Origin of the sequence: Halococcus thailandensis JCM 13552, from assembly GCF_000336715.1 — an archaeon.
In the GTDB taxonomy this organism is placed as follows: domain Archaea; phylum Halobacteriota; class Halobacteria; order Halobacteriales; family Halococcaceae; genus Halococcus; species Halococcus thailandensis.
On record NZ_AOMF01000033.1, the window covers coordinates 1 to 51,775 of the forward strand.

Sequence of the window (51,775 nt, forward strand, 5' to 3'; positions counted from 1 at the left end):
CGCTCATCCCGATACATCGTAACACAGCAGTTTCTCGAACCAGTCGTTCGGTGAGTTGAGTTTCAGTCCGAGGAAGCCGAGGTATTTCTGGAGATGGTGCTTCGAGACCCCTCTAAACTTCGCCAGCCACTGGCGAAGGAAGCTATGGCGGTTCTCGCAAGTGTTCGTGTGAGCATCACCGATGACGTAGGTGTCGGAGTGAGTGACGGCCAGATGGCCGTCCACTCCCTCCTTGTCCTCGATGTCGTCGTAGATCGTGTAGCCGTCGGTGCAAAGGATCACGCTTCCGTCGCCGTACTCGGCGATATCTTCATCGGCGTTTTGCAGATCCTTACAGACGAGAAACCGAACTCGTCCGTCGNCGACGGACGAGTGTCAAGACTGGCGGTTTGTCTGCTGCGAAGGTCCCGCGTCCTTTTTTGAGAGTCCGCGCGAGCGCGGACTCCCGTCCTCGTCTTCGAGCCCTTTCTCACCAGCTGTGACGTAGACCTCGTCGGCTTCGCATACGCCGTAGAGGTCGAACTCGTCGATCTCACCGCTCACGTCCTGGACTTTGTGGACGAAGTTGAGGACAGCTTCGTAGTCTCGATCGAGGTCCCGAGCGATCTGAGCAGTCGGCTCAGATCGCATCTCCTTGACGGTGTAGAACATCTCTTCGAGGCCGAAGCGATGCTGGCCGAAGATCGTGTTCGTGAGGTCGTTGAAGTAGGTCTCGCACGCCTTACACCAGTATTGCTGGGCGTCTTTGCCGGTCGTACCCCGCTTGACGACAGCATCTTTCTCGCAGTGGACACACGTCACCGTCTCGCCGAATCGGGCGAGACGGAGACGCTCGAAGCATCGCTCACGCGGTGGAAGGAAGACCTGAGCTGACTCCTCGTCCATCGTTGACCGCCATGTGATCGCCAGCAGAATTGATGTTACGGTCTACCGGGATGAGCGNGGAAGGAAGACCTGAGCTGACTCCTCGTCCATCGTTGACCGCCATGTGATCGCCAGCAGAATTGATGTTACGGTCTACCGGGATGAGCGAGGATCTGAAATACGCCGAAAACGAGCAGCACATGAGGGAGTGAGATATCGGTAAGAGCGGCAAGCGCGACGACGAGCGGGAGCGTTGTCACTAGATCACCGACCGAACCGGTGATCTCAGAACGTGAGAAGTCAAATCGCTGGTAAGCACGGCGAATGCCGTCTCTAACTGCACTTTCGAGATCCAGGATGCGGATCACACTGGAGTACTCGCCACCTCACAATCAGTCAGCGACTCACAAAATGGCGGCGTGAGTCGGACTGCCTTGCTGACAATAACGGAGGTTCGACTCACAAATACTCTCCCCCGCCAACCGCGGGATGAGTCACTGCAACATGGCGTTTCATTGGTCGATAATCCCGCGGACCAATCTCGAACGTCTGGTCACAGTACAAACATTTCTGGCAGACCGTCATGGCGATCTGTATGTTATTTATATTTGAATTGTGTCTGTTCGATCATTCCACTGCCTCCGCCTCCCCGGCAATAGTGGATGACTCAGGTGGTTCTTCCTGTAGCTGTGCGACATCCGATTCGAGCCGATCTGCGTATTCGAGACGTAGCTTTCGTGCCTCTTGGATGCTGATCATCTCATCAGCCTGGATCTGTTCGGAGAGTGGCTGATACTGGGACAAATCGAAGCCCATCGTCGTGAGGTAGGTCCGTACCTCTTGAGAGTTCAACCCGTCGACAATAGCGCTTGCGCTCAGCTTCTGGAGTCTGGCGAACGCTGGAATCCCGATTCGATCGGTCCAGATACCAGGATCGCCGATGGCCAGATCTTTGTCTTCGACTTGCGAGAGCAATGCAGCAACGTCACCGACCAACTGAACGAGTTGGCTGGGAAGTGCCGTATCTGGAGCACGCCATTCGACGGTTGGAGACTGCTCGCGCAGACGAACTGGCGTCAGCACCGCGTTTTCCGGGTGGAAATACTCAGCAAACGCCTCTTCGTCGATGCCGGTCTCATGGGCGATTGCGCGGAGGACCTTGTATTCGGTCTTGATACGTGCATTCCATTCTGCGACGTCGTCGACGTACACCCAAAGGTCTCGATACCGCGAAAACCGTGAGTGCGCGCCGAGGCGATACACTGACGCGCGCGCTGAACTCGCCACTCGCTCCCCGTCGTAGTACGGCGAGGAGTTCACGAGTGCGAGCGCGGGATCAAGCGCCGTCAGCAGGTTCAACTGCTCGGTGACCCGTCCCTTGTCGAAGTGGACATGGGTTCCGGCGCAGTGTTTCGCGTACCGAAGTTCGTCGCCGTAGAGTCGTTCGAGCAGGTGGCCGCGCTCGGTAATGATCGGAAGCCCGTGGGCGGTAAGCGGCGTTCCGAGCGGCACGAGATGTTTGCCCTGTTGGTTCGCTGCTCCGAGCACCGACGTGAGAATGCAGTGTATCTCTCGACGAAGGTCTTCCGTGGTTTCGACCGGCGGCACCTGAATTTCGAGCAGCGAATCCACGAATTCGGGCGCGACGCATTCGTGTGCATCGAGTAATTCATCGGCCGGTGTCAGCTGGCCTGTCTCATCAACGACCCAGTATTCGAGTTCGACTCCTACTTTCATGTGAATCACCTCCCCACGTGATACGGCCGAGCCCTCCACAACTCGGCAGACGGACAGGCTGGTAAGCGTGATCCCATCCGCTTCTACGGTGACGGAGATTCAAGAGGAACCTCCGGAGCCGACGCATCACGTGGTACACCACCCTCAACGAACTCCAGCAACTAATAACTTATTCAAATACTCTGAATAGCCACCAATAATATAGCGCTACTCCCCCCCCCTTCCATCTTATAAGTTATGAGAAAGCAGCACGTAGCCAAAGTAATTAAATATAATTAGCCCACAGAGGGTATTGACGACATGACCGAATCCAACCTCCGTATCGGCGTCCGGAGCCAGACGCCGACCGAGAACGGGTCCAAGACTATCGATACTGTCGAACCGTCACGACAACTGAACGACGGAGAACTCCGACAGCTACGGCGTGCTCTCCAGCGTCCGCCGCGAGAATTCGGCTACCCAGTAGCGACGTGGACGAATAACCTCGCTCGACACTACATCCGCGATAGTTTTGGCGTCGCGTATTCCCTCCAGTTCATCGACCGACTGGTGAAAGCGGTCGGCGTCGCCCATCGACTCGAACGGTGGGATGTATGAGACGCGAGTGGCTGTCGCGCGACCCGGAGAACGCGCAGGTTGCCCAGCGCGCGGAGTTCACGCGGGATCCGACACCAGCAGCGACGCATTTCACTCGGAATCACTACCCAACACCATCAATCGACGCCGAAGAGTGGACGCTTTCGGTAACCGGCCTCGTCGATAGATCAGCTGATGTCCCACTTGCTGACCTCCAACGGACGTTCAGAACTGAAACTGTGACAACGACGATAGGATGTGCCGGGAACGGCCGGTCAGGATTTCGCCCGCGTGCCGCTGGCCACCAGTGGGGTGTCGGCGCTCTCAGCACTGCTCGATGGACGGGTGTGCCAGTCGGGGAGGTACTCCACAGTGCTGGTGCCTGCCTTGATGACGATTGCTGGGTAGCTGCCATCGGCGATGACGCGCCGGAGGGCGAGTCAGTGTTCGCCCGCTCGCTCCCCATGAGAAAGCTCCTCGAAGACTGTCTGCTCGCCTACGGGATGAACGGTCACCCCCTTCCAGCGGAACACGGTGCGCCCGTCCGACTCATCGTCCCAGGCTGGTACGGAACGAACTCGGTCAAATGGCTCTCCCGATTGCACGTCATGGAAACGATGCTTTGCGGACCCGAGTGGGAGGAATACACTCACTGGCAGCAGGAGAAATACCGACTGGTGCCGCAAGGCGAACAGCCGACTGAGCGCGAAACGATCGATGCGTTCGACCTCGGCGACCAGTTTGCCGATCCGTCGATTCGTCACCCGTTCATGTATGGAATGCTCGTGAACTCGCTGATCGTCTCACCCGGACCGGATGAATCTCTTGCTCCTGAACGCGGTGATTCGGTCACGATTCAGGGCGTCGCATGGGCGGGTGATAACGACATCAGCGCGGTCGAGGTGTCGACCGATGGAGGCGAAACGTGGCACTCAGCGACGCTGTTGGGAGACGACGAACAGCCGTGTTGGCGTCAGTTCGGCTTTGAGTGGACCCCACGCTCAGGGACACATACGCTGGTATCACGCGCGACGGACGACCGTGGACGTACCCAACCAGCCGCTATCTCCGACCCCGACGAGAGACTGCTGACAATTGCTAATAGAAAGTTTCCGTGGAATAAAAGAGGGTACGCAAGCAATGCATATGGGCCTGTCGCAACAACTGTAACTGCCGAGTAGTCCGGTTTCAACAAATTACAAGGAGGAGATGGCCACGTCAGACGGTCAGGTCGAATGCCTCCACAGGTGTTTTATGTAGAACTTGCTCGCGCTCTTCTGGTGAGAAGTATGCCTGAAGATGATCGTCGAGTTCGGTAGGATGGTCAAAATCCCAGTGCGGGTAATCAGTCGCAAACATCAATGACTCCGGGCCGACGATGTCTAGCACCTGCTGGAGCTGTGCGGGGGTATTCGGCTCACCAAGCGGCTGACTGGCAAAGTAAAACTGGTCACGGATGTACTCCTCCGGACTTTTTTCAAGCAGCGGCGCTTCTGAACGTCGCATCGAATACTCTTTGTTCAGCCGCCACATCATGTATGGTACCCACGAAATACCGGCTTCCAGAAAGACGAAATTCAACTCGGGGAATTTTGCGGGTACTCCTTGAACGAGTAAGCTCGTCAGCGCTAACGTCTGCTGCCAGAGGTGAGCTAACGTGTGGATGGTAAGAAACCGTTCAGCCCCTTGATTTTGCATCGGAAAGTCGACTTTGAAACCGGTCGCTGCTGCACCATGAAAGGCGATATGAAGTCCATTATCTGCCGCTGCTTGGTAGATGGCGTCGTGTGACGGATCTCCACGCGGGGGTTGCTGACCGTACGTTTCGAGGAAGATTCCCTTGATCTGTGATTCGTCGCCAAGTCGATCGATCTCTTCAGCGGCCTTATCTGGGGCCTGTGGGGCGACGACACCCAAGCCGAAAAATTCCGTTTGATCGAGATATTTATCGAGCAGCACATCGTTGGTCGCCCGCATCAACTCAACAGCGAGATCAGTATCGGGGAGACGTGAAACGCCAGAGATGTTATTCAACAGGGGGTGGTCGATATGGAGTTTCTTCACGAGGTCCTCTTCGACCGCCTCCGGACCATCGAGCTGACGCTGATCGATTTTCCCGCTCAGTGTCGTATCCCAGTCGCTTCCTGGCGATCCGGGATACGTCGACGTACTCAGTATTCGGCTTCGGTGTGGCTCGTCCAAGTATGGTGCGAGGTCATCGGCCGATATCGTGACGTGCACGTCTGCATCGACGATCGTTTCTCGTTGCATGACGGCCGGCTTCTGGTCTTGCTTCGACATCGTGCAATATCGCATTTCTCCCATGACCTCATAAGTTTTCTGTAAGTCATCCTTATACTGCTGCTAGCATACTCAGAGGCTACTGGGATAGTAAGGGTTAAGTATGACTGGTCAACAAGCAGATTTGATGGATCGAAGAACTGCACTGAAGCAGATCGGGTTAGGCGTCATCGGATCTGCTGCACTAGCGGGGTGTACACAATCCAGCGGCCAAGTACCGGCACAGAGTCTGATCGGTGACGGTTCACAGGTGAGTAACAACTCACTCGAATTCACCTATGCGGGATCGACGGTCAAATCTGGCACCTGCTGGAATTGCGTCAATCCGTCGATAGTCTGGCGATTAGCCGAGCGACTGAACACGAATTCAAATGGCCGAATTCAGGCAACGTACGTCGGTGAATCACAACTCTGTGATCAAGGCAGCTGTCACTCGAAGATTCGAAACGATGTTATTCCGGTTGCAGGTACCTCTATTGGCAATTCGACGAAGGCATATCCAGAGAATAACGTCTGGGTTCGTCCATACACGTTCCCAAGCCGTGCCTCGATGACATACACGCTGTTCAATGAGGCGATATGGAATGAGTACTGGGTCCCGTTCGCCAAGAAGTACAACATCATCCCATTCGCAGCGAGTGTTCCTTACTTCCGACAAATCTTCATTGGGGTGGATGCACCGGTGCCGAAGAATGCTCGAATACCAAGCGACATTCAGGGGCTGGAAATCAGACGGACGTTCAGTCGTGTGCCCTCGATAAGCATTGATGAGTGGGGTGCAGTCCCAGTCAATCTTTCGTGGGGCGATACGCTTCAGGGCCTGAGAACGGGCGTCGTTTCCGGGCTCGAAACAGGATCCGCCGCTCTGATTGCATATGGAATGGCCGAAGCAACCAGCCAAGCGATCATCAACAATTGGGGGTTCGGACACTCAGTTCTCTGGGCACGAGTAGACTTCCTGAAAGAACTCTCCGAGAAGAACCAACGAGTCGTTGCCGACACGACGAGGACACTAACTGAGGAGGCAACCCATCTTGCGGATGAGGTGGCAAACAAGCGGGCAGGAATCGCGTCTTCTCCGCCCGAAGGAAGTGGGTTTGCGAAGAACGATGTCCAAGTGAACACGCTGAGTGAGAACGAACGACAGCAGTGGCGTGAGCCGGTCGACCCAATGAAGAATCCGACGCTCTATCAAAAGAACCAGCGCGAAGTTGCGGCACTAGGGGCCGAGGGCATCTATGACCGCATCTGGGCGACAGCTCGACAGTCTCCCGAATCGAGTAGTGATATCACGATTGACTCGTGGTGGGATGATCATCTCGATAAAATATGACATCCGAAAAATCTGAATCGGCATACGAGGTGGACCAATCGACCGGTGTCTACGAGACGCTGCTCACCACTCTCGACGAGAAGCTAGAGATGTATCTCGGTATTGTCTTGCTCTTGGGCTATACCGCGATCATCCTTGCCGACATCTTCAGGCGGACGTTTCTCGGCACTCAGTCGGTATGGGGTCTAGCGATCGTGCAGGGAATGTTCGTCTGGTTGGCATGGCTCTCAGCTGCGTACGCCGTTCGCCATAACGCTCACATTAGGTTCACGCTATTGCTCCAGCGTGCTTCGAACCGGATCACGTACGCTGTGTATCTCATTGAGTGGGCTCTCTGGCTTATCGTCGGAGGAGTGATTTTCAGGTATTCGCTCACCGTCTTGAACGACTACCTGGTATCCGGAGCAGAGGTGGTTGGAACGCCTGTCCCACGGTATGTTCTCTATCTCGCTGTTCCTGTCGGGTTCGGATTGATCCTCATTCGTATCGTCCAACAGGCGTACCTCGTTACTCGACGGTACCGAGATAATCAGGACATTACCATCGAGCCGGGTTTCGGGGGCGAGTAACGTGGCAGCAACAACCCTACTCATCGTCTTGACACTCATCTGTATCGGTCTGTTCGCAACTGGGATTCCAGTGTTCCTCGCCTTCGGAGCGTGGGGAGTTGGATTTTCGGTAATCGTTGGAGGGTTCCCACTGGTCAATACGTCCGTTGTGGCTTACGAACAGCTCAATACCTTCTCCTTTGTAGCGATTCCACTATTCATTCTCCTTGGTTCATTCATCAACGAATTTCGAATTTCCAATGAGATCATCAAATGGGCTCGCTCGTGGGGCGGGTGGCTTCCGGGCAGTACGGCGAACACCGCAATTTACACCTCAGGAGTGTTCGCCGCTATCACTGGGTCAAACGCAGCCACAACAGCAGCAGTTGGAGAAGCTCTCACAGATGATCTCGAAGAAGAAGGCTACGACCCCGAATTCGCAGCAGCGAGTATCGCGTCCGGTGGCACGCTTGGAATCATCATTCCACCAAGCGTACTCTTCATCATCTACGGAATCACATTCAGCGTGTCAGTTTCCGATCTCTTTCTCGCCGGTGTGATTCCGGGAATCATGATGATGGTCGGGCTGTCGTTGACGAGTAGCTATATCTCGCACAAGAGGGGCTACGGAACGGTAGAATACTCGTTTCAGCTATCCAATATTGCACGGGCGACCTGGGAAGCCAAGCTAGCGATTGGAGCTATCGTTGTCTTATTGGGAGGAATCTACGCAGGATTATACACCCCTTCTGAGTCGGCAGCGGTGGCATTCCTCTACATCATTCTCGTCGGACTCATCACAAGACGATTGACGAATCCCAAGCAGTTGTTGGCCTCCTTCGAGAACGCGATCATACTAATTGGAATGATCATCCCCGTCTTCGTCACAGCGGTGATGGTTCAACAAGGACTGTCGTTCATTGGGCTTCAGGACGTGTTGGCGAGTGCGGTTATCTCTCTCCAGCATCCCTGGCTGATCGGTGCTGTCATGATCGTTATCATGCTAATCTCAGGTTCGGTCCTTTCGTCAGTCCCGAACATGATTTTGGTCGCACCCCTCTTAGCACCCGCCGCCACACAGCTTGGTATCTCACCGATAATGTGGGGAGTGATCTTCATGATCGGTGATGCCATCGGTTTCATCACTCCACCATATGGGCTGAATCTCTTCATCATCAGCGGTCTCACCGGAATTGAGTATACTGATGTCGCCCGCGCTGCTCTTCCCTATCTGGGTGTTCTCCTTCTGATCTGGGTCGCGTTCTTTGCCTTCCCAGAACTCAACTTCTTAGCTCCGGTATAACTGACTGCGATTTTACCCAACTTCGCCCAAAGGATCCATCTTCGGATACGCGCATGAGGGCGGGCCAGTTGACTGGTTGGGTATTTGTGGATTTCCTCACTGTAGGCCCAGTTACCTCCGCGCCCAAACAAACTCATAACTTATGAATAGCCTCGGAAGATGTTGCTTGTAAGGTCGGCGTTAAGTAGGTCCCACTCTCAAGACGGAACGAAGTTATGACAGAACAAATCGAGCGGCCACGGATAATCGAGGATGAGACGATGGTGGATGCCGACGTACACCTCTCGATCTCAGACGCGGATCTCATCCCATATTTAGACGAGCCATACAAAAGCCGGATGAAGCATTCCCGTCTCGGGGCGTCGCCACGGGACGGATGGGACCGGAGCGTCAGCGGGAAGATCGAAGAAGACACTGCTGGCGTTCAGTCTCCACAAGCCATCAAAAGCGCACTTTGCGATGAATTTCACGTCGACTACCCGATCATCAATACGTTCGGACTGATGAGTCGAAATCCTGAGGTCGAGTGGTCAGTCGCGCTGATGCGTGCCCATAACGACCTGCTCTTGGACCAGTTTCTCGATGTCTATGACGAATTCAAGGGGCTGATCACGCTTACTACGCAGGACCCAGCAGCTGCGGCGGAGGAACTAGATCGAGTAGGAAGTGAGAAACAGATTGTCGGTGCATACGTCCACAACACCGGTCCCAATCCGCCGCTTGGTGATCCAATCTATGATCCGATATGGGCAGCAGCCGAAGACAATGGCCTGAATGTAGCTTTTCATGGGAGTGCTAACGGGTTCATGTATGAGTTTCCCCGACAAAACCAATCACTAAATCAGTTCCTTGGAGTGCATGTCCTAGCGCATCCTTGGAGTCACATGTTGACACTTACGAGTCTCATTGTCGAAGGAGTCGTCGAGAAATTCCCGGGTCTCGAATTCGCGTTTTTGGAAGCAGGACTCTCATGGGTTCCATACCTCATGTTTCGGTTGAACAAGGAATATTCGATTCGCCGTAGTGAGGCCCCACTCCTTGAGAAATCTCCGGAAGAGTACATTAGAGACCAGATGTATTTCGCCAGTCAACCAATCGAAGAGCCAAACGAAGCCAGCGATCTGAATTCGATCATCGATGTGGTGGGTGCTGATTCTGTGCTGTTTGCGACTGACTACCCTCACTGGGATTTCGACAGCCCTGATGCCTTGGATCGGCATCTCCGAGATGCATTCACGCCAGAGGAGCGTACACAGGTACTGAGCGGAAACGCGACGGAGTTTTTCGACCTGGATCTGTGACATCGATGGCTGATGAAGAACACGTAGTCGCTCGGGAAAGCGACATAGATGACGGCGAACGGCTGATTGTTGACATCAAGGGCCGAGATGTTGCAATCTTCAACATCGACGGCGAATATCATGCGTACATCAACTGGTGTGCTCACCAATCCGGGCCCTGTTGCGAAGGTCGGCGCACCGGAACCACGGACGCATCATTCGACCGTGAGACGCTTGAACAGACCCTTACCTACAGTCGTGAAGGAGAAATACTCAACTGTCCGTGGCATGGCTGGGAGTACGACATCAAGACTGGGGAGTGTTTGTCGCGCTCGGGAGTCCGCCTCCCATCATTTCCCGTTCAGGTAGATGAGGGAAAGATCATCGTTTCGTTCTAACCACACTCGGAGATACGACAAATGTCAGAACTGCATCTTTCCCAGGAAGATAACGCCAAGCCGGATTGGTGGCGAAAAAACGAACAGTTGAGAGAGGAGATGGACCTTCCTCGGTACGATCCTCCACGATTCGTTGATGGTCTCTATAAGCATCAAGTGGTCAACCAGTTGGAAGCAGAATACGAGTGTTCGATCCAAATCATCGGTAACGACACGACCTATCTTGACGACTGGGAGGTTTGGTTGGATCTCGAACCGGCATTCTCGATTGGCCGATACAGGAACGACAGCGGAAATACGCTATACACGATGACAGCGTCTGCATTCGAAGAACAGGTAGAATTGGTGCTTGAAGAGTAATCGGTGATAACGATCGCGTATGACCGCTTTCACAAATCGAGAAATGTAAAAATGTCCACCACAGTTCCACCGTCTCCTCCCAAGTGGGAGCGTCGGTAACCAATGTCACAAGAACAGCGCTCGCCCGACGTGCTCGGCGCGTTTCGGCAGCTTCTCGCACTCGAACGCGACGTACTCGTCCTGTCGGTCGCCATGCTCGCATTTAGTTTGTCTTTTCAGATGACTAGCCGCTACGTGCCCCAGTATCTAAGCGTACTCGGGGCAGGAGCCGGAGTTATCGGATTGTACGGCAGTGTTGGGAATTTCATTAGTGCTGCCTATCCGTATCCCGGCGGTGCGTTTTCGGATCGCATCGGCTCACGGATTGCGCTCACGATCTTCGGCGTACTCTCGACGCTCGGCTTCGGTATCTGGCTCGTCGCGCCCGCAATCGGAGCGCTCTCGGTCGGAGACCTGCTCGTTCCCGTCTGGATATGGATTTTCGTCGGCCTGTTTTTCTCGCAAGCGTGGAAATCGTTCGGTCTCGGAGCCACCTTCGCCATCGTCAAACAGGACGTCACGCCCGACCGACTCGCTACCGGCTTTGCGAGTACGGAGACGTTCCGCCGGATCGGGTTCCTGGTCGGGCCAACGCTGGCCGCTGGTTTGCTTGCAGTTTCGACTGGATTCATCACTGGTTTTCAACTCATTCTCGGTGTTGCCGTCGTTCTCGCGGCAGTCGCTACGGTCGTTCAGCATGTCCTCTACGATGCGAGTAGCGATACGTTGGGGAAGCAGTTCGAAGGCGTCTCCCAGATCATCGCCGACCTTCGTGACCTCCCCGAGGAACTCAAGCCGTTGCTCATCGGGGACATTTTCATTCGGTTCGGGAATGGAATGGTATATGCGTTTTTTGTGATTGTCGTCGTTCAGTTCCTCGAAGTGAGCGTGACACTCCCGGTCGTCGGAACGCTCGCATCGGAGGCGCTATTCGGAGTGTTGCTCGGGATCGAGATGGCGGTCGCCCTCGTGAGCATGATTCCCGTTTCGAAACTCGCCCAACGAGTGGGGTTGAAACCCGTCGTCGGACTCGGATACTTCGTTTATGCGGTCTTTCCGATCTTGTTGATCAACGCACCGGCGGACCCGCTCGTGGTCGGAGTGCTGTTTGCATTTTCGGGGTTGCGGTTTGCTGGTCTTCCGGCACATAAAGCGATGATTGTCGGCCCTGCTGAGCAGAAAGCCGGTGGCCGCGTCACCGGCTCGTACTACTTGATTCGAAACACGATTGTGATTCCGAGTGCGGCACTCGGTGGCTGGCTCTACAGTATGAGTCCTGAACTGGCTTTTGGGCTTGCGACGGTCGTTGGCTTGATCGGTACCGGCTACTTCTTCGCCTTCGGCAAGGAATTCGACGCATACACCCAATGAGGTTCGCCGATTGTGATTGAGAAGTACAGCTGATTAGGATCGAACGTCTGATCGCGCGAGTATTACTCGGCTGGTTCGCTTTCAATATCGTTCGTTTGTTCGCCAGCGTATCGGGTTCGGTTCGCTACGATTTCTTGAATCGTCGAGCGTGAGACGCCCGTCGAGCGGGCGAGCGCGCGTTGGCTTGCCCCCTTATCCAACTCGTCGAGGAGAATGACCGCCGTCTCGAAATCGTCGTTTGGACTGAGATACCCCTCAGAGCCGACATCGAAGCCGAATGGCGGACGACCGTGCCATTTGCCCATGCTTCGTTGAGCGGCAATCCCCTCGCGGGTGTTCTGGCGTTTGATTTCGGCTTCGAGTTCGGCAAATGTCGCGGCGACGGTGAGAAATGCTCGCGTGTACGGGTCGCTCTTCTCCGGATCGAGGTCGATACCCATGTCGAGAATGTGGAGTCCGACATCACACTCGTCGACAATCCGCTCGACGGTGGCGGAGAAATCTCGTACCGAGCGGGAGATTCGCGAGACTTCCGAGGCGATCACGCGCTTGACGTCACCGTCCTCGACCGCCGTCATGAGTTCACGATAGCCATCACGGTCGGTGTTGGTCCCTGATTGTTTGTCAACGAACACTTTAATGTCCGCTGGCTCGATCCCGAGGCGGTCGGTGGCGTACTCGCTGGTGAGCTGGCGTTGTCGTGAGAGACTTTGGTCGGCGGTCGAAACGCGACAGTAGAGTGCGGTCGTGCCGGTCATACTGACCCGTTTTCGGCCACCCCTCCGAAGTATATAAAACGCACCAACTTTTCGGCAGATGGCCGAGAAACCTCCGTTTTTCGGCCACCCCGATTCGCTGATTCAGCACTCCAGATGGCGTTCAAACGGCCGTAGTCCGACGAAACCCTGTTTCGCTGCTGGCTTAGCGCACTCCACAGACTCAACTTGTTAGCAAACAGGTGGTTTGTAGAAATCCATCCTCCGAGCCTCTGATTCGCTCATTTTAGCTACGTCGGGGAGCTACAACCGAGAACTCGGAACTATAGTAAGATTACGGAATACTTTTATATGAAACTAACACAGCGACCAAATCACCGTCGAGATTTCTATGGAAACTGACTATTTTCGGTGGGTTGAACGGAAAATACGGGGTATGAAACCAGTGCTACCGCTCTTCGGATACGCGAACTCGAACGCCCTCAAACGGTGTTAGTCTACTCTACGGAGGAACTCACCCAGCGCCCGCACGAACGTCTTGCCCGTGATCTCCGGCGGCGAGCGAATCTCAACGCCCTTTCCTCGCTTGATCAGGTAGTCGGTCAGCCGCCACAGTACGTAGAACAGTGTCGCCAGCACGAAGTTGCACAACCGCACGCGGTAGTCCGTCGAGGACGTCCGCGGCAGGAACTTCTTGATCGACTTGTACTGGTTTTCGATGTCCCAACGTCGACTGTAGCGGTTGCAGACCGCCTCGATCTCGTCGGGTTCGACGTGATCACGATTCGTCACGAACACCGCATACTTCCCATCGTCGTCATCACTGGAGCTGGGAACGTAGAGGAACTCGGCGGTGTGGTGGACCTCGCCGTCGTGCCCGAAGGGAACGTCGTGTTTGACCGCGGCATCCGCCTCGGGATGAGATTCGATGTCCTTGATCACCTCGTAATCGTCTTCGTATTTGGGCACTGGTGAAAGGTACGTCAGGCCGCGGTCGGCGACCGCCGCGTACACGTCGTTGCTATAGAAGCCCCGGTCGAACATCACCTCGTCGATATCCACGAACTGGAGCGCTTTGTCCAGCAGGCGTTCGACCAGCGCAGCTTTCGAATACGAGGGTGCATCGTCCTCTTCCCAGTTCGAGTTCTCCTTGACTGGTTCGATCGCCAGCGGAATCGGAACGAGATCGCCGACCAGCGTGATCGTCGCGTATTTGTACCCGCGCTTGTACGCATTGTCCTTCTTGTAACCGCTGACCATCCGCGGGTAGTTCGGCTTCGGGATACCAGCGGCCTTGTCCTGCCACGGATAGACGGTGAACTGCTGGTGAGTGATGTCGATGGCCGCCGTGACTTTCCGGTCGTCGAAGGGATCGTCACCCCGAATCGTGTTGATGACGTTCTCGATGGAGCTATCGAACGCCGTCATGATTTCATCACGGATCCGGTCGATGTCGGGCATCCGGTCATCGTCGAGGATTTCGTCGATCGTGAGCTGGGTGTCCTCGCCGTCGGGTGTGCCGAACAGCTTGAGCACGCGGAGGATGGTCGAGCCGTGGGCGATCTGGTCGTCATCGGTGATCCACGCGTGCTCGCCCTCCTCGTGGGCACTCCCTTCGTACGCGCAAATGTCCGCAATCATATCGAGGATCTGCTTGTCATCGAACTGCCAGTTCAGCGTTCGCCCGCTCTCGAACTCGGGAAAGGCGTGTTTGCGGGCGAGTTTGAACGTCTTCTTCGACTTCCGACGGGTGTACTTCTTTTCGTCCTCGTCCTCCTCATCGGCTTCGTCTTCGGATGGAGCGGTTGGGACGAGTGCCTCAGCGATAACGTCGTTCTCGACGGCAGTGTTGCGCAGTCCGATGCCCGCAGCCTCGATGATTTCGCGGGTGTCCGCTCCGAGTTTTCCCCACACGTCCGATAGCGCTTGCTGTGTCGGGGCTGATTCGAGGCCGAAACAATGCACCAAGATCGGGCGCTTCTCCATACGGTCGGCGAGTTGATTCTGTGAGAACCCGCGAGCGTGTTGGTAGAGAAACGCCCGCGTGATCGGCTCGGTCTCGTGCGCGACCTTGTGCTGTTCTCGGGTGTCAACGAGATGGTCGGTCGGGATCGGAAGAAACCTGATGAGATCCCAGAGGTGCTCAACGTGCTCGCAGATCTTCTCACCGCCGACGACGAGCGCTTGTGCCGCAGCCGGGTTCTCGGTCATTTGTGGATCTCGGATTTTGTTCGCAAGACAAACTCACTCGTTGTAGCACTACGTTCGATTCGAACAACCGTGCGTACCATTCCGCCACACATAAGTCTTTGCGAACGGTTGTTTGATTCGAACAATGAGTGAGAACGAGTCCGAGCAGGGGATCAGTGCCGAAGTAGCTGATTTCCTCCAACAGAAGGGGACTCTCGAAATGGTGGTGAGGATCGGCGAGAGGGGATCTCAGCGTCACACTGATCTCCGTAACGAACTCCTGATGAGTTCCAGCACGATCCAAAAGCGACTCAAAACCGGCAAACAGTACGGTCTCTGGGAACAGCGACTCGAAGAGCGCGACGACATTGCTGCGAAGGTCTACATGCTCACGTCGTTGGGGGACGAACTGTTCGAACACGCACAGGACGAAGAACTCGGTGACTGGTATCAGTCCCGGCGGGATACCGTCCGGCAGATTCAAAACCGGGAACGCAGAGTTATTCTGGAGTCCTCACCGCCCGATGCGAACTGGATATCGGAGATCACGATGGAAGAACACGATCTCAGCCACGAACAACAATTCCTTCCACAATTTGCTGATAATTGACTTTCTAGAGCGTGATTTCCAAGAACTACAGCAACGTGGATGATCGGGTGGATTCAGAGACTGACTTAGCTTTCTGGCATTCGCCATGTGGCTGTCGTTCCTATCGCCCTCACCTATCTCTGGTTCGAGAGAACGGTCCATAAACGGTCAGAATCCCCGTCCCAGTGATGTACTCAGAGCCGAGTGACGTGATTACTCCGGGTCGATATTGAAGGGACCAGCGACCTCGCCATAGAGATACGCCCGGAAGATCGCATTGAACGCTCGATAGACCACGACGCCGCTCACTATCGCAATCACCGCACTGAGTACCCCGCGCGGTCCACCGATCAAAAAGAGGAGTGCAATGCCGAGGACGATGAACCCAATAACGACTGGCCACGCCGTTGCCATCCCCATATACGTCCATTTCGAATCCTGTAGTATCGATGCACTCTTCGAAATCGCTCCTCGCAGCGAGAGCCGTTCTTCCAACAGCAATACCGGCACTGCATAGACCGTTGCGGCGTACCACGCACCGAGTGCCGTCATCTCAAACACCGTGGCGACCATGTCGCCGACGATCGCTTTTCCACGGAGCCATCCAACGACGATCCGGATGACGCTCAATACCGACGCCGCGAGAAGCCCATAGCTCAGCAGCGTCCAGAACTGCCGTCGGACCTGCCCGAGTGCCGTCGTGATCGGGGTCGGGCTTCCCATCTCGATGGCGAAGACGTAGCCGGTGATCAGCGCGTTCATCAGCGTCGTATAGATCGAGATGACGAAATAGACGCCGACAAGACACACGAGAAATACCGGATCGAGTAACCCGGACGCCTGTTGTTCGTAAAATCCGAGTACAATCAGCCCAAGGAGGCCCGCGATAGCGAGGATGACTTGAACGAGGGCAAGCCCAACGAGGGCCGGATGCTGTCGCTGAAACCTGAGGCTCCGGCGAGTGTAGGCAGCCCCTGTTTTGAACCGCCCGAGTCGGTTTCCGTTGCCGAGCCGGTTGAGGAGGTTCATCCGTGTTTCTTGGTCTTGGGTGGAGTCGCTCAAAAGTGCTCACATCCGATAGTTGTCGATGGTGTTCCCGGCCGACCGAGTAGCGATCCAGCCTCCGACGACCGCGAGTACCACTGTCAGCACCAATCCGCCGAGGGGAATCGTCTGTTGGGGAACGCCAAGCGTGGTTCCCACCCAATCGGCAACGAGTGGAATCCCGGCGAGCAGACCAGGTAACGACACGACCAGCAGCGCGAGCGAGTACACCACGAACGCCGAGAGACTCGGCACGATGACTTTCCGACTCCGGCTGATCCGCGTGCGCTCGAACTTCGGGAATGCGGTTCCGATGCCAACGCCGATCGTACACGCTCCAACGCACAGGACGACGCCGAGGACGCCGAACGCGACCGCACTGAGCACACTCAGCGGACTCAGCATACCGAGAATCGCGGCGAGAACTCCGGTTAGCGGCGCACCGACGGCCACACCCGCCAGCACCAGCCCGGAGAGCACTTGCAGGCCTGAAACCGACGCTGTGAGGGTGATCGGTAACACGGCCCCTTCGTCGCCAAGCGGATTGAGCGTGAATGCCGCACCCGCCGCCCACGCACCGTAGATGGCGATCGAGACTGGTAACACCGCTGCGACCGTCCCCGATTGGATGCTTCGCTGAATCGGATTGATGAGGAAGAAGACCGGAATGATCGCGTACTGGAGTTTCCGTGGTGCGCGATACGTTCGTCGCCAGCTTTTCTGAGCTACTCGAAGCACGGATTGGGGCACCCGCTCGGCGAACAATCGATCCGAAAGGCCCGTTGCAAGTGTCTCGCTCGTGGCTGCCGATGGTGGTGTCCGCTCCGGATTCGCAGGGGAGCTCTCGAATCCGCTCGATTCCGCGTGCTCGACATCCGCTGCGGTCGCCCCGTTGTTCGTTGGCCGACTACTGCTGGTCTGACTCGGCTGGACCGGATCGGTGTACCAGAGTCCGCTGTCGAGTCGCACGATGACCCATGTCAATAGGGGAATGCCGACCACCAGAGTTGCCGCAGCAGCGACTGGGCGCGCGAGGCCGATAGCCGGATCAGCGGTTCCAACGAGCGCGAGGTCGGCGAACCAGCCAAGCGGCGTGGCCTCCACTACCCCAAACAGTGGCCCGACAACCGAATCCGCTGCCCCGCTCCAGATGATCGCTAGGTACGCCAGAAAGACGGCCACTCCTAGAATCGTCTTGAACCGCGCGATCACCGCAAAGCGCGTGACGACGTTCTTGATAGCCAGCCCAATGGCGTCTCCGACGACGACACCGAACGCGAGCACTGTAAGCAGGACAACAGGACCGATAACGACGCTCGCCAGCGACCCCGCGCTCGCGGCGAAGGCCACCGCCGCCGCAAGGATCGGGAGTACGGCGATCCCGGCGACGACCGCGTACTCCGAGAGCAACAGCCCGAGCGCCGCCGCGGCGGGTGAGGTTGCCGTCAATATCGCTGCTGGCGCGTCGAGTGTCGTCTGATTTTGAATCGTTCTGATGCCGACCATAAATCCGGCATATCCACACACGGCAAGGATGGCTCCACGTGCGAACGGCAACGCATCGGCGAAGGTATCCGTTCCCACGAACGTCCCGAGCGAGTACGCTCCACCTACCAACAGCACGATGAACAAGAGTCCGAACAGAGCCATGATTCCTCGCGCGAGGAGCATGCGGGTGTTGTCTCCAAACGCCCGGCGACGACGACGCAGTTCCGTCCGCGCGATCAACCGGGCGTGAGCGAGCGTGCGCTGCGGGCCAGTGCGATGGCGTTGTCCCCCCATCCCAGCACTGCTGGCCCCGTGTGCATCACCCGTGGCGTTGCTGTCAGTCGTCGGGGTATCGGTGGGGGCACTCATTCTGCCGGACGGGCCTCCCGTTCGTTGGTTCGGTCTTCGGTGAGTTCGAGGAACACGTCTTCGAGAGAGCTTTCCGTTCCGGTCTCGACGCGGGTTTTGAGCCGGTCAGGTGCGCCCTCGGCGACTAACGTCCCATCTGAAAGCACGCCGACCGTATCAGCAATATCCTCGACGACGGGGAGGATGTGCGTCGAGAGAAGCACCGTTGAGTCACCGGCCGCGAGGTCGGCGATAGTCTCGCGTACGGTACGCGCCGCACGCGGGTCGAGCCCTGATGTGGGTTCGTCGAGGAACACCACCGCCGGGTCGTGGAGGAGTGCCTGAATGATCCCGGTCTTCTGCTTCATCCCTTTGGAGTACGTCGAAATACGATCATCGGCGTCGTCGGTGAGATCGAACCGAGCGAGGAGGTCGCCGATGCGTTCGGCAGCCGTCTCGGAGGGAAGATCGCGGAGTCCGGCGATGTAGGTCAATTGCTCGCGGGCGGTGAGTTCGTCGTACAGTGGTGGTTCTTCAGGCAGATACCCGATATGGGGTGTCACTGCTGCCCGGTCTTCGACGGAATGACCCATGATCCGTGCCGATCCCCCCGAGGGACGGGTAAGCGTCGTCAACATTCGGATCGTCGATGTCTTGCCCGCGCCGTTCGGCCCGAGGAAGCCGTAGATCGTCCCCTGATCGATCGAGAACCGGAGGTCGTGGACGGCCTGTTCGTCGCCGTAGTGCTTTTCGAGCCCGTTTGCTTCGATGGCGAGTGCCTTCGTCATGAGTTGCTCCGTTGAGTACACCGCTGTCGAGCACCGGCATCGGCGTTCACTGGTACGTCGAGGCTGTGTCGAGAACGCGAGCCGCTGGTACGATCGATGAATCGACGGGTGAATATCCATCCGCTCATACCAGTCGATCAGTGGTTAGTTCGCTGGGTTATTCTCGCCCTGCTCGGAATGGGTGAGATTCCAGATCCCGAGACCGATTACGAGGACCGAGAGGATCATCAGTCCGTAGATGTAGGTGTCACTCAGGATGTCGATCTGCACGACATCGAATGCGAGAAGAACGGTGGCTACGAAGAACACCACTCCACCGACGATGTTGCCGGTGGTATCCATGTTCACCATTAGGCCATCACCTCCCGTGAGTTCAGGTCAGCAAACTCCTCGACTGCCATCCCCGTTCGTGCATCGATATAGAGGGCGGTACGCGCGATCGCACCGACCGTCTGCATCACGAGCACTGCGATGGCGATCACCGCAGCGACCAGCATGACCCAGACCAGCACGCTCGGGAACACACCGAGGAATGCCAACCCGAGGATGGCGAGCACCGGGACGACCGCCGCGAGGAGAATGATTAATCCAATCCCCATGCTTCCGGCGCTCTCGCCCCATTTCTCTTTGAGCGTCTCGGCGCTTTGCTCGAACATTCCCCGCACCGTCACGCCCTCGTCGAGAACGAGGACCGGAACGATGAAGAACGTCATCGCGTTCCACGCCACGCCGAACAGCGCTGCTGCGATGTCGCCAGCCCCTTCGAAGCGTTCTTCGATGAGTCGGAGACCGATACCGACGGTCGCCGAGGCGAGCGCCCAGACGAGGATCTTCCGACGTGCGCGCCATGCAGCGGCCATTCCGGCGCGGAACGAGACCGACTGCTTGGTGAAATACGACGCCGCACAGAACGTGAGTGCGGACGTGAAGAACGTCGTGATCGCGGCGAGGATGAAGTACGCGATAAAGAGGGCGATCACCCCGAGATACAGCGTTCCCTTTTCCGAGGAGACGCCGAGCAGGTCCGCCAGATGGGTCGAGAGATAGGACAGGTACGACTCACCACCGACGAAGACGCCAGCGGCGAGTCCGAGCACGCCGAGGCTGAGAATCGCGCTCACGACTGGGAAGACGAGGAGCGTTGGATTCGCACCGAGAACTCCAAGGCTCCGTTTCCCGATCTTATACCCCCGGTTCATCCGTCCGAATCCACTAACCATTGGTGTACCTTTCTGAATTGTTCGCGCCGGCATTGTCGGCGGCTCCTTGTATGCCATTCCGCCCGAACGTCGGTCTACTCCGTCGTGGGGTCGCCGAGTACCGTTGTGTTTTGACGTCCTGATCCGCATTCGCGGCGCACGCCATCGTGGCCGTCGATTGAACACTATCCATCCAGACCACCGTCCGAGGAACCCGAGAGCAACGAAGACGGGTCGCTATCGCCCGTGGCGAGTCCTTCGAGTTTCTCGGTGCCGATCGAACCGTCGAGATACCATCGCCCGATCGTGGTGATGGCGTAGTAGTTGCTCTGCTCGGCGTCCTGATCCAATAGTCCGTTTTCTTCGAGCACCCGGACGCGGCGTTTGACCTGCGAATACGACACGGGTACGTCGAGGTTCGTATGGATGACTTTCGGCGGCGCGGCGATCTCGTGGCTCTCGAACCACTCCAAGATCGCGTCGTCGACCTTCGTCATCCACGATACGAGTGGGCGCATCTCTATCGTATCAATTATCGCTTGCGTTATTAAGCTTGATGGTGCTTTAGTGCGCCTACTTAGATTCATTTTCTGTCCGGCATTAGTGGGAGAGACAAGTCGGTCAGCATCGCTCATGTGTGGTCTCCTAGTCGGTAGATCGCTCGATTGGGCAGCTGCTCAGGGTAGAATTTTCCGTTGTCGATGCTGGTACCGTCCCATTCCATCTCGAACAGGCGAGCATCGCAGTCCTGACAGACCGAGGCGATCACATCATCCGGGCGGCAGCAAGACTCGACGATGTTGTACTCGACGTGGACAGGACCATCGCACTCAGGACACTGTTTGAGGAGGACGCGGAGACTCATCAGTACGCGCGCGATTTCGGCGGGCGCGAGTTGCGACCACGCAGAGGTTCGATCTCCGAGTTCAACCGCAGCAGCGACGTCGGCGATGACCCCTGCCTGCGAACTCCATTGTCCGATCACTGCCTCGTCGCTGTAGGCGATGAATGCGTCCCCGCGCTGGTCGATCGTGATTTCGCTCCCTCGTATCGGAAGCACGAGAGCGCCCGCGAGGTAGTTCTCGTCAAGATCGTGTTTCCGAGTAGTCGAGATCCGCTCGTGCCATGCGCTCCGAAATTCATCGGTGAGTTGGAGGTCGATTCCCTCTCGATACGATTCGACTGCGCCGGCATCGAGGAGGACCTGTTCAGGATCGACCCTGATGGAGTTATCGGTCAGCGGCGGCCTCGAAAGCGTGTCTTTGTCGAACCACTGAAACACGCGACTGGGGAAATAGCGTTTCGTGAGCGTGGGGGTGCCGGGCATGAGGCACCCTCGAAAGTAGATCGTCCCGATCGAGAGGACGAACGTCCCGACGCCACTGAGCGTCGAGACACCTCCGACGAGCACGCCGACGATGGCGGCAATGACGAGGTTACCCGTAGTACAGGGCATACAGCGATTTTCACCCGTGTATTCTGGCTGTCGAACCCAGTCTCTGATCGACATGGAAGGTAGTACGGAGACTCATGCTTTCACCTCATGCACGATGGATGTACTCAGCCATGAGCGATTGTTCACGAACGTGAAAATCATCACCGATGAACGAGATCACGTTGCCGATGAAATGACCACGTTCGCCCAGCTTCGGCTGCGATGACATAATACAATCGGGGGTCAAAGCTGAGATCGTGATGTCCGACAATCACACTACCGACGGAGGGCCCAACTAAACATATGACACTTCAGATTAGACGCGCACTCGGCAACGGTATCACGAAAACACTCACGAAAGCCGGGCTCACATTTATTGTCTTGTTCGGTATCGTTGAAGTCGTCTTTCTTGCCGCAACTCTCACGGTTACTGATGCAGTTATTGCGAGTCTCGATCCCCCTGCTGAAGCCACGCAACCCACGACATCGATGCCGCTGTCGCTCCCAGTGTCAGCGACGGTCGCCGGGATAATCGGGATTGTCGGAGCTCTTATTATGGTTTTGCTATCGGTCATGTTGATTCGGGTGATGACTGCGGAGCAGCAGACGATCACACGAGGGATATACACGCGACGGATAGGCTGGGTCTTCTTGAATTCGATTGTTGCTGGCGTCGTGGTTGGTCTCCTGACGATGATCGGATTGGTCTTGTTCGTGATTCCAGGGCTATTCCTCTCGATGAGTTTGCTGTTTACGGTGATCTACATCGCTGACGAGGACGAAAATTTCATCAGCGCGATACGGGACAGCTGGAATCTCACGTCAGGGAATCGTTGGCGGTTGTTCGGACTGTACCTCGTTGCGAGCATTCTGTCGATGGTCGTCTCGTCGGTCCCTGGATTTGTCCTGTCGTCCGGATCGACACTCTCGCTTGTCGTCTCAACAGTCTTCATCACAGCCGTCACTGTGTATTTGATAGCCATCTTCACGGACGCTTATTGCCAACTCCGTAACGAAACTCGATCTGGACAGGGGGCGAATCCAAATCCTGATGTCGCTGGGATGTAAGCGAGGGGGCTGACAGCGAAGCCACTGCCGTGAAGCAGGCATTGGTGCGAGTATCGGAGTCATAGTATCCATACCCACCGTACACACTCAGAGATCTGCTTGATGAGGAGCCAGATCATGAGTTATACGTATGCAGGGAAAACATGGGTGAGTATGAGTGGTCGAACTCGCCCACTGGACGAAACAGTCTATAAGCGAGGGGAGATCCTGTGGGCGATCAACGACCAACCACGTACCAAGCCCGCCCTCACCGAAGCCCTCGACACGTCTCGTTCAACTATCAATCGTGGCGTTGACGAGTTAGAAGAGGCTGGTTGTATCGAGCGTCGGGATAGCAAATACTACACGACGCTCCTCGGCGAGTTGTCCTGTACGCGCTACCGGAACTACCGATCGAACATGAGTGCGCTGGACAGTGCGAAAGAAGTCGTTTCTCGCCTCCCAGCCGCCGCTACACTCAGTGCGACCTTTCTCAAGGAGGCCGATGTCTATCCTGCTGATCCGGCAGCCCCTGAAGCCGCTCTCCAACCATCGATCGATCTCTTACAGAACGCCGAGCAGTTGCACGGGTTCGCGCCCGTTGAACTCTCCTTATACGTCGATTTGATCCACGAATACGCCACGATGAATGGGCTCTCCGTCGAGATCATCGCCGAAGAGGACACCCTGCATCCGATTTTGGAGTCGGATAAAAAGCGTCTTCGGGAACTCGCCTCACAGGGGGATTTAGAGATCTTCACCGGCGATGAATCGCTGCATTATGCGCTCTGGCTCATGCGGTCATCAGACCGCGAAGATGCTGGGGCAACCATCTACGAAAACGGCGGGATCAGAGGCGTTATCATCAATTCTTCGACGAAAGCCGTCGAGTGGGCACGGAATGAATACGAACGACACCGCGAATCGGCTGAACGCAGGCCGATTGCTGAGCTTCTTGATAAGTGATATCGGCTCCGAACGCCTCTTGTTCGCTATGGCATTCGCTATAGCACACAAGAGGGAGTTACCATTGTACCTGAAGTCAAGCAGGGAGATCACTCATACACGACTGGCGTCGAAATCTATACCGATAGTCTAAATTTCGTAGGTAGCTGTGCATGACGAATCCAGCTAGCCGACCTCTGGTTCTATGACACCCTATTTGGAGCGAAGTCTATACCAGTAGTCCAAATTTCGCAGATGGCTGTGCATGACGAATCGATCTAGCCGACCTCTGACATCATTGTAACGGTCGCTCTCGTCACGCGACATTATTCATAAGCAAATAGGTGGTTTGTAGAAATCCATCCTCCGAATCTCTGGATTCGACTGACCGCCGCGCAAATTCTATACCGTTATGCAGTTTATAGATACGGATATACGTCTCTATAGCCCTGAGGTGGCTGTAATCGGTGGAATTAGCGATTTTGGCGTTTACTCGTGCTTAGTCCAATAAGGACACGTAGATTTATCCACCTCCCCGCCCTCACCCACAGCACACCAGATGCTACAGCCTAGAACCCGGTTACTCGGCCCGAAAGCGGCGATCGATCGAAAGAACGTCACGGAGGCGTGTAGCATGGTGCGCATCGAAGCAGTCGTCGAGGACTTTCTGACAGACAAGGGAAAGGCCAGCACGGCGAGATCGGGAACTACCGCCAGGACGCAGGTCAAGAGCTTGATCGATTCGTCGACTTCCTCGTGGATCATGAGGACGCTGTGAAGACGTTCGAGGAGTTTGACTCGGGTCACCTCCGTGAGTACGCGCGTCATCTCGCTCGCCAGGGCTGGACCGCGGGCACGGTGCGCACCTACTTACGCGTACATCTCGGTGTTCGTGGCTGGGCGGTTCGCGAGGAACACCTCGCCGAGAACGTCGCCCAGCGCCACAACGCGACCGAACCGATCCTTGACGACGGCGGTCACAAGAGCGGGGACCAACAAGCGGGGTCCGCTGAGGATTGCCAACAGCTCACCGCGTTTGTCGACCAGCAGGCCAGCACCGCAATCGACGAAATCGGCGAGGACCGTGAAGCAGCGATCAAGGCCTGTCGCGACCGCGCCCTGATGTATTTCTTGTCGTATTCCGGAGTGCGGGGCGCGGAAGTTCTCCGCGACCGGCGTGATGAACGATGTCAGGGGCTTCGGGGGAGGATATCCACCTCGATGAGCGCTATGCAACCGTGTTCACGAAAAGGCAGCGCCTCGACGACCGAGGTCTCCCGAGCTAGTAATCCATCCGCTACAGATGCTCCGAAAAGTCCTCGACACACCAATCGAGAACTGGCCGGTGTTACCGTAATCTACAATCGAGACGGGGAGCACGCTGTTAAACCCCAGAAGTGCTAGAACGAATGAACAGGTTACCAGGGTTGTATATGTGGTGAGAGATTGTTCTTGAGCATGAACACGTCCAGTTGCAATTTCAGATTTCTTTCCTCCGAATGGAATCGTAGACATCAGAAGAAAATCCCAAAGGATGTGGATTGGAAGTGTCCCCATCCACGACACGAAACCCGTGATTACTGTATTTTCCACATCACCCCAACAAACCGTCAGAAATTGGGGATAACAACGGATGATGTTCGGGAAGGTATCCGAGAATTGTTGCTCTCGGAAAGAAAAAACCAGATTTACGGTGCAGCTTTTGAGAAGCTTGATTTGGAGTACTTTGCCTCACCAGAAAGTGACACCGAACCAATCGACCTTCTGGGAACAACTATAACTGATGAACTTAGACTCAACCATTCCCGTCTACAGAATCCTCTGTTATTGCATGCAAGCATACTCAACGATATATACGCGGAATTCGCAAGAATTCCAATATTAGGGCTGCAGAACACCGTTGTCAGAAATAGAATAAACCTTTTTTCAAGCGATATCGATTTTATACTCGCTACTAATTCATCACTCTCCAACCTTCAACTAAGAGAAGCAGAATCTAGCAAACTCATTTTTTCTGGGGCAGATATTGATGGTGCATCCTTTAATCATGCTAAAATAGGCGGGTGTCGGTTTGAAGGCGCTAATTTCTTGTCTGGCACTGAATTTAACGACTGCATTTTTGAAAATGTGGCCAATTTTCGGGACGCTAATTTTTTCGGAAGCACTGAATTTAATGGAGCGACATTTTCTCGCGATGCATACTTTAGTGGTAGCAGTTACACTAGACCAGTAGACTTTGGAAATGCAGTATTTGAAGGGGAATTAGGGATTCAAAAAGCAGAATTTGAAGAAAAGGCGATTTTTAATGATGTTTCGTGCGATGGCACCGTATATGCTGGGGAGAGCATTTTCAACGAAGGGGTCGATTGGAGTGGCACATCTATTAACGGAAGTTTGAACATATTGAAATCGACTATAAATGGCAGAGCAAATTTCAGAAGCATGTCTGTGTCTAATAAACTGCAAGTCAGTGAAGCAAACCCTTATTGGATTGATATACGGAATAGTGAGATCGACGAGTTCAGTTTGTATTTTTCAGACACTAATAAAATACAGGCTCATAGTGCTATCGTGAACGAATTTCAGTGTTCCAAAGCAAACATAGAAAAGATGACATTTTTTCAGTCAAATATTGAAACTGCTGGATTTCTAGAAGTTGAATTTAAAAAATTTGAGGCGAGAAGTTGCGAATTTGGCAAGCTATTCTTCTCTCAGATGTCAATCTCTCCAGACACACCTGCTTTTGGCCACCGGTCTTATTTTGATCTGTCAGGAACAACAATTCAAAGTGGCCATCTGACTCAGCCAGAAATCGGTCATGTCCTTTATGATATTAGCAAGGGAACAGTAGGTGATATCAGAATAAGTCAGGCGTGGCCCAATCCATTTTATTACATAGGTCTCCGAAGAACTCAATTCGACAATTTTGATTTCAAACAATATTCTGATAGCTTGTCCAATATAAACAATCTTCATCATACACTATCAATTGGGCGCTGGAGATCAGTAGTACGCATTAACGAGTTGGAAATCACATACAGACAAACTAGAATAGGGGCTAAACAAGTCAACGCTGTGGATTTTCGAGAACGTCTTTACAAGGCAGAAAAGCGTTACCGGCGTGAGCGCTTGAAAGCAATGGCAGCGACCAAAACGGGCTTTGAAAAGTTGGAAATGAATATTAAGGCCGCTGAGAATTGGATTTTAGACAAAATCACCGGATATGGAGAAGATCCGATTAGACCAGTAATTATATCAATCGGTACAATTGCTGCTTTTTGCCCTGTGTATGTATTATTTTCAGATGGAGTCGATGGTTTGGGGGCAAAAGTAGAATTTAGTGTAGCCACAAGTATTCAATCATTCACTACACTATTTTTTGGTGACGGAAATCAACTCCAATCTCCTATAGTTCGTATTCTCGCAGCGGTTGAAGGCTTTACAGGAGCACTTCTAATTGCATTATTGGTTTTCACTCTCACAAAAACCATGGAATAGCTAAAATAATATACTATATCAATATGAGGAATAACAGTGGATATATGCAAACCGATGATTGGAAGTATCTAGTTGAGGGCCACTCCTTCTCGCCGTCTACTTCGATCTCGCTCGTTACTCGTGCTTAGCTCTCTAACCCCGAGTAGACTTTCCCGAAAGCCTTCTTTCACCGTCAGCATTCCGTTATCCGTGTGCCTTCACGCGCCTCAGTAACACCCTTTAGATCAATAACTTCCTTGTCCTGAGTCCGATTCACAAGTACCTCAGTCTCTTCACTGGCACCGGATCGACGTAAATTCACCAATGCCTCAGTGCGCTCTCTTTCAATTCACCCAACCGGTCCTCCATTCCCATCGTCGACAGTACCGCCCGATCTAACCCATGTACCTGTTTAGCGAAGTTCCGGCATAGATGCCTCTACCCGCGAATCTGGCCGTTCTCCTCCCAACACTGACGTTAGCTGATCGGGTGGGTCGAGTCCCNGTACCTGTTTAGCGAAGTTCCGGCATAGATGCCTCTACCCGCGAATCTGGCCGTTCTCCTCCCAACACTGACGTTAGCTGATCGGGTGGGTCGAGTCCCTGACGTTCCCAAGTTGCTACCATCGTCGAGAGTGTCTCGTGGATACGGACTCCGGTTTCCGACCGGAGTCCGCCAAACATCTTCCGCATCACTACCTGCTCGCGCAGAGCGCGCTCTGCGCGATTATTCGTCGAATCAACGTCCGGCTCCGTGACGAACGTCAACCAACTTCCCAACCCGTTCCTGATCTTCTCGGCTAACTGCGTCACTTCCTCGATCTCGTAGTCCGCTCTGATCAACTCCTCCAGACACAGCGAAGCCTGCGCCCGCCTCCACTCGCGGGCGGAGGCGGGCGGGTCCTCTTCGTCGAATGCGGTCAAATCCTCGTGGAGGTCGTGCAGTACCTCCGAGATCGGCTCAGCCTCCTCGTGCCGTTCAGCTACGTACTTCGCCTCTCGTAGAAGGTGCGCCCAGCACCGCTGGAGTTTGCTGTNCTCCGAGATCGGCTCAGCCTCCTCGTGCCGTTCAGCTACGTACTTCGCCTCTCGTAGAAGGTGCGCCCAGCACCGCTGGAGTTTGCTGTGATAGCTCGGGTACGCCGACCAGCCGTCACAACTCAGGGTGGCGTCCTCGGCGAGTTCGTCGCCGAGGACGTCCTCCAGTACCTGACTCCCGCGACTTTCGTCGATCGTGTAGAAGACGTCCTCGTCGGTCACGAACGTCCAGACCCAGTGCTGATCGCCGTNTCGTACGCGGGTCGCAGCCGGTCTGCGACCCGCTCGGTCATGTTGTAGATCGTCCCTGGTGAGACCGGATGATCGAGCTGCCAGTCGAACAGTTCAGCCTGTTTCCGGTGTGGAAGCCGGCCGTGATAGCGGAGGAGAGCGGTTTGGGCCAGCAAGCGTGGCCCAAACCGCCCGGCTTTCGGACAATCAGGGTGTTCAGCGACGACTTCGTTGCCACAGGAACACTCCTGCTTTCCGAGCTCGTATTCCGTGACCTCGGTTGGGATGGGGAGCGGAATATCGATGATGGTGCGGGAGATGTACTCATCAGGATCGGTGAGAACACGGTCGCAATCGGGGCAATANTCGGTTGGGATGGGGAGCGGAATATCGATGATGGTGCGGGAGATGTACTCATCAGGATCGGTGAGAACACGGTCGCAATCGGGGCAATACGCCTCCCCGACCCGGACGGTCCTGTCCGGGTCGGGTGGTGGTCGGGTCGTTCCCTCGTGGCCGGGATTGCGTCCGGGTCCGGACGAAGAGTCGCTGGCGGCGTCTGCGTTGCCGCCAGCTTCATCGTTTTCCTCGGCTTGTTCCGACTCCTCATTCTGTGGCTGTTGTCCAGCACCGCCCTGCTTGCTGGACGGTGTGTGGGCGTTTTCNTCATCGTTTTCCTCGGCTTGTTCCGACTCCTCATTCTGTGGCTGTTGTCCAGCACCGCCCTGCTTGCTGGACGGTGTGTGGGCGTTTTCGTACTTCTTGAGACGTTTTTCGAGCTCTTCGATTCGCTCGTTCTGGGCAGCGTTTTGCTGACGAAGAAACGCGTTCTCAGCGAGAAGAGCGAGATCTCGTTGAGGAAGGATCGTCCGACCCACAGAACGGATCGCCGAGGTCGAACGACCCGGCGATCCGTCAGGCCCGGAAAGCACGATTAGCGGCTGTTCGTCCTGCTCTTCCCTGAGAGCTACGATTTCGTCTTAGCTGTTCCGCTAAACAGATACTAACCCATCACGCTCCGACGTACTTTTGAACACCTATGAAGTCCCGATTTAGCATGATAGGACCATGTCAAATAAGTATCGTCGATTGTTCATCACGTAACATGACTCTCAAGTCCGATGTGCACGACGATGTCAAATCAGCTTGTAGAAGCTACATATCCTCGATAAAGCAAGGGGAGGATGAGATACCTACCGATACGGTATACCAACTGACAGGAGATGTGGTTAGATATAGAAAACCTGAAGAAGTAAAACGACCTTCATTCGCACTAAGAATAAACCCGGGAGAACATTATTCTTCCGAATTTGAGTCAATTTCTGAATGTATAGCTGATGAACTGTCGTTTGAAATGGTTCCCGAAGTCGATATTGATGGGGAGGGGAATGCTCATGTCGTCAACGATGAGCTGTCTGGGAAAATAGAGGATAGTCTAATCGACTTTGCAGGGCTCGTCCTGGATTATACTGGCAGCTTTGACTTCGATGAGGAAGCCTTTGAGGCTGCTTACGATAATCAGTTTGAACCAGATTATGCAGATCGGCAAGAGTATGAGATAATTATCCCGGTAGATGGTGTTCAATTAGAATCAGATATAAATCTTGGGACAAATTTTCAATTCGATAGCCAATTTGATGGCCCATATCATATTTCTGATATAGAAATGACTGACGTCTCTGATCGTGAGTGGAACGGAGTAGCGACCTTTGACGCACCATACAATGCACCAAACACCACCCAAATTCCAAAATCCACCCAAGACTATTCCTTCTCAAAGGTGTTGCGAGTGACAATTGAAAGGAGACGACAGAATATCCGAGAGTATATTCTAAACACTCAAGGTAAAGATCCCAATGAACTTGCTGCTGAATCCGTCTCTGTCCTAACGGCAGACCTTCTCTCCTACACAATTCATGACAATCTTGTGAGAGAATTTGTGAATACGGTTGAAAGATCCCTTCATTATTACAAGCCACGATGCGATCCCGGATTTGGAACTGGGTATATCTTGGCTCCGAGCTGGATGACATACCGGGGGATTGCTGAGGATATCGTTGATGTATTGTATGTTGAGCGTGAGGCTGGGCACGGAGAAATTGCACTTGGGGATGGTCAAGATAGTTTCAGTGCATTTTGGGACAGATATGCGTCTTATTTCACTAATCAAGACTCCCATTACGACAAACCACTCGTGAGATTTGAAGAGATGTTTCATAAGCGGAGAGACGAGGATGCAATCCTTGATTGTTTAATCGCATTGGAAGGTACGCTTCTGAGAGGTACACGAGGGTCGTCTTACACATTCCGGATCGGGCTACGGGGAAGTTTCCTACTTGACGGGTCGGATCGGCTACCATGGAACCGTGAGAAAATTCAGGATTTCCTCTCGGGCCTCTATGCTGTTCGTGGAGAGATCGTACATCAAGATAGATCACTGGCAGATGCGATTGACGAGGTCAATAACAATGAACTCGACAATTATAGCGCCGCAGATCTTGCTGAAGAAGCTCGAGTAGTTTTTGCCAAAATTCTACTTAGATACATCGATCACGACATCGATTTTGGATTATCGATTGACGAGGTGAATCAAGATCTGGACCGGGCTGCGCTTGACGCATCTTACTCACCAGGCCCATGATATACTCAGAGACAGGGCGCTGTCTAGTTAAGAGTGAGCAGACCGAAGACACTCATGGAGTACCACGAACTTTCGGTAGAGAGCTGCTGGTGGACAGCTTCAGGTACCGGACTTCTCTTTCCCGGCCTGGACTGAGCAGTCGAATGAAGTATCAGTACCTCGCAAAGCGCAGCGCTTCTGCCTGAGCTGGATACAAGGTTGTCTTGATTAGCGGCGGATGGGCCGATCTTAGCAAAGGAATCGTCCCAGAACCTTTGATTAGCGAGGGTGNATACAAGGTTGTCTTGATTAGCGGCGGATGGGCCGATCTTAGCAAAGGAATCGTCCCAGAACCTTTGATTAGCGAGGGTGAGGTTGAACATCTCGTCGCAGTCGGCGGCGAAACGCCGCTGACGCGACAGCGTTGCCGCTCACCGTGAGGACGTTCCCGATCGCTGATTACCGCTCAAAGCGGTCGTCTGGTGGCCTGTTCGCAGGGACGGCCCGACGTACCGCGAGGGCCGTCCATGCTGCCCGGGTCACCATATCGATGAACTCTTCGAAGGTCCACTGCCAGAGGCAGGCCAACAGCGCTCGGGCTGGTTGCTCGGGGAGATACCGCGCTCGAAGGCCCGCAAAGCGGTCTCGATCATCTACCAGCGCGATAGTACCGGGACTTCGCCGGAACTCAAATGGACCAACACGCCACAGCAGAGCACTCGCGACCTTCCACAATTCGCTATCGAGAGCTTCCAACTACCGAATGAAGTGACGGAAGGCGAGAACGCCACGGCGAACGTGACGATCGCGAACAAGGGCAATTCGACGCGGACGTTCCGAGGGCTGATCGAGTCACGTGTCGGGGATAACGGTAACTGGGGTGGGGTCGCGCCGATCACTTCGCGGGTGAGGCCCGGCCAAAGCATCCAGCAGAACGTTTCCGTCAACAGTTCTGCGGATGGTTCGGTATCGTATCGACTCGCGCCGTTCAATCAGACGAAAACTGTCGAATACGTCCCACCGACGTTCGCACTCGGACGCTCGTACACAACGACAGAAAACGTCAGAGTCACGGTGAGCAACCTTCAGACAGCACAATCGGTGCAAATCTCGGGCAAGGATTCTCGACGCACGCCTCCGTCCGGCGAGCGCTTCGTCCTAGCGAAAGTGCAGGCAGTCGCCGTCGGTGAATCGGAAGGTACGCCGCGCTCGGGCGAGTTCGCACTGAAAGCGAACGGACGGACGTTCTCGCAAGAAGATGGACTGACGAATCCATTGACCTCACCCGTCGAAGGAACTCCATACGGCGGCGTGTACGACCCGAATTCGGGAAGGACATACTCGTGGTACGCCGTGTGGACCGCCCCGGAGCAGATTTCTACTGACGCCATGACCGTGCAGTGGACAAGCCGAGAGGAATCATCGGGCGTCCAGGGCGAGAGCGCACGCTGGACGAAAGATGGATCTAACTCTCCGTGACACTTTCGGGAGGATTCTGTCATCATTCAGTCACTGAGCGGGGCAACGTATTCGAAGCGTACAGAATTGGCCGGGCGCGCAGTCACGGTATTCAGCCTCTGACTGTTGTGAATAGATATGTTTTCGATCATTGGACATCTCCTCAACTGCTCGGTGTGAAGATTCCATTTACGCTGGATCGATCCAAAATTGGGATAGATCGACATCGATAAGGAAATTGTCGAAATCATCGTCTGCTCCAACAAAGAGTATTCCAACACGCTCGTCGGCGCGGGGCAGAACGGAAAGTCGATCGAGTTTTAATCCCGTGCTGGGTTTTCAGCGTCCTCCAACCCTATCTTCGATCAGATCTGTGCTGGTACGGAGTTGTTTCAATCCCGTGCTGGGTTTTCAGCGTCCTCCAACCCTATCTTCGATCAGATCTGTGCTGGTACGGAGTTGTTTCAATCCCATGCTGGGTTTTCAGCGTCCTCCGACTTAGATAGCTCGTTGATCGAAGAACCAAGATTTTCGTTTCAATCCCGTGCTGGGTTTTCAGCGTCCTCCGACAACCTGATTCGGAGTTCGACATCTCGGGCGTTGAACTGTTTCAATCCCGTGCTGGGTTTTCAGCGTCCTCCGACCAGGATCGACCATCTTCGCAGCGGCGTCGTAGAACCGGTTTCAATCCCGTGCTGGGTTTTCAGCGTCCTCCGACGCCCATCGTCGCCCGGCCATCAGTGATGACGAACATGTTTCAATCCCGTGCTGGGTTTTCAGCGTCCTCCGACCCTATCGTGAGCACATCGACGACCCGCCGGACGTGGAGTTTCAATCCCGTGCTGGGTTTTCAGCGTCCTCCGACGCCGTCGACATCCGACTCGGTGATGACATCGTACTGTTTCAATCCCGTGCTGGGTTTTCTGCGTCCTCCGACTCGGATCAAACGGGTAGGACCGTGGTGGGATCTTCCTGTTTCAATCCCGTGCTGGGTTTTCAGCGTCCTCCGACCGCCAATACTGGAAGATAGTGTTGGACCGGACGGGAGTTTCAATCCCGTGCTGGGTTTTCAGCGTCCTCCGACTTGCGCCACTTGCGCCCCCCGGACTAGCGAGTTCGTGTTTCAATCCCGTGCTGGGTTTTCAGCGTCCTCCGACTGCGTCTCGATCGTCAAGTACGGGCCCTCTCGCCGGTTTCAATCCCGTGCTGGGTTTTCAGCGTCCTCCGACGACCATCCGCGAGCCGAGCGGGTAGCCCACGATCGAGTTTCAATCCCGTGCTGGGTTTTCAGCGTCCTCCGACAGCAGTTCTCGGCGATGCTCGCGCTCAACGGCAACCCGTTTCAATCCCGTGCTGGGTTTTCAGCGTCCTCCGACTCTTCGATGGAGTGGAAATGAGCCACCACCCCCAAGTTTCAATCCCGTGCTGGGTTTTCAGCGTCCTCCGACAAACAGATGGAGAACTGCCCGCACTGTGGCAACTATGTTTCAATCCCGTGCTGGGTTTTCAGCGTCCTCCGACAATTAAGGCGAGCGACCGAGTAGTAGAACACATGACGTTTCAATCCCGTGCTGGGTTTTCAGCGTCCTCCGACGCTTCGGGGTATATCGAGCACGCGAGTCAATAGTTTCAATCCCGTGCTGGGTTTTCAGCGTCCTCCGACGCTTCGGGAAAACGGCTATGAAGTGGGTGAGGAATGGTTTCAATCCCGTGCTGGGTTTTCAGCGTCCTCCGACTCGCTGCCGTCGGCGGCGAGCTGGAGGCGGTCAGCGTTTCAATCCCGTGCTGGGTTTTCAGCGTCCTCCGACAATACGTCGAATCCGGCCGATACGAAATCAGCAATGTTTCAATCCCGTGCTGGGTTTTCAGCGTCCTCCGACCGATCCGGTACGTTGCTGCGCTTGCGCTCGCCTTCGTGTTTCAATCCCGTGCTGGGTTTTCAGCGTCCTCCGACTCGAAGACTCTTACCGCCATCTTTACCGATTACGACGGGTTGTTTCAATCCCGTGCTGGGTTTTCAGCGTCCTCCGACTGGACAGTCGACGGCATCGCCGCCTCGTTGATGGGGTTTCAATCCCGTGCTGGGTTTTCAGCGTCCTCCGACACTCCGCGATGGGACGCTCGACCCCGAGGAGACGGAGTTTCAATCCCGTGCTGGGTTTTCAGCGTCCTCCGACCACATCGAGACCGCAACGACCGACCGCCGCGGCCGGCTGTTTCAATCCCGTGCTGGGTTTTCAGCGTCCTCCGACCCGTGCCGGCGACGACATGGTGATCGGCCTCGGTGGCGTTTCAATCCCGTGCTGGGTTTTCAGCGTCCTCCGACCCACGGCGGACAGATGGACGGCGAGATACTCTACGGTTTCAATCCCGTGCTGGGTTTTCAGCGTCCTCCGACGAGCGGCATTGAGTTGCGAGCGCAGCGACGCCGAATGTTTCAATCCCGTGCTGGGTTTTCAGCGTCCTCCGACTTCTGTCGGTGCCGGGGACCGTCCCCCCACCAACCGAGTTTCAATCCCGTGCTGGGTTTTCAGCGTCCTCCGACTTCCAGTAACCCGAGGACATATCCCGAGCGTTCACCGTGTTTCAATCCCGTGCTGGGTTTTCAGCGTCCTCCGACAATCACCGCCGCCGAGAAATCCGTCTCTTGTCGCCAGTTTCAATCCCGTGCTGGGTTTTCAGCGTCCTCCGACAGTGATGGGAGATGAGCACTCGACGTGGCCCATCCGTGTTTCAATCCCGTGCTGGGTTTTCAGCGTCCTCCGACTTGTGAACAGTGCGGCGACGAGTTCAACGTCCGCCAAGTTTCAATCCCGTGCTGGGTTTTCAGCGTCCTCCGACCGGCGAGATCCTGACCGAGCACAAGACAGAGAAGATGTTTCAATCCCGTGCTGGGTTTTCAGCGTCCTCCGACTCCACTGCGCGCCCTTCCCTAGCCATCCTCCGAGAGGTTTCAATCCCGTGCTGGGTTTTCAGCGTCCTCCGACGCCAAAGTCTTCGATTTTCACCACTCGGTCTTGATTTTGTTTCAATCCCGTGCTGGGTTTTCAGCGTCCTCCGACGTCGCGGACGTCCTGAACGGCCCCCTCAACGGCACCCTTGTTTCAATCCCGTGCTGGGTTTTCAGCGTCCTCCGACACCAACAGAAGTGACGGTTTGAGAGCCCGAACCACTGTTTCAATCCCGTGCTGGGTTTTCAGCGTCCTCCGACTCCACGAGGGCGACGTGCTCGCCTCGGGGACGAATGTTTCAATCCCGTGCTGGGTTTTCAGCGTCCTCCGACCTGCGATGACGATGTTGCCCTGATAGTCGCGGCGTTTCAATCCCGTGCTGGGTTTTCAGCGTCCTCCGACATTGTTGATGGTGCCGGACACCGACGCGACTTGCGGTTTCAATCCCGTGCTGGGTTTCAGCGTCCTCCGACAGGGGGTCGAGATGCGGCCGTAGGGCCCATAAGCATTTCTCCGTGCCGCAAAATCAGGATTGGTTTCGTCGATGGGAGCTGTACACCGTTTTAATAACGGTCGATGAAGATCGCAGTTATCGTAGTCAAATTACGTTCGATTGTTCGTCAGGTGACTGCGCACCCAAGTCCGTGGTGTCGTCGATACACGACTCACACAGTCGGTAAATACGGATGCGGTCACCATCTGCTGGCTCGATTGCCGCTTCAAGCGCGTCCTCCAGTTCAACGCGCTGAGTCTTGGTGACTTCCAGTTCGAACACGCTGTATTGCTTCCATGCACCGTAACTCTGGAGGGTTCGGTACACCTGTCGTCGGTTTCTATCCTCGCTGACATCGTAGGCAATAGCGAGACGCATCAGCGCTCGAACTCCAGGGCGTGGTAGTCATCCAATTCGCCGGTAATCGCTTTCCGGAGCAGGATGACCTGCTGACGTACCGCCTTCCGGCGCGTTACTCGATATTCGAAGTACGGATGGGTAAACTCCTCTTCCATGTAATCGTCGTATTTCTCGCAGTACCGTCCGAATACATCGTCCGCGAGATGATTATCTCGATTGAAGTCGTTGTGCGTTATCGTTCCGCGATTGATGAGCCGGGTGACGAACGCATCACAGAAACTCGGGCGGAACTCCTCCAGTAGGTCAAGCGCGAGGGCTGGCCGACCGTGCCGGTCAACGTGCATCACCCCTAAAAACGGATCGAGGTTGTATTCCCGGAGTGCGCCCATCACCTCGTTCTTAACAAACGTGTACGTTAGCGATAGCAGCGAATTGATATGATCTTCGGGCGGGCGCGTCGTCCGCTTTTCGAATGTCCAGCCGTCGGCGAGCGTCTCGTCAAGCCGGGCAAAGTACCGCTCAGCGGCTTCGCCCTCCGCACCCCGTAGCTCGTCTTTCCGCTCGGCGCGCTCGGCCTGAACGCCAAGATCCTTTAGCACGTCCGTCCCTCGGATGCCCTTCCGGCCGAGCAGCGTTCGGGCATTGCGAATCTTCGCAGCGATCATCGCTCGGGCAATGGCGAGTTCGGTTTCGGCATTGAGTGCGTACTGTTCGCGACGGATTTCCGCGATTGTGTTGCGCTCAGGAACGTAACTTCCGCGATACTTGCCATTCTGACTGAAGTAGTTGAGCGTAATCCCGCGTTCGTTGGCGGCACGGATGAATGGTGTCGAGAAGTTGATGCCGCCGAAGACGTTGACCGTCGTCACCTGTTCGATGGGGAACGTGCCAATCTCGCCGTCGTCACCTTCCACATCCCAGACAACGATTCGACCCTCGCTGACGCGGACCTGTGCACCCTGTGTGGTGATGTAGACAACACCCGCTTCGAACATCCCCTCTACCGACTTCATACGTGGTCCTCCCAGCCGGTTCCTTCGGCTTTCTCGGGCTCAAGTAATGCTGTTTCTTTCGGCATGCAGTACTGTCGCGTCGAGCACTTTTCGCACTTGTTTGGGTTATCCGTGAGCGGTGGCACGTCGGCGGGCGTCATCGCTCGCATCGCGTCGACTGTCTCACGGACGGCCTCACGGTGGTTATCCGTGATCGGGATGTGCATCCGCTGATCTGTCTCATAGAGGTAGAGCGCTCCCTCGTGAACCGATCCGTCTACGTTGGTCTCCAAAAGCATACAGTAGCCGGCGATCTGGACCTCGTCGTTCCAGTAGTAGTCGCCGCTGCTGGCGCGCTTCCGCTCAACGGGAACGGTACGACCGTCTTCGAGGTCGAGCACGTCGATTTTGCCTTTCAGGCCGATCGACTCGGATTCGAGGTAGAGTTCGTTTAGCCAGTCGCCCCGTGTTGACTTGTTCTCGTGTCTCGTCTTTCCCTCGACTCGCTGGTAGTTCCGGCCCTGTGTGTCGAAGAAGTGGAGATACCAGTACCGGCGCGGGCAGTACTGGTACTGGTTTAGGTCGGAGACGTTGACGAGTTCGTCAGTCATATGTCTCGGTGCTTGGCGGAAATCGAGGGGATGCCGTCAGTCTCGACTTCAATCTGATACTCCCCACACCGGACCATGTCGGGAACGACGGCGCTCGTGATCTGGATCCTCCGGAAGAATAGATGGAGCAGTTCAGAACTCACGATTTCGCCAATATCCGCTCGTTCAATCTCATCGTGGATCCATCGCTGAAGTTCCTGTTCAATGTCTTGCGTAGAGCTGCTGAAGTTCCGCGGGCGCTTATTGTAGCCGACGAGACGGGCGGTCACGCGCATCGGAAATCCATCACGAACCTGCTGGAGGACGATTACATCATCACCCTCAATCCTACTGATGTCGTAGTAACGAAGCGTTCTCAGTAGATCATAGTTCGTGAGTGCCATCCGGTCACCGCGCGGATATCTGATATCCCCGGACAGTGACCGCCCTCGGAGGCCGCCGAACGCACCAAAACAATGTTCGGTGAATCGGAGTAGCTTCGATTCCTGGTCGTTTTCTTGGAGGTCAGCACCGAGTCCGCCGATTGACCCCAGAGCGTCGGTAATGGCTTCGATGAACCCACGCCATCGGTCGTATCGGTCAACCGTGGCAAAGTCTTCCCGTAGTTCCTGGTTGAAATATCCCCCGCGCTCGTGGAGGGCGTACGCGGCCCGAAGCCCCACGAGATCGACTAGAGCGTCGATATCCATCTGTGTGTTGCGAAGCGTGTCGTGGACGGTCCGAACGAAACTGTCGAAGGGCATTTCATCATGCCACGACGGGACTTGTCCGAGCCCGTAGACGTGGACAGTAGCCTCGGCCTGACGTCCTGCCCGTCCGAATCGTTGGAGGAAATCGCTCGCCTGTGTCGGTCCATGAGGCATTTCCATGATCAGCGTCCGGATGTCGTAGTCTAATCCCACCTCGCCCTTGCTCGTGGTGTTCAGGATCGAAAATTCCGCCTCATCAAGGTCGGCTTCCGGGTCATTCGTGTCGAATCCATTGTCCTTCTCGGTCCGGTCAAACAAGTCCGGGTGCTCGGATTCGAGGTATTTGTGAAAGTCGTTGCTGTCTTTCACGCCGTTGAACATGACGACTGCCCGCGTCTCGTCCGGTTCTACGCCGTCAATCGCGTTGCGAAGCCGTTCGACCACCTCCTCGCGTGAGTCAAGAATCCGGTCCTCCTTGTGGCGGTGGAGCATGACGTCATGACGGAATTGATCCTCATCGACATCGTATTCGGCCGAGATGCCACGAACTGGGAGGCCGAAATTTGACTGGATAAAGTCCACAAACGCCTCGTTTGGTGTCGCCGAGGCGAGTAGGATCTGCGCGGTTGGGTTCCGATCAGCGATAATCCGCGTCTGAAGTAAAAGCCCACTCGCGGCGAGATCGCCGTAGAAGTGAAACTCATCATAAACGATAGCATCAAATCTGTCGAAGAATTCCATCGCCTGCCTGCCCTGGTAGAGGTCCTGAACGACGGCTTGGAGGATGTCTGGGTTTGTCACCACGACTTCGTGATCCGCTGCGTACTTGTTCACGAAGCGAAGGAGGTTCTCAGTCCGCTGGCGTCCGTGCCCCTCCAATGTGTCGCCAGAAAGAGCCGTTGCGCTGACGCCTTCCTCTTCGAAACGGCGCTGTTGCTGCTTGAGAAGCGCATTTGTCGGATAGACGAGGAGCGTCAAGTCATTCGCGTCGATGAGTTCGTGGAACGTCGCTGTCTTGCCCGCTCCAGTGGGGGCACGGAGTACGGCCACGGGTTCGTCATCCTCGTGAACCCACTCGGCGACGCGGTTCTGGAACGCGCGAGCATGGTCGAACCCACGATCCGCGAACCCGTACCTCGGGTTCTCCGTCGCCAGACTCGCTCCCTCGATGAGCATCAGACTACCTCCGGGACAACGCGGTCTCGAACAAACTCCGGATCGACACCGACGAAGTGCTGGAGCCGCGGATCGTTACCGCGCCGGAACGACGTGCTTTGCTCCATCAGTTCAGTCAACATCTTCTTAGGCAAGTTGTAGACTTCTGAGAGGAGAAATTTGTTGAGAACGACGGTGCCGAGTGACCGTTGGCTTGCCCGAAATTCGCCGGTCTGCTTGATCCCCATGCGGAAGAACGGGCGGGCGGGAAGGGGGTCGTCGCTCCAGATCGTGAACTCGAACGTCGATCCGGGGGCGATACCAAGGTAGTTCCGGATCGTCTGCCACGCTGCGCCGGATGTTTCCAGCACGTTCGGGACAGCTTTTTTACCATTGACACGGGCCGCGAGGTCCGGATCGTTCGTCGTGAAGTGTCGTTCCGATCGGTAGTCCGTGCTCCGGAACGTTCGTTCGTCCGTCTCGACAGCGATCGGACGCATATCGGTGACGAAGAACGGGAGATCGGTCAGATGCGAGTAGTCGGCCGACGTGGCGTTGTCGCCGAATTCCGCGTATCGCTTCTCCAGCCCGAAGTAACGATAACCGAGAGCGTGCATGAGCGCCGTCGCCGAGAGCGTCGGCTGGGTGCGGATCGACCGCCCCTCCGAACTGGAGTAGAAGAGCGGTGCGTACAGCCGTGCCTCGTACGTGCGCTCAATCATCCCTCGTCGAAGACTGCTTGGGCGGACTCCGTCAGCGACCGGAACTCGTCTCGCAACACCTCGTCAGCGTCCTCTGCTTCCCGGGCCGCGACCGAGTGGAGTCGACCGAACCACGAGGGGAACGATTCTCCACCGTCGATCTCGCCGTAGACCTCCCAATCCGAGCGGCGTACGTCGTCCACGTAAGCACCGATACTCTCGTTGAGGTCGGCGTCGGAATCGTGATACTCCATGAGGAGTTCGCCGGTCGATAGCGACGTGTCGTGGTCGCCGAGCACGAGACCGATGACGTTGTTCCGGACGTTTCGGCCAGTTCGCGTCTCGCGGGCACCGTACTTGCCCGTATTGAGGACGTTGTGGAGAACGTACAGCAACATCTCGGGTGTCGCGGCTTCGAGCGTAATGAAGTGAACGAGGCTGTTGCCAGGCTGAACCTTCACGAAATCAAACAGTGCTTCCGACTGTTCGTTCTCGTCGGTCCGCATCGTCCCAGATTCGTAGACAGCGTTCCGCGTCTCCTTGTTCATCAGGTCGTACTCCTCAGTCGTGTAGGTATAGCCCTCAACGACCCGTGACTTGATGGCGAAGTCCTGCTCGCCTGTTCCGGCGAGCCCGTATGTGAGTGTTCCGACATTCAACGATTCGTCGAGGTCGGTCGGTTCGTTGTACGCATACTCCTCGTGGACGAGGTCGTTCTCGAGATCATCGTCCAGCCGCCGGAGCAGATCAAGTCCGGTAAGGCGTTCCTTACTGGTGAACTTCTCGCCGTTCACCTGTGCGTGGAGCTTGTCGCCGAACTCCTGCGTCTCCGCCCGGTCGTGATTGGAGTTGCGGAACAGCGTCGGTTCGACGATCTCCCGGTGGACTATGAGCGTCACCGAGGGTTTGCGCTTGCGGTAGATGTCGAACGATTCCACGAGACCAGTTTCGGGGGTTTCGAGTGTCATTAGTTATTGTATAGCAGCTGGTCGTACGCGTAGTAGTACGAGTTGACTAACGCGTCTTCCCAATCGGAGAGTTTCTTCAGGTCGTATAGGTCGTTCTCGACTAGATACGACCGGATCGCTTCGACGAAAGCCTCTGCCTGCTCCGTGGTGACGTGGCCGGCATAGTCTTCGCGGTCGGCAGCGACGTACACCTGACTCTCGACATACTCGACAAGCTGATCGTCGGGCATGTTCTGGTTCTTGCCGCTGAGGAAGGCGTCGATCGCCTCCCGGAACACTTTCGTCTTCTTGTACTTGCTGTTGTACTGTTTGCCGAAGAGGTCAACACCCCGTTCGGCGATGGTGTTCATTTGCATGAGTTCGTCCGTGTGGTACGTGCGGAAGTACTCCCGGAGGTCCGAGAGGTTGGTCGCATTGTCGTGATTGACGACGGCGAAGTTGGCAATGTCGTGGAACGTGTCACGGTCGAGCTGGAGGTAGGGATTCCGCATATTGGCGTCCTGCCCGACCATGCTCATGATCTTGAACAGGGCAAGCGCACGCCTGAGATGCGAGTCCGTTCGATCCTCCTCGCCAACGAAGTCGGGAAGCGGACCGAACCGTTCCACTTCATCAAGTCCTAGTAGTTCTTGTGGTCGGGTGGCTTCCTCATCAGCGAAGACCGTATCCGCGCCGTCGAAGCGCGTAAACGGTCGTCCGGTCACCACCTTCATCCCGGATTGCTGGGCCGCTTGCATGATTTGGCGGATGACCGCCATTCGATGATTCTCCCCCAGTACGTAGAACGGCTGGAGGAAGTACTGCGGGCCAACGAGACTGCTCGTGACTTCTGGATCGTCGATGTCGATCGTTTCGTCTTGAATGACACTCCCCGACCGACGACCGCGAACCCGAACGTCGCCCAAGAATTCGTCGAAGTAAAAGTACGCGACTTCGACGGCGTTGTTCGTGCTCACGCCACTCTGATCGCAGATGTCGCTGAACAGCGCGTATTCGAGGTTACAGACCTCACAGATCGATTTGTACTTGGCGTGTGGCGGGACACGTCGCGAGTATTCCTGTGTCCGGTAGATGGCGCTCAGCCCCTTCTGATATTTGACATCGGTTTCCCTCCCACACAGAAAGCACATCTCGCTTTTTGAGCTGAGCGGACGCACGTCATCGCCACCGAAGAACCGATCTACTGCGGTACTGATGGCGTCGCTTTGTGGTTCGAGATCGTCGTGCAGACCAGGACGAACTTCCTTGGATAGATCACTGAGGAAGTCGCTATGCTGTTTGTAGTTTCTAATCAGATGTGCGATGAAGTGTATTTTTGCCTTCTGACCGCCCTGTTCGTCGTAAATCTGCTCGTACGCGTCTTGGATTTCGGGATCGTCAAACTCGTCTCGGCCATCAAGGTAAATCGTCTTTGCTAGCACTGGGAAATACTGGTCGAACTCTTCAGGGATGTGCTCGAATCCTTCGACACCGGCTGTCCCATCGTGGAGCAGGTCTCGGAACGCATCGGCAATGATTTTCTCCTTATCCTCGAGCGGAATAGCAACTTCTGCGAGAATATCGTAGTCGAAAGAATTCCAGTTGAGTTTGCACGAGAACCCGAATTCGGAGACCCTTTCGGGAACGAGATCAGCGACGCGTGATTCGAGATCGTCTCTGTCGATGTCCTCTCCGAGATAGACGACAGTATCGGTGGTGCTACCGATCACGACGCCGTACACGTCGCCACCGTCTTCACCCGCGATTACCTGCTTGGTTGATCCAACGAGTAGATCGCTCAGGACGGGCTGTTCCAGCGCGCAGAATGTTTTGATGTGGGTCTCGTCCTGACCGAATTTCTCGACAAGTTTTCCAGCTACATCACGGACGCCCTCACGCTGTGCGATAGATGCGACTTGGTCCCCGATCCGACAGTATCGCTCCAATCCCCGGAACGCAGTCGAACTCCGGCGGCTTTCGGTGCTGTCCTCACCGATTTCGCATCGCTGCACCAGATAGAGGATGTCGTCGCGGTAGCCCGGTCCGAGAAAGTCGTCCTCGATGCCGAAATCGTCTCCCTCGTTGTCCACATCCTCGTGCTCGCCGAAATAGACGGCGAACGCGGTCTCGGTGTTCCCGTCCGCATCGAATCCGTGTGCCTCTCGAATATACTTGTTCGTGTCATGGAGCGCCGTCGCGGCCGCCAAGACCTTGATCTCCTCCTCATAGCTCTCTATGTCGTCTCCGGACGAGAACGCCTCATAGACGAAACTGTTCACTGCGACCGTGACGGCGTTCAAAATGTGGGCCGCGAGAGAAGCGTTCTCTTCCGTTTCTATTTTCGAATCATACTCTCCCGCGCTATCGATTACGTTCCTGTAAAGACCGGATCCCACCAACCAATCATGCGCCGTTTTCGCTGCTTTCGCCGATTGCTTGGCTTGACTCATTCGAGTTCAACCTCCATTGCACCGCATCCTCTCGCAACAGCACTCCCCACACCCGAAAATTCCCCGAATAGAGCGAGCGTCGCTAGCGCATTGCGCATGCTCTCGCTCGCGTCTTTAAACGCGTATGCTACCCGGCCGGTGAACCCCTGCCGGAAGAGGTTACGATTTTGGCCGTTTTCGTTCTCCACCCGGTTCACCAGTACCGAGTGTGTGTCGTAGGCGCGCGCGTCGGGCTTCTCGATCACACTCGCTGCAATAGTCTCGCGCGAGAGGTCGAGTTCCAACTCATCGGGTGCAGTCTTGTTCCACTTTCCTAGTAACGACTTGAATACCGGCACCCGGTGAGGAAACATGGTTGTTACGTCACCCGCCTCCTCGATACACGTCGCCGTGACGAACTCGATATCGAGTGTCGGGTCGTCCATGGCAGCTGCCCGCTCCAAAAGCATCTCGTGGGTTGCGTTCTCGCTCTCGAAGGACTCGATCCGAAGAACACCATCGGTCAGTCTAAGTGAGTCGCCTTCCAGTACGAGTGCATTCACGAGCGCCTCGAAGATCGCTTCATCGTCGGGGTCAACGATCCCGAGCGTCAGCGTATACTCCTTATCGGGGCGTATTGTCTTGTGGTGGGCACGATCACTACTGCTGAATACTCCTTGCAGACCGCTCGAATGGAGGCTCCCTAGTGGCGAGTCGTGGACCTGTGCGCTCACTTGCTCATCAACGTTGTCAAGCACGCCCAACAGGGATCCGTAGACTGGGTACCCGTCCGATTGCGGGACAGGAAACCGCTCTTCCGGCCGGACCGTGAGTTTGATTCGGCGTACCCGGGATGACGTTTGAGCGTGCTGTTCCATGTGATCGATAGGGAATGATGCTTCGCCTCTCACATTAAACTACCGAAACAAAATAATTGCAACTGAAGGTTTTGGTTGCGCCAGAATAGAACGGTACTGCCTTGAGTAACCAACTCGTTCTCAAAACCATGCGTACGTACATCTCTCCCATCGGCTATAATCCGACAAGCGTCACGAGAGTACTTCTTAGTCGAGGGCTTGAGACAGACGATATCGCTGTACTTCTCAGACCCAAGACAGACACCAATGACGATCGTGCGCAGGAGGCGATTACGGACGTCGAGCGCATGTTGAATGAGATTCAGCCGGAAGTTTCGACGGCTATCGAGCGTATACCTCACGATGATTTCCCGGCAGCCGTCCTCGCTTGTAGCGATATCATTCGTGCTGCGAACGGAACAGTCATTGCTAACCTGAGTGGCGGAGCTCGCGATATTTTCCTCCCATTTACCGTTGCGGTCTTAACTCATGCATCGTCGATCGATACGGCACTCGCGTTCAGCGACATTGATGGTAAGGTCCGAGAACGGGAGCTACCCGTTCTCACAGCCGATATACCCAACAGCACATGGGATACACTCGTACTCATCGCAAACGTCGACAACAGTATTTCTATCCCAGAAATCACTAAACAGACACAGCATGCTAAGAGTACGATCACTCGTCATGTCAATCAGCTTGATGAGAGTGGTGTTGTTGAGACATGGCAGAAAGGGAAAACAAAGCATGTCGGACTTTCGTTTGCTGGGCGTCTTCGACTTCGTGCACAACACACTCCCGATGAAACCGATTGAAATTTGACAAAAAGAAGCTACGTTTTGTAGGGTGTTGACTTTGCTAGACACAATTCCAACGCCCTGCAACTTCGAATGTGGCGGTTTATTGGCACGTACCCAACCAACATCTATTCAGAACACGATTTCTACACGGAACTACTACGGGAGAGGTGGACTATCCGACACCGAAGGGCACGTCACCGTCGTGCGCTTCGATGAAGTCTACTGCATCCGCCACACTCGTCAGGCGGATATTGTCTCGACTCCCGCCGTAGGGTTCAATCGGGGACTCTGGGTCGCGGATCATCTCGCGGATGAGTTCTTCGGCCCGTCCGCGATCGTGCGTGGCAACCCAGCCCTTCGCGGTATCAACCGTCACTTTGTTGCTGCCAGTGATGGGTTCGCGAACCATCTTCGTGACAATTTTCAACTTGATGTCTTCGTCGGTCGCCATCTTGTCCCCGTTTCTGCTCACTCCTCACACCCGCATATATCTTTCCAAATATTTGTACGGTGGAGTACGAAAGTGCGAAAGTAATAAGCCACTCAATTGTATACGTGCATGCATGAGCCAGACCGAGACAGCGAACGAAGCCTTCGCCGACGGGACGATGTTCGTGGATGTTCTCGGCGACGAAACCAAGGTCCGCATCCTCGAAGTGCTCATCAGCGAAGCCGATCGCGACCTCAACACAGCAGCCATCTGCGAGCAGGCTGGCATTGGCACGAGTAGCTTCTACAATCACATCGAGGACTTGCGGCGGTGGGAACTCGTCACGAAAACCCGGACGGTCGGAAACAGTCCGATGTACGAGATCAACCGCGAGAACAAGGCCGCACAGAAACTCGCGGAGTTCGACTGGGCGCTCGTCGAATTCATCGGCAAGAAAGAGGAGGCTGGCGAACTCGACGAGGATAACCGGCCTGTCCTCGCCTAAGCGATCCCACACCTGCCGTTCTACGAGGCAGAATCGGCTTCTAACGTGTGTAGCATATCTCGCTATACAGATTCAGCCGATTTTAGCGGTTCGCCGACATACCGCTCGCGATGCTTGGCAAGCTCCTGTATCGTCGAGCGTGCAACGCTAGTTCGGCGTGCGAGGTCGCGCTTGCTCGCGCCTTTATCGAGTTCATCGAGGATCACGACAGCAGTTTCATAGTCGTCGTTCGGCGTCAGATACCCCTCCGGGCCGACATCAAAGCCGAACGGCGGGCGACCGTGCCACTTGCCCTGTGACCGGCTCGCGGCGATTCCTTCGCGGGTGTTGTCGCGTTTGATCTCGGCTTCTAGCTCGGCGAACGTCGCTGCGACAGTGAGGAACGCGCGAGTGTACGGATCACGCTCGTCGGGATCGAGGTCGATCCCCATATCCAGGATGTGCAGGCCTACGTCGTTGTCGTCGACGACGCGTTCGACGGTCGCGGCGAAATCCCGTACCGACCGTGAGATACGCGAGACTTCCGAGGCGATCACGCGCTCGATCTCGCCGGCTTCGACGGCCTCCATGAGATCACGGTAGCCGTCGCGGTCGGTGTCAGTGCCGGTCTGCTTGTCGGAATACAACTCGATAGAGGAGGGTTCGATGCCGAGAGTGTCGGTCGCGTACTTTTTGGTTTGCTGATATTGCCGCTCAAGGTTCTGGTCGGGGGTCGAAACACGACAGTAGAGGGCAGTGATTCCGGGCATGGTTCGCCTACTTTCTGGCAGGGGTGCTAACTACTTAAAGACGGGACCTTTTCGGCAGGCGGCCGAGAAACGCTCCTTTCTGGGCAGCCCATCAGTAGCCACCCCCTCCCTTTCGACTGGGCTGATTCACACTTATCTTGCCATCCTTGCCATCCTTGAGATCGATCCCATAGAGTCAGTCCTTCGAAGCTATTCGGTATGAGAGGATACACTGACTGCTAACGGTTCGTAGATCAACATTTCTCCAATGCTCACATCGTACAACATCGTCTCGCGAGGCATCCGAGCAAGTCGATAGAGTGCATACATATCGCCGACCGCGCCCGCCGCGTTGGTGACGAGCGCAACGAGGACGGCTACGAGCAATGTCTCGCCCATGACCGGGAGAACTGCTACCCCAAATGCAGTAATAACGATCAATGGTGCACCTGCGATGAGTATATTGTCTCGACGTGTAATGGGCTGGCCGAACGCAGCTGCGTATACCCCCGGCATTGACCAGGCGACGCCGAACGTAACCCGATAGTCAAGTAGGCGCATGAGCGCTCCGTGGATCGTCTCATGAATCACGAGCGTTACTGGAATGGCGACCACGAACGCAAGGACACTAGACGGGCCAACCACAATAGCGACCTCGCCACCACGGAGTACCGCCGCGAGGCCGAGAAACACACCGAGGGAGAGGACAGTCAGAACAGTACCACCGACCTGCAGCCACCGAATCGGATACTCAAAACGGTACGGTCGGTAATAACCTGACAGGTCAGGATAGGATGGCATGGGGTCTTACTGTCGTATGACGCGGAAATTGGTTTCGGTGGCCCCCTGCCAATAGACGATTATCACTGATAGGAGGTTGTCCGGAGTGGTCGGCACGCTACTCCCGATAGGCCGCTCTTGCTGACAAGGGGATTTTGCATTGAATGAGGTGGGGCTACTGACAGTCTGTCAGTTGTCATGTGGCTGTTGACAGATCAGATGACGATCCTTGACAGGCAACTACGGTGACTGCCGAGGTGGTGATCCTGGTTTCGGCGTTTCATCGTCCTCTTCGTCGACGGTGGCGAGTGCACTCACCACGAGATTCTTGGTTGCTCGCCGGTGGCGCTCGGAGAGCGCCTGATGAGAGATGCCGAGTTCATCGGAGAGTCCCTTCGCAGTGATGTCGCGTGGGACCTCGTAGTAGCCTTTCTCGACGGCTAACACAAGCGTCTCGTATTGTGGCTCAGTCAGATCGTGACGTGCTGTTTTGAAATTTTCAGGTCCATAGATTCGTTCCAGGGTGAACCCGACATCGTTCTCCCGGGCGTACTCGTTGGTCGCCGAGAGAGCATCCCGATCGGGGAAGAGCACGCGGAGCTGCCACTCACCGTTGGCGGCAGTGGCCTCCTGGACGGTAGCAGCGTGCTCGTTGATCATGTATCTGATGACTAGGGCAGTCTCGTTCCAGACCAGTCGGTAGAAGCGTTCGTCGTCAGTCTCGCCGAACAGCTCGACCTCTTCGACGCTCGAATCGTCCTCAAGAATCTCGGTCAGTCCGTCGACGTCTCCTTGTGTCACCCGTACGAACGGCGTTACTTGAGTGGTGTTGTGAGCGACGACCCGGTCGATATTGATGGTGAGATCGGGGCGGCGTTCGAGGGTTTCCGCAAGCGCGAACTCGTCGGCAGGAATGGTGAACTCCGCTATCGTCGCCATACACAAGCATTCGCAAGCATGCATAAAAATTGATGGGTGTGGATAGTAATGTCACGAATGGGGATCGGACAGGAATCTTAATGGTCTGTAGAGTCCGGAGGGGCTGCAGGATAAGCGGTGAACTCGTGCTTAGTGGAGTAAGCGTGTATACCCCGAAAACCCTGTTCCATCCTTTTGCTCAGTCACCCGATTCTCGTCGAAGATTCCATTAACTCACCGAGTGCTACCGACGAAGGTTGCCGACAGCAGTTCGATCCCATCACTCACTCGTTGTCAGGTGTCCCCAGCAGCCACCACTTTGCTCGGCGTCACGCCGACACGCTTGGTCGCTGCTCGCGACTATCAAAGTAGCTACTCGGTGGCGATTAGGCTGGAGCCGCCGAGAGCATCTCGTGGGCGACACTCGACAACTCTTCCGTGTCGGCTTCTCGGAGACGCTCGTCAGCCAGCAGCAGACGCAACCGTGGCCGCCCCACGTCGATCGGCACTTTCTCCGTCTCTAAGAGGCCTTGTTCTTCGAACAGAGTCTTCTTGCGTGAGAACGTCGCCTTGCTTGCGACACCGATAGTCTCACCCCAGTGGGAAATGTCGTAGAGCAACTCCTCGTATTTGGCCGCGACGAGGAGACTCACTCCTACCTCATCCAATTCTCCCGCGGCGTCCACATTCTCAACCGCCTCCAGCACTGTTTCAAAGTCCGATTCCATCGCCGAGTCGAACTCCTCGGAAAGCGTTTCAGTTACGCGTGAGTATGCTGGTGTTCGCAGATCGAACGCCTCGCTATCTTCCCAGAGATCATTCCAGCGCTCGCGCACGGCCGCAGCGAACTCCTCGTCATCGGTGGCCAGCGCAGCGCTCTGCTCGCTATTTGGTGTGAGCAGCGAGACGACCATCTCCTCGGTCACCAACAGCGTGTCATCTAAACGCTCACCAGTGGCTCGCAGTTCCAGGACATCCGCTTCACGTAACTCCGCAGCTGTACTCGCCAGCATGAAATCATCTCTCACCCATTTCAACACGCTCTCTTCAGCAAGCAAGCGCACGTTCGGTGGCTCTTCACTCTCAGCAACTATCTTGATGAGCTCTCGAGTCGAGTTTTCATCCAAACCCACTGCGATCACCGACTCATCTGCTTCGGCCAAGATCTTCTGTAAGTTCTCAGTGATCGATTGTCCCACCTGGTCCGATGTGCTTGTCATAGAATAATGGTAGTTATTGAAGCCTTATCTATTTTCTGGGTCATATTAATGACAATCAGCGCGGATAAATGCGACAGGAACACACATGCGCCTGTTTTCGAGAAATTACTCGCTACGACAAAATCAGTACTCATGAGGCTTACCCATTGCCGAGCCTGAAATCCCATACTCGCATCTCAGTCGCTTTCTGATTGCGTCTCGAACGAACTCGCCGGTGAGAACTCGGTCAGTTCCTCGATCTCCTGCTCCAACCGCTCGACTTCCTGGCGGAGGACATCCGCTTCGGGATCGTCACTCACCGCCAGCCTGTCTTTGAGCCCCTGCAACCGTGTCTCTTTGCGTTCTTCGTCCACCTCGGCCTTGCGCACGTACTCGCTCTCAGAAACATCGTAGACGGCCGACTCGGGTACTGAGACCACATCCAATGCTTCCTCGACGTTCGAGCGGTCGACACCGAGCAGTTGGTCGCGATCGATGCCAGTTTCGGCGAACGCATCAAGCACTTTCTCATCATCTTTGAGCGAGCGGTTTCGGCGTGTCGTCCGCTGAACCGAGCCGTACTGGCCATGCACTGGCCGGTCGTGTCCGACGCGCTCTAAGAGCACATCAGTTACGTCCTGCCGCAGGTCATTGGCGTTGCGCTGAACATCCGACAGCAAGGTGTAGAGATTCACCAGTACGGGCGTCTCGACGCTTTCGAGAGCGCTCATGTCCTCGCGTTCGAGCACGTCGATCAGCAATAGCATATCCGAATATACGTCTATCTCGGGCTCTTCGCGCTCGCTGTCTTGCTCGTCTCCGGCACTCGCAGTCATCGACAAGTGCGGTGTCTCATCCAGTACGGCGCTCTCGTCGGCCTCGTCGAGTTCGATCAGCGTGTTCTCTCGCTCGTCAAGGACATAGCGTGGATGGAGTGCAAGCACTGCCGCGTATGGTTCGGCTTTCGGCGGCAAGCGCTCGAGCTCGTAGCCATCAACCGCCTCGCGTGTGTGTTCGGCGAGCGCTGCGAACTGCTCGCGTTGCAACGGTTGTGAGTCACCCGAATCGACGTCTTCGATGATGATTCGCTGGTCTTGAACGTCGGTGATCCGGAATCGCTTCGACGCCAGCGGCGTGATCAGCGTCGCCTCATCGGGCAGGTTCTCACACCGCTCGATCAGCGTGCCCCACGTCGCACCGAACGGAATCGCCATAGATGCCACTCAGAACGTCACTGTCTAAAGAACCGTTGGCAAACATCGAATCTGAGAGCATAAACCAGCTTCTGTAACGCGCTATCATGTATAAGACACGAAGGGAAAAGAGCGTGTGACACACTCTTTTGAGGTCCGGACCTATTCCGACCCCAATCCTGTATGACATTCACACTCCCATAGAAATTCCCAAAAACATCTGAAAGTAAAACGGTACAAGAATCACCCACTGAGTGCGGCAGGGTGCTCAATCGTCAGTTGGTGTGATTCGGACGTATTCTCCGACGTAATAGA

The 51,775-nt window shown here is 55.4% G+C and carries 42 protein-coding genes, 5 pseudogenes and 1 CRISPR repeat array; of the genes and pseudogenes, 18 read left to right on the forward strand and 29 right to left on the reverse strand.

Features of this window, described 5'->3' with window-relative positions:
* Positions 1-3: 3 nt before the first annotated feature.
* From C451_RS20435 to C451_RS01540, 3 genes and pseudogenes are all read right to left on the reverse strand, one after another.
* A pseudogene (locus C451_RS20435) lies at positions 4-885 on the reverse strand (IS1595 family transposase).
* Between the two features lie 146 nt (positions 886-1,031).
* Positions 1,032-1,190 (reverse strand): annotated as a pseudogene (locus C451_RS23955) (putative sulfate/molybdate transporter); the annotation flags it as partial.
* A 301-nt stretch (positions 1,191-1,491) separates the two neighbouring features.
* Positions 1,492-2,601 (reverse strand): glutamate-cysteine ligase family protein, encoded by a 1,110-nt coding sequence (locus tag C451_RS01540; protein ID WP_007736921.1) that lies wholly within the window; start codon positions 2,599-2,601, stop codon positions 1,492-1,494.
* 300 nt (positions 2,602-2,901) lie between these two features.
* On the opposite strand from C451_RS01540, the gene C451_RS01545 reads away from it, so the two are divergent.
* Positions 2,902-3,198 carry a hypothetical protein gene (locus C451_RS01545; RefSeq protein ID WP_007736923.1) on the forward strand — a complete coding sequence of 99 codons (297 nt, stop codon included), beginning with the start codon at positions 2,902-2,904 and terminating at the stop codon, positions 3,196-3,198.
* Positions 3,195-4,358 carry a sulfite oxidase gene (locus tag C451_RS01550; protein WP_080503423.1) on the forward strand — a complete coding sequence of 388 codons (1,164 nt, stop codon included), beginning with the start codon at positions 3,195-3,197 and terminating at the stop codon, positions 4,356-4,358. The genes C451_RS01545 and C451_RS01550 overlap by 4 nt, the downstream gene beginning before the upstream one ends.
* A gap of 37 nt (positions 4,359-4,395) precedes the next feature.
* On the opposite strand, the gene C451_RS01555 is transcribed toward C451_RS01550, so the two are convergent.
* Complete coding sequence (locus C451_RS01555) at positions 4,396-5,478, reverse strand: amidohydrolase family protein (protein ID WP_007736927.1); 1,083 nt, start codon at positions 5,476-5,478, stop codon at positions 4,396-4,398.
* A 127-nt stretch (positions 5,479-5,605) separates the two neighbouring features.
* Between C451_RS01555 and C451_RS20445 the strand changes: the two genes are divergently transcribed.
* The 7 genes from C451_RS20445 to C451_RS01590 all read left to right on the forward strand — a co-directional run bounded on the left by C451_RS20445 (position 5,606) and on the right by C451_RS01590 (position 12,110).
* Positions 5,606-6,811, forward strand: coding sequence for a TRAP transporter substrate-binding protein (locus C451_RS20445; RefSeq protein WP_161605811.1), 1,206 nt, complete (start codon positions 5,606-5,608; stop codon positions 6,809-6,811).
* Positions 6,808-7,380, forward strand: a complete 573-nt coding sequence (locus tag C451_RS01565; RefSeq protein WP_007736932.1) for a TRAP transporter small permease — start codon at positions 6,808-6,810, stop codon at positions 7,378-7,380. The genes C451_RS20445 and C451_RS01565 overlap by 4 nt, the downstream gene beginning before the upstream one ends.
* Position 7,381: 1 nt before the next feature.
* Positions 7,382-8,662 carry a TRAP transporter large permease gene (locus tag C451_RS01570; RefSeq protein WP_007736933.1) on the forward strand — a complete coding sequence of 427 codons (1,281 nt, stop codon included), beginning with the start codon at positions 7,382-7,384 and terminating at the stop codon, positions 8,660-8,662.
* A 215-nt stretch (positions 8,663-8,877) separates the two neighbouring features.
* Positions 8,878-9,963, forward strand: a complete 1,086-nt coding sequence (locus C451_RS01575) for an amidohydrolase family protein (RefSeq protein ID WP_007736934.1) — start codon at positions 8,878-8,880, stop codon at positions 9,961-9,963.
* A 5-nt stretch (positions 9,964-9,968) separates the two neighbouring features.
* The gene (locus tag C451_RS01580) at positions 9,969-10,340 is read left to right on the forward strand and encodes a Rieske (2Fe-2S) protein (protein WP_007736935.1); all 372 of its coding nucleotides are present in this window, start codon (positions 9,969-9,971) and stop codon (positions 10,338-10,340) included.
* Between the two features lie 21 nt (positions 10,341-10,361).
* Entirely contained in the window at positions 10,362-10,700 is a 339-nt protein-coding gene (locus tag C451_RS01585; RefSeq protein WP_007736937.1) for a hypothetical protein, read from the forward strand.
* Between the two features lie 102 nt (positions 10,701-10,802).
* Positions 10,803-12,110 carry an MFS transporter gene (locus tag C451_RS01590; RefSeq protein WP_007736938.1) on the forward strand — a complete coding sequence of 436 codons (1,308 nt, stop codon included), beginning with the start codon at positions 10,803-10,805 and terminating at the stop codon, positions 12,108-12,110.
* Between the two features lie 62 nt (positions 12,111-12,172).
* Here the strand turns inward: C451_RS01590 and C451_RS01595 are convergent, their stop codons facing one another.
* Together C451_RS01595 and C451_RS01600 are read right to left on the reverse strand one after the other, a co-directional pair.
* A complete protein-coding gene (locus C451_RS01595) occupies positions 12,173-12,868 on the reverse strand; it encodes a recombinase family protein (protein WP_007736940.1) in 696 nt (231 codons plus the stop codon).
* 450 nt (positions 12,869-13,318) lie between these two features.
* The gene (locus tag C451_RS01600) at positions 13,319-15,037 is read right to left on the reverse strand and encodes a transposase (protein WP_007736942.1); all 1,719 of its coding nucleotides are present in this window, start codon (positions 15,035-15,037) and stop codon (positions 13,319-13,321) included.
* Between the two features lie 124 nt (positions 15,038-15,161).
* Between C451_RS01600 and C451_RS01605 the strand changes: the two genes are divergently transcribed.
* Complete coding sequence (locus C451_RS01605; RefSeq protein ID WP_007736944.1) at positions 15,162-15,626, forward strand: hypothetical protein; 465 nt, start codon at positions 15,162-15,164, stop codon at positions 15,624-15,626.
* Between the two features lie 192 nt (positions 15,627-15,818).
* Here the strand turns inward: C451_RS01605 and C451_RS01610 are convergent, their stop codons facing one another.
* The 7 genes from C451_RS01610 to C451_RS01640 form a co-directional block, all read right to left on the reverse strand.
* Entirely contained in the window at positions 15,819-16,634 is an 816-nt protein-coding gene (locus C451_RS01610; protein WP_007736945.1) for a hypothetical protein, read from the reverse strand.
* A gap of 39 nt (positions 16,635-16,673) precedes the next feature.
* Positions 16,674-18,506, reverse strand: coding sequence for a hypothetical protein (locus tag C451_RS01615; RefSeq protein ID WP_049912669.1), 1,833 nt, complete (start codon positions 18,504-18,506; stop codon positions 16,674-16,676).
* Positions 18,503-19,273, reverse strand: coding sequence for an ABC transporter ATP-binding protein (locus tag C451_RS01620; protein ID WP_007736949.1), 771 nt, complete (start codon positions 19,271-19,273; stop codon positions 18,503-18,505). The genes C451_RS01615 and C451_RS01620 overlap by 4 nt, the downstream gene beginning before the upstream one ends.
* Before the next feature lie 144 nt (positions 19,274-19,417).
* Positions 19,418-19,624 (reverse strand): hypothetical protein, encoded by a 207-nt coding sequence (locus C451_RS01625; RefSeq protein WP_007736951.1) that lies wholly within the window; start codon positions 19,622-19,624, stop codon positions 19,418-19,420.
* On the reverse strand, positions 19,624-20,472 hold the full coding sequence (locus tag C451_RS01630) for a DUF6159 family protein (protein ID WP_007736955.1): 849 nt from the start codon (positions 20,470-20,472) through the stop codon (positions 19,624-19,626). Before C451_RS01630 ends, C451_RS01625 begins: the two co-directional genes overlap by 1 nt.
* Before the next feature lie 185 nt (positions 20,473-20,657).
* A complete protein-coding gene (locus tag C451_RS01635) occupies positions 20,658-20,990 on the reverse strand; it encodes a hypothetical protein (RefSeq protein ID WP_007736958.1) in 333 nt (110 codons plus the stop codon).
* A gap of 113 nt (positions 20,991-21,103) precedes the next feature.
* The gene (locus tag C451_RS01640; RefSeq protein WP_007736960.1) at positions 21,104-21,928 is read right to left on the reverse strand and encodes a hypothetical protein; all 825 of its coding nucleotides are present in this window, start codon (positions 21,926-21,928) and stop codon (positions 21,104-21,106) included.
* Positions 21,929-22,210: 282 nt separating this feature from the next.
* Here C451_RS01640 and C451_RS01645 point away from each other — a divergent pair, with 282 nt between their 5' ends.
* From C451_RS01645 to C451_RS20450, 4 genes and pseudogenes are all read left to right on the forward strand, one after another.
* A complete protein-coding gene (locus C451_RS01645; protein WP_007736962.1) occupies positions 22,211-22,975 on the forward strand; it encodes a hypothetical protein in 765 nt (254 codons plus the stop codon).
* Positions 22,976-23,128: 153 nt separating this feature from the next.
* Complete coding sequence (locus C451_RS01650) at positions 23,129-23,920, forward strand: helix-turn-helix transcriptional regulator (protein ID WP_152420331.1); 792 nt, start codon at positions 23,129-23,131, stop codon at positions 23,918-23,920.
* A gap of 613 nt (positions 23,921-24,533) precedes the next feature.
* Positions 24,534-25,253, forward strand: a pseudogene (locus tag C451_RS01655) (integrase); the annotation flags it as partial.
* Between the two features lie 104 nt (positions 25,254-25,357).
* The gene (locus tag C451_RS20450) at positions 25,358-27,397 is read left to right on the forward strand and encodes a pentapeptide repeat-containing protein (protein WP_080503425.1); all 2,040 of its coding nucleotides are present in this window, start codon (positions 25,358-25,360) and stop codon (positions 27,395-27,397) included.
* A 491-nt stretch (positions 27,398-27,888) separates the two neighbouring features.
* Here the strand turns inward: C451_RS20450 and C451_RS20455 are convergent.
* A pseudogene (locus tag C451_RS20455) lies at positions 27,889-29,522 on the reverse strand (IS66 family transposase).
* Between the two features lie 245 nt (positions 29,523-29,767).
* Here C451_RS20455 and C451_RS01675 point away from each other — a divergent pair.
* Positions 29,768-31,285, forward strand: coding sequence for a hypothetical protein (locus C451_RS01675; protein ID WP_241431143.1), 1,518 nt, complete (start codon positions 29,768-29,770; stop codon positions 31,283-31,285).
* A 438-nt stretch (positions 31,286-31,723) separates the two neighbouring features.
* On the opposite strand, the pseudogene C451_RS21535 reads toward C451_RS01675, so the two are convergent.
* A pseudogene (locus C451_RS21535) lies at positions 31,724-31,843 on the reverse strand (ISH3 family transposase); the annotation flags it as partial.
* A 189-nt stretch (positions 31,844-32,032) separates the two neighbouring features.
* Here C451_RS21535 and C451_RS01680 point away from each other — a divergent pair.
* The gene (locus C451_RS01680; RefSeq protein WP_080503427.1) at positions 32,033-32,743 is read left to right on the forward strand and encodes a hypothetical protein; all 711 of its coding nucleotides are present in this window, start codon (positions 32,033-32,035) and stop codon (positions 32,741-32,743) included.
* A gap of 296 nt (positions 32,744-33,039) precedes the next feature.
* A CRISPR array of direct repeats spans positions 33,040-36,075; the repeat unit is 37 nt; unit sequence GTTTCAATCCCGTGCTGGGTTTTCAGCGTCCTCCGAC.
* Positions 36,076-36,271: 196 nt separating this feature from the next.
* Here C451_RS01680 and cas2 read toward each other — a convergent pair.
* The 8 genes from cas2 to cas6 all read right to left on the reverse strand — a co-directional run bounded on the left by cas2 (position 36,272) and on the right by cas6 (position 44,808).
* Positions 36,272-36,544: a CRISPR-associated endonuclease Cas2 gene (gene cas2 / locus C451_RS01685; RefSeq protein WP_007736979.1), complete on the reverse strand. Its 273-nt coding sequence runs from the start codon at positions 36,542-36,544 to the stop codon at positions 36,272-36,274.
* On the reverse strand, positions 36,544-37,539 hold the full coding sequence (gene cas1 / locus C451_RS01690) for a CRISPR-associated endonuclease Cas1 (protein WP_049912676.1): 996 nt from the start codon (positions 37,537-37,539) through the stop codon (positions 36,544-36,546). The genes cas2 and cas1 overlap by 1 nt, the downstream gene beginning before the upstream one ends.
* The gene (cas4, locus tag C451_RS01695) at positions 37,536-38,129 is read right to left on the reverse strand and encodes a CRISPR-associated protein Cas4 (RefSeq protein ID WP_007736982.1); all 594 of its coding nucleotides are present in this window, start codon (positions 38,127-38,129) and stop codon (positions 37,536-37,538) included. Before cas4 ends, cas1 begins: the two co-directional genes overlap by 4 nt.
* Positions 38,126-39,994, reverse strand: coding sequence for a type I-D CRISPR-associated helicase Cas3' (cas3, locus tag C451_RS01700; RefSeq protein ID WP_007736983.1), 1,869 nt, complete (start codon positions 39,992-39,994; stop codon positions 38,126-38,128). Before cas3 ends, cas4 begins: the two co-directional genes overlap by 4 nt.
* Positions 39,994-40,695, reverse strand: a complete 702-nt coding sequence (locus tag C451_RS01705) for a hypothetical protein (protein ID WP_007736984.1) — start codon at positions 40,693-40,695, stop codon at positions 39,994-39,996. The genes cas3 and C451_RS01705 overlap by 1 nt, the downstream gene beginning before the upstream one ends.
* Positions 40,692-41,642 (reverse strand): type I-D CRISPR-associated protein Cas7/Csc2, encoded by a 951-nt coding sequence (gene cas7d, locus C451_RS01710; RefSeq protein WP_007736985.1) that lies wholly within the window; start codon positions 41,640-41,642, stop codon positions 40,692-40,694. The genes C451_RS01705 and cas7d overlap by 4 nt, the downstream gene beginning before the upstream one ends.
* Complete coding sequence (locus C451_RS01715) at positions 41,642-43,921, reverse strand: hypothetical protein (protein WP_007736986.1); 2,280 nt, start codon at positions 43,919-43,921, stop codon at positions 41,642-41,644. Before C451_RS01715 ends, cas7d begins: the two co-directional genes overlap by 1 nt.
* A gap of 146 nt (positions 43,922-44,067) precedes the next feature.
* On the reverse strand, positions 44,068-44,808 hold the full coding sequence (gene cas6, locus C451_RS01720; RefSeq protein ID WP_241431144.1) for a CRISPR system precrRNA processing endoribonuclease RAMP protein Cas6: 741 nt from the start codon (positions 44,806-44,808) through the stop codon (positions 44,068-44,070).
* 221 nt (positions 44,809-45,029) lie between these two features.
* Between cas6 and csa3 the strand changes: the two genes are divergently transcribed.
* Entirely contained in the window at positions 45,030-45,722 is a 693-nt protein-coding gene (gene csa3, locus C451_RS01725) for a CRISPR-associated CARF protein Csa3 (RefSeq protein ID WP_206536659.1), read from the forward strand.
* A gap of 157 nt (positions 45,723-45,879) precedes the next feature.
* Here the strand turns inward: csa3 and C451_RS01730 are convergent, their stop codons facing one another.
* Positions 45,880-46,158 carry a hypothetical protein gene (locus C451_RS01730; RefSeq protein WP_007736990.1) on the reverse strand — a complete coding sequence of 93 codons (279 nt, stop codon included), beginning with the start codon at positions 46,156-46,158 and terminating at the stop codon, positions 45,880-45,882.
* A 112-nt stretch (positions 46,159-46,270) separates the two neighbouring features.
* Here C451_RS01730 and C451_RS01735 point away from each other — a divergent pair, with 112 nt between their 5' ends.
* Positions 46,271-46,642, forward strand: a complete 372-nt coding sequence (locus C451_RS01735) for a winged helix-turn-helix domain-containing protein (RefSeq protein ID WP_007736991.1) — start codon at positions 46,271-46,273, stop codon at positions 46,640-46,642.
* Between the two features lie 62 nt (positions 46,643-46,704).
* On the opposite strand, the gene C451_RS01740 is transcribed toward C451_RS01735, so the two are convergent.
* The 5 genes from C451_RS01740 to C451_RS01760 all read right to left on the reverse strand — a co-directional run bounded on the left by C451_RS01740 (position 46,705) and on the right by C451_RS01760 (position 51,481).
* Positions 46,705-47,391: a recombinase family protein gene (locus C451_RS01740; protein WP_007736993.1), complete on the reverse strand. Its 687-nt coding sequence runs from the start codon at positions 47,389-47,391 to the stop codon at positions 46,705-46,707.
* 189 nt (positions 47,392-47,580) lie between these two features.
* Complete coding sequence (locus tag C451_RS01745) at positions 47,581-48,171, reverse strand: DUF3267 domain-containing protein (RefSeq protein WP_007736994.1); 591 nt, start codon at positions 48,169-48,171, stop codon at positions 47,581-47,583.
* Between the two features lie 219 nt (positions 48,172-48,390).
* Positions 48,391-49,089 (reverse strand): helix-turn-helix domain-containing protein, encoded by a 699-nt coding sequence (locus C451_RS01750; RefSeq protein WP_007736995.1) that lies wholly within the window; start codon positions 49,087-49,089, stop codon positions 48,391-48,393.
* 365 nt (positions 49,090-49,454) lie between these two features.
* Positions 49,455-50,288 (reverse strand): transcriptional regulator TbsP, encoded by an 834-nt coding sequence (gene tbsP, locus C451_RS01755; protein WP_007736996.1) that lies wholly within the window; start codon positions 50,286-50,288, stop codon positions 49,455-49,457.
* A gap of 176 nt (positions 50,289-50,464) precedes the next feature.
* Positions 50,465-51,481: a hypothetical protein gene (locus C451_RS01760; protein ID WP_007736997.1), complete on the reverse strand. Its 1,017-nt coding sequence runs from the start codon at positions 51,479-51,481 to the stop codon at positions 50,465-50,467.
* Positions 51,482-51,775: the final 294 nt, after the last annotated feature.

Bases quoted from the DNA above. Each gene is read 5' to 3' on its own strand.
- C451_RS01575 (WP_007736934.1), top strand. From the start codon at position 8,878: ATGACAGAACAAATCGAGCGGCCACGGATAATCGAGGATGAGACGATG.
- C451_RS01705 (WP_007736984.1), bottom strand. From the start codon at position 40,695: ATGATTGAGCGCACGTACGAGGCACGGCTGTACGCACCGCTCTTCTAC.
- C451_RS01740 (WP_007736993.1), bottom strand. From the start codon at position 47,391: ATGCCCGGAATCACTGCCCTCTACTGTCGTGTTTCGACCCCCGACCAG.
- cas2 (WP_007736979.1), bottom strand. From the start codon at position 36,544: ATGCGTCTCGCTATTGCCTACGATGTCAGCGAGGATAGAAACCGACGA.
- C451_RS01565 (WP_007736932.1), top strand. From the start codon at position 6,808: ATGACATCCGAAAAATCTGAATCGGCATACGAGGTGGACCAATCGACC.
- C451_RS01610 (WP_007736945.1), bottom strand. From the start codon at position 16,634: ATGAACCTCCTCAACCGGCTCGGCAACGGAAACCGACTCGGGCGGTTC.
- cas1 (WP_049912676.1), bottom strand. From the start codon at position 37,539: ATGAAGTCGGTAGAGGGGATGTTCGAAGCGGGTGTTGTCTACATCACC.
- C451_RS20450 (WP_080503425.1), top strand. From the start codon at position 25,358: ATGAACACGTCCAGTTGCAATTTCAGATTTCTTTCCTCCGAATGGAAT.
- C451_RS01585 (WP_007736937.1), top strand. From the start codon at position 10,362: ATGTCAGAACTGCATCTTTCCCAGGAAGATAACGCCAAGCCGGATTGG.
- C451_RS01595 (WP_007736940.1), bottom strand. From the start codon at position 12,868: ATGACCGGCACGACCGCACTCTACTGTCGCGTTTCGACCGCCGACCAA.
- C451_RS01735 (WP_007736991.1), top strand. From the start codon at position 46,271: ATGAGCCAGACCGAGACAGCGAACGAAGCCTTCGCCGACGGGACGATG.
- C451_RS01590 (WP_007736938.1), top strand. From the start codon at position 10,803: ATGTCACAAGAACAGCGCTCGCCCGACGTGCTCGGCGCGTTTCGGCAG.
- C451_RS01645 (WP_007736962.1), top strand. From the start codon at position 22,211: ATGACACTTCAGATTAGACGCGCACTCGGCAACGGTATCACGAAAACA.
- C451_RS01540 (WP_007736921.1), bottom strand. From the start codon at position 2,601: ATGAAAGTAGGAGTCGAACTCGAATACTGGGTCGTTGATGAGACAGGC.
- C451_RS01640 (WP_007736960.1), bottom strand. From the start codon at position 21,928: ATGCCCTGTACTACGGGTAACCTCGTCATTGCCGCCATCGTCGGCGTG.
- C451_RS01635 (WP_007736958.1), bottom strand. From the start codon at position 20,990: ATGCGCCCACTCGTATCGTGGATGACGAAGGTCGACGACGCGATCTTG.
- C451_RS20445 (WP_161605811.1), top strand. From the start codon at position 5,606: ATGGATCGAAGAACTGCACTGAAGCAGATCGGGTTAGGCGTCATCGGA.
- C451_RS01580 (WP_007736935.1), top strand. From the start codon at position 9,969: ATGGCTGATGAAGAACACGTAGTCGCTCGGGAAAGCGACATAGATGAC.
- C451_RS01620 (WP_007736949.1), bottom strand. From the start codon at position 19,273: ATGACGAAGGCACTCGCCATCGAAGCAAACGGGCTCGAAAAGCACTAC.
- C451_RS01605 (WP_007736944.1), top strand. From the start codon at position 15,162: ATGAGTGAGAACGAGTCCGAGCAGGGGATCAGTGCCGAAGTAGCTGAT.
- C451_RS01630 (WP_007736955.1), bottom strand. From the start codon at position 20,472: ATGAACCGGGGGTATAAGATCGGGAAACGGAGCCTTGGAGTTCTCGGT.
- C451_RS01600 (WP_007736942.1), bottom strand. From the start codon at position 15,037: ATGACCGAGAACCCGGCTGCGGCACAAGCGCTCGTCGTCGGCGGTGAG.
- C451_RS01730 (WP_007736990.1), bottom strand. From the start codon at position 46,158: ATGGCGACCGACGAAGACATCAAGTTGAAAATTGTCACGAAGATGGTT.
- cas3 (WP_007736983.1), bottom strand. From the start codon at position 39,994: ATGCTCATCGAGGGAGCGAGTCTGGCGACGGAGAACCCGAGGTACGGG.
- C451_RS01760 (WP_007736997.1), bottom strand. From the start codon at position 51,481: ATGGCGATTCCGTTCGGTGCGACGTGGGGCACGCTGATCGAGCGGTGT.
- tbsP (WP_007736996.1), bottom strand. From the start codon at position 50,288: ATGACAAGCACATCGGACCAGGTGGGACAATCGATCACTGAGAACTTA.
- C451_RS01750 (WP_007736995.1), bottom strand. From the start codon at position 49,089: ATGGCGACGATAGCGGAGTTCACCATTCCTGCCGACGAGTTCGCGCTT.
- C451_RS01555 (WP_007736927.1), bottom strand. From the start codon at position 5,478: ATGTCGAAGCAAGACCAGAAGCCGGCCGTCATGCAACGAGAAACGATC.
- C451_RS01615 (WP_049912669.1), bottom strand. From the start codon at position 18,506: ATGAGTGCCCCCACCGATACCCCGACGACTGACAGCAACGCCACGGGT.
- C451_RS01550 (WP_080503423.1), top strand. From the start codon at position 3,195: ATGAGACGCGAGTGGCTGTCGCGCGACCCGGAGAACGCGCAGGTTGCC.
- cas7d (WP_007736985.1), bottom strand. From the start codon at position 41,642: ATGACACTCGAAACCCCCGAAACTGGTCTCGTGGAATCGTTCGACATC.
- C451_RS01625 (WP_007736951.1), bottom strand. From the start codon at position 19,624: ATGGTGAACATGGATACCACCGGCAACATCGTCGGTGGAGTGGTGTTC.
- C451_RS01650 (WP_152420331.1), top strand. From the start codon at position 23,129: ATGAGTGGTCGAACTCGCCCACTGGACGAAACAGTCTATAAGCGAGGG.
- C451_RS01745 (WP_007736994.1), bottom strand. From the start codon at position 48,171: ATGCCATCCTATCCTGACCTGTCAGGTTATTACCGACCGTACCGTTTT.
- C451_RS01545 (WP_007736923.1), top strand. From the start codon at position 2,902: ATGACCGAATCCAACCTCCGTATCGGCGTCCGGAGCCAGACGCCGACC.
- cas4 (WP_007736982.1), bottom strand. From the start codon at position 38,129: ATGACTGACGAACTCGTCAACGTCTCCGACCTAAACCAGTACCAGTAC.